Origin of the sequence: Fibrobacter sp., assembly GCF_045112255.1 — a bacterium.
In the GTDB taxonomy this organism is placed as follows: Bacteria; Fibrobacterota; Fibrobacteria; order Fibrobacterales; family Fibrobacteraceae; genus Fibrobacter.
Map to the genome: position 1 here is coordinate 1 of NZ_JBGUHR010000062.1, position 51298 is coordinate 51298.

At 52.8% G+C, this 51298-nt stretch carries 81 protein-coding genes and 1 tRNA gene; 49 read left to right on the forward strand and 33 right to left on the reverse strand.

Translation table 11 applies throughout. The features are described 5' to 3' along the window. The 10 genes from ACJMM9_RS09130 to ACJMM9_RS09175 form a co-directional block, all read right to left on the reverse strand. A partial coding sequence (locus ACJMM9_RS09130) for a single-stranded DNA-binding protein (protein ID WP_405325977.1) occupies nucleotides 1–210 on the reverse strand: 210 nt, incomplete at its 3' end. 11 nt (nucleotides 211–221) lie between these two features. Continuing rightward, nucleotides 222–401: a hypothetical protein gene (locus ACJMM9_RS09135; protein WP_405325979.1), complete on the reverse strand. Its 180-nt coding sequence runs from the start codon at nucleotides 399–401 to the stop codon at nucleotides 222–224. A gap of 6 nt (nucleotides 402–407) precedes the next feature. Beyond that, on the reverse strand, nucleotides 408–1010 hold the full coding sequence (locus ACJMM9_RS09140) for a hypothetical protein (protein WP_405325981.1): 603 nt from the start codon (nucleotides 1008–1010) through the stop codon (nucleotides 408–410). A 434-nt stretch (nucleotides 1011–1444) separates the two neighbouring features. Then, nucleotides 1445–2419, reverse strand: coding sequence for a YqaJ viral recombinase family protein (locus tag ACJMM9_RS09145; RefSeq protein ID WP_405325983.1), 975 nt, complete (start codon nucleotides 2417–2419; stop codon nucleotides 1445–1447). A 4-nt stretch (nucleotides 2420–2423) separates the two neighbouring features. Continuing rightward, on the reverse strand, nucleotides 2424–3278 hold the full coding sequence (locus ACJMM9_RS09150) for a hypothetical protein (protein ID WP_405325985.1): 855 nt from the start codon (nucleotides 3276–3278) through the stop codon (nucleotides 2424–2426). A 340-nt stretch (nucleotides 3279–3618) separates the two neighbouring features. Beyond that, on the reverse strand, nucleotides 3619–3852 hold the full coding sequence (locus tag ACJMM9_RS09155) for a hypothetical protein (RefSeq protein ID WP_405325987.1): 234 nt from the start codon (nucleotides 3850–3852) through the stop codon (nucleotides 3619–3621). Nucleotides 3853–3872: 20 nt separating this feature from the next. Then, complete coding sequence (locus tag ACJMM9_RS09160) at nucleotides 3873–4079, reverse strand: hypothetical protein (RefSeq protein WP_405325989.1); 207 nt, start codon at nucleotides 4077–4079, stop codon at nucleotides 3873–3875. Beyond that, on the reverse strand, nucleotides 4079–4333 hold the full coding sequence (locus tag ACJMM9_RS09165; RefSeq protein WP_405325991.1) for a hypothetical protein: 255 nt from the start codon (nucleotides 4331–4333) through the stop codon (nucleotides 4079–4081). The genes ACJMM9_RS09160 and ACJMM9_RS09165 overlap by 1 nt, the downstream gene beginning before the upstream one ends. Then, on the reverse strand, nucleotides 4320–4763 hold the full coding sequence (locus ACJMM9_RS09170) for a hypothetical protein (protein ID WP_405325993.1): 444 nt from the start codon (nucleotides 4761–4763) through the stop codon (nucleotides 4320–4322). Before ACJMM9_RS09170 ends, ACJMM9_RS09165 begins: the two co-directional genes overlap by 14 nt. A gap of 21 nt (nucleotides 4764–4784) precedes the next feature. Beyond that, nucleotides 4785–4967 carry a hypothetical protein gene (locus ACJMM9_RS09175; protein WP_405325995.1) on the reverse strand — a complete coding sequence of 61 codons (183 nt, stop codon included), beginning with the start codon at nucleotides 4965–4967 and terminating at the stop codon, nucleotides 4785–4787. Nucleotides 4968–5125: 158 nt separating this feature from the next. On the opposite strand from ACJMM9_RS09175, the gene ACJMM9_RS09180 reads away from it, so the two are divergent. From ACJMM9_RS09180 to ACJMM9_RS09190, 3 genes are read left to right on the forward strand one after another with little or no spacing between them, the layout of a single operon-like run. After that, nucleotides 5126–5413 carry a helix-turn-helix transcriptional regulator gene (locus ACJMM9_RS09180; RefSeq protein ID WP_405325996.1) on the forward strand — a complete coding sequence of 96 codons (288 nt, stop codon included), beginning with the start codon at nucleotides 5126–5128 and terminating at the stop codon, nucleotides 5411–5413. Between the two features lie 8 nt (nucleotides 5414–5421). Continuing rightward, nucleotides 5422–5685 (forward strand): helix-turn-helix domain-containing protein, encoded by a 264-nt coding sequence (locus tag ACJMM9_RS09185; protein WP_405325998.1) that lies wholly within the window; start codon nucleotides 5422–5424, stop codon nucleotides 5683–5685. 28 nt (nucleotides 5686–5713) lie between these two features. Continuing rightward, complete coding sequence (locus tag ACJMM9_RS09190; RefSeq protein WP_405326000.1) at nucleotides 5714–6289, forward strand: hypothetical protein; 576 nt, start codon at nucleotides 5714–5716, stop codon at nucleotides 6287–6289. Nucleotides 6290–6814: 525 nt separating this feature from the next. Here the strand turns inward: ACJMM9_RS09190 and ACJMM9_RS09195 are convergent. Continuing rightward, on the reverse strand, nucleotides 6815–6973 hold the full coding sequence (locus ACJMM9_RS09195) for a hypothetical protein (RefSeq protein ID WP_405326002.1): 159 nt from the start codon (nucleotides 6971–6973) through the stop codon (nucleotides 6815–6817). Between the two features lie 127 nt (nucleotides 6974–7100). Between ACJMM9_RS09195 and ACJMM9_RS09200 the strand changes: the two genes are divergently transcribed. The 39 genes from ACJMM9_RS09200 (at nucleotide 7101) to ACJMM9_RS09390 (ending at nucleotide 33143) form a co-directional block, all read left to right on the forward strand. Continuing rightward, nucleotides 7101–7406: a helix-turn-helix transcriptional regulator gene (locus tag ACJMM9_RS09200; RefSeq protein WP_405326004.1), complete on the forward strand. Its 306-nt coding sequence runs from the start codon at nucleotides 7101–7103 to the stop codon at nucleotides 7404–7406. Nucleotides 7407–7416: 10 nt separating this feature from the next. Next, nucleotides 7417–7770 (forward strand): hypothetical protein, encoded by a 354-nt coding sequence (locus ACJMM9_RS09205; protein ID WP_405326006.1) that lies wholly within the window; start codon nucleotides 7417–7419, stop codon nucleotides 7768–7770. A 350-nt stretch (nucleotides 7771–8120) separates the two neighbouring features. Then, nucleotides 8121–9296: a DUF2213 domain-containing protein gene (locus ACJMM9_RS09210; RefSeq protein ID WP_405326008.1), complete on the forward strand. Its 1176-nt coding sequence runs from the start codon at nucleotides 8121–8123 to the stop codon at nucleotides 9294–9296. A 12-nt stretch (nucleotides 9297–9308) separates the two neighbouring features. After that, nucleotides 9309–10073 (forward strand): hypothetical protein, encoded by a 765-nt coding sequence (locus ACJMM9_RS09215; RefSeq protein ID WP_405326010.1) that lies wholly within the window; start codon nucleotides 9309–9311, stop codon nucleotides 10071–10073. Nucleotides 10074–10085: 12 nt separating this feature from the next. Next, nucleotides 10086–11003: a major capsid family protein gene (locus ACJMM9_RS09220; RefSeq protein WP_405326012.1), complete on the forward strand. Its 918-nt coding sequence runs from the start codon at nucleotides 10086–10088 to the stop codon at nucleotides 11001–11003. Nucleotides 11004–11185: 182 nt separating this feature from the next. Beyond that, complete coding sequence (locus ACJMM9_RS09225) at nucleotides 11186–11482, forward strand: hypothetical protein (protein ID WP_405326014.1); 297 nt, start codon at nucleotides 11186–11188, stop codon at nucleotides 11480–11482. Continuing rightward, the gene (locus tag ACJMM9_RS09230; protein WP_405326015.1) at nucleotides 11472–11912 is read left to right on the forward strand and encodes a DUF4054 domain-containing protein; all 441 of its coding nucleotides are present in this window, start codon (nucleotides 11472–11474) and stop codon (nucleotides 11910–11912) included. The genes ACJMM9_RS09225 and ACJMM9_RS09230 overlap by 11 nt, the downstream gene beginning before the upstream one ends. Then, nucleotides 11884–12267, forward strand: a complete 384-nt coding sequence (locus ACJMM9_RS09235) for a hypothetical protein (RefSeq protein ID WP_405326017.1) — start codon at nucleotides 11884–11886, stop codon at nucleotides 12265–12267. Before ACJMM9_RS09230 ends, ACJMM9_RS09235 begins: the two co-directional genes overlap by 29 nt. Further along, entirely contained in the window at nucleotides 12260–12772 is a 513-nt protein-coding gene (locus tag ACJMM9_RS09240; RefSeq protein WP_405326019.1) for an LIC_12616 family protein, read from the forward strand. Before ACJMM9_RS09235 ends, ACJMM9_RS09240 begins: the two co-directional genes overlap by 8 nt. Nucleotides 12773–12776: 4 nt before the next feature. Beyond that, complete coding sequence (locus ACJMM9_RS09245; RefSeq protein ID WP_405326021.1) at nucleotides 12777–14171, forward strand: hypothetical protein; 1395 nt, start codon at nucleotides 12777–12779, stop codon at nucleotides 14169–14171. Between the two features lie 14 nt (nucleotides 14172–14185). Then, nucleotides 14186–14599 (forward strand): hypothetical protein, encoded by a 414-nt coding sequence (locus tag ACJMM9_RS09250; RefSeq protein ID WP_405326023.1) that lies wholly within the window; start codon nucleotides 14186–14188, stop codon nucleotides 14597–14599. A gap of 6 nt (nucleotides 14600–14605) precedes the next feature. After that, nucleotides 14606–15025, forward strand: a complete 420-nt coding sequence (locus tag ACJMM9_RS09255; RefSeq protein ID WP_405326025.1) for a phage tail assembly chaperone — start codon at nucleotides 14606–14608, stop codon at nucleotides 15023–15025. A gap of 80 nt (nucleotides 15026–15105) precedes the next feature. Beyond that, complete coding sequence (locus ACJMM9_RS09260) at nucleotides 15106–15273, forward strand: hypothetical protein (RefSeq protein WP_405326027.1); 168 nt, start codon at nucleotides 15106–15108, stop codon at nucleotides 15271–15273. A gap of 16 nt (nucleotides 15274–15289) precedes the next feature. Further along, on the forward strand, nucleotides 15290–17203 hold the full coding sequence (locus tag ACJMM9_RS09265; RefSeq protein ID WP_405326029.1) for a hypothetical protein: 1914 nt from the start codon (nucleotides 15290–15292) through the stop codon (nucleotides 17201–17203). Next, complete coding sequence (locus ACJMM9_RS09270; protein WP_405326031.1) at nucleotides 17200–17910, forward strand: phage baseplate protein; 711 nt, start codon at nucleotides 17200–17202, stop codon at nucleotides 17908–17910. The genes ACJMM9_RS09265 and ACJMM9_RS09270 overlap by 4 nt, the downstream gene beginning before the upstream one ends. Next, on the forward strand, nucleotides 17907–18257 hold the full coding sequence (locus ACJMM9_RS09275; RefSeq protein ID WP_405326033.1) for a phage baseplate plug protein: 351 nt from the start codon (nucleotides 17907–17909) through the stop codon (nucleotides 18255–18257). The genes ACJMM9_RS09270 and ACJMM9_RS09275 overlap by 4 nt, the downstream gene beginning before the upstream one ends. Nucleotides 18258–18449: 192 nt before the next feature. After that, the gene (locus ACJMM9_RS09280) at nucleotides 18450–19274 is read left to right on the forward strand and encodes a baseplate hub protein (RefSeq protein WP_405326126.1); all 825 of its coding nucleotides are present in this window, start codon (nucleotides 18450–18452) and stop codon (nucleotides 19272–19274) included. A 76-nt stretch (nucleotides 19275–19350) separates the two neighbouring features. After that, on the forward strand, nucleotides 19351–19794 hold the full coding sequence (locus ACJMM9_RS09285) for a Gp138 family membrane-puncturing spike protein (RefSeq protein WP_405326035.1): 444 nt from the start codon (nucleotides 19351–19353) through the stop codon (nucleotides 19792–19794). After that, nucleotides 19791–20165, forward strand: coding sequence for a hypothetical protein (locus tag ACJMM9_RS09290; RefSeq protein WP_405326036.1), 375 nt, complete (start codon nucleotides 19791–19793; stop codon nucleotides 20163–20165). The genes ACJMM9_RS09285 and ACJMM9_RS09290 overlap by 4 nt, the downstream gene beginning before the upstream one ends. 83 nt (nucleotides 20166–20248) lie before the next feature. Next, complete coding sequence (locus ACJMM9_RS09295) at nucleotides 20249–20620, forward strand: hypothetical protein (protein ID WP_405326037.1); 372 nt, start codon at nucleotides 20249–20251, stop codon at nucleotides 20618–20620. A 3-nt stretch (nucleotides 20621–20623) separates the two neighbouring features. After that, nucleotides 20624–21532, forward strand: coding sequence for a hypothetical protein (locus ACJMM9_RS09300; protein WP_405326039.1), 909 nt, complete (start codon nucleotides 20624–20626; stop codon nucleotides 21530–21532). A 1-nt stretch (nucleotide 21533) separates the two neighbouring features. Further along, nucleotides 21534–22490, forward strand: coding sequence for a hypothetical protein (locus ACJMM9_RS09305; protein ID WP_405326041.1), 957 nt, complete (start codon nucleotides 21534–21536; stop codon nucleotides 22488–22490). Beyond that, nucleotides 22483–23385, forward strand: coding sequence for a hypothetical protein (locus ACJMM9_RS09310; RefSeq protein ID WP_405326043.1), 903 nt, complete (start codon nucleotides 22483–22485; stop codon nucleotides 23383–23385). The genes ACJMM9_RS09305 and ACJMM9_RS09310 overlap by 8 nt, the downstream gene beginning before the upstream one ends. Nucleotides 23386–23471: 86 nt before the next feature. Continuing rightward, complete coding sequence (locus ACJMM9_RS09315; RefSeq protein WP_405326045.1) at nucleotides 23472–23714, forward strand: hypothetical protein; 243 nt, start codon at nucleotides 23472–23474, stop codon at nucleotides 23712–23714. Further along, nucleotides 23692–24000 (forward strand): hypothetical protein, encoded by a 309-nt coding sequence (locus ACJMM9_RS09320; RefSeq protein WP_405326046.1) that lies wholly within the window; start codon nucleotides 23692–23694, stop codon nucleotides 23998–24000. The genes ACJMM9_RS09315 and ACJMM9_RS09320 overlap by 23 nt, the downstream gene beginning before the upstream one ends. A 9-nt stretch (nucleotides 24001–24009) precedes the next feature. Continuing rightward, entirely contained in the window at nucleotides 24010–25605 is a 1596-nt protein-coding gene (locus tag ACJMM9_RS09325; RefSeq protein WP_405326048.1) for a hypothetical protein, read from the forward strand. 12 nt (nucleotides 25606–25617) lie between these two features. Beyond that, nucleotides 25618–27258 (forward strand): hypothetical protein, encoded by a 1641-nt coding sequence (locus ACJMM9_RS09330; RefSeq protein ID WP_405326050.1) that lies wholly within the window; start codon nucleotides 25618–25620, stop codon nucleotides 27256–27258. Between the two features lie 10 nt (nucleotides 27259–27268). Then, entirely contained in the window at nucleotides 27269–28258 is a 990-nt protein-coding gene (locus tag ACJMM9_RS09335) for a hypothetical protein (RefSeq protein WP_405326051.1), read from the forward strand. Continuing rightward, on the forward strand, nucleotides 28255–28779 hold the full coding sequence (locus ACJMM9_RS09340) for a hypothetical protein (RefSeq protein WP_405326053.1): 525 nt from the start codon (nucleotides 28255–28257) through the stop codon (nucleotides 28777–28779). The genes ACJMM9_RS09335 and ACJMM9_RS09340 overlap by 4 nt, the downstream gene beginning before the upstream one ends. Nucleotides 28780–28889: 110 nt before the next feature. Next, nucleotides 28890–29207, forward strand: a complete 318-nt coding sequence (locus ACJMM9_RS09345) for a dATP/dGTP diphosphohydrolase domain-containing protein (RefSeq protein ID WP_405326054.1) — start codon at nucleotides 28890–28892, stop codon at nucleotides 29205–29207. A 59-nt stretch (nucleotides 29208–29266) separates the two neighbouring features. Next, nucleotides 29267–29758, forward strand: coding sequence for a hypothetical protein (locus tag ACJMM9_RS09350; protein WP_405326056.1), 492 nt, complete (start codon nucleotides 29267–29269; stop codon nucleotides 29756–29758). Further along, nucleotides 29758–30129 (forward strand): DUF5675 family protein, encoded by a 372-nt coding sequence (locus ACJMM9_RS09355; protein ID WP_405326058.1) that lies wholly within the window; start codon nucleotides 29758–29760, stop codon nucleotides 30127–30129. The genes ACJMM9_RS09350 and ACJMM9_RS09355 overlap by 1 nt, the downstream gene beginning before the upstream one ends. A 200-nt stretch (nucleotides 30130–30329) precedes the next feature. Beyond that, nucleotides 30330–30707: a RusA family crossover junction endodeoxyribonuclease gene (locus tag ACJMM9_RS09360; protein ID WP_405326060.1), complete on the forward strand. Its 378-nt coding sequence runs from the start codon at nucleotides 30330–30332 to the stop codon at nucleotides 30705–30707. A gap of 36 nt (nucleotides 30708–30743) precedes the next feature. Beyond that, nucleotides 30744–31253 carry a hypothetical protein gene (locus tag ACJMM9_RS09365; RefSeq protein WP_405326062.1) on the forward strand — a complete coding sequence of 170 codons (510 nt, stop codon included), beginning with the start codon at nucleotides 30744–30746 and terminating at the stop codon, nucleotides 31251–31253. A gap of 18 nt (nucleotides 31254–31271) precedes the next feature. Next, nucleotides 31272–31628: a hypothetical protein gene (locus ACJMM9_RS09370; protein ID WP_405326063.1), complete on the forward strand. Its 357-nt coding sequence runs from the start codon at nucleotides 31272–31274 to the stop codon at nucleotides 31626–31628. Beyond that, a complete protein-coding gene (locus ACJMM9_RS09375; protein ID WP_405326064.1) occupies nucleotides 31625–31861 on the forward strand; it encodes a hypothetical protein in 237 nt (78 codons plus the stop codon). Before ACJMM9_RS09370 ends, ACJMM9_RS09375 begins: the two co-directional genes overlap by 4 nt. A 150-nt stretch (nucleotides 31862–32011) precedes the next feature. Further along, complete coding sequence (locus ACJMM9_RS09380) at nucleotides 32012–32290, forward strand: hypothetical protein (RefSeq protein WP_405326066.1); 279 nt, start codon at nucleotides 32012–32014, stop codon at nucleotides 32288–32290. 14 nt (nucleotides 32291–32304) lie between these two features. Continuing rightward, on the forward strand, nucleotides 32305–32724 hold the full coding sequence (locus ACJMM9_RS09385) for a hypothetical protein (RefSeq protein WP_405326068.1): 420 nt from the start codon (nucleotides 32305–32307) through the stop codon (nucleotides 32722–32724). A gap of 71 nt (nucleotides 32725–32795) precedes the next feature. Next, entirely contained in the window at nucleotides 32796–33143 is a 348-nt protein-coding gene (locus tag ACJMM9_RS09390) for a hypothetical protein (protein ID WP_405326070.1), read from the forward strand. Between the two features lie 88 nt (nucleotides 33144–33231). On the opposite strand, the gene ACJMM9_RS09395 is transcribed toward ACJMM9_RS09390, so the two are convergent. The 8 genes from ACJMM9_RS09395 to ACJMM9_RS09430 all read right to left on the reverse strand — a co-directional run bounded on the left by ACJMM9_RS09395 (nucleotide 33232) and on the right by ACJMM9_RS09430 (nucleotide 37868). Next, on the reverse strand, nucleotides 33232–33489 hold the full coding sequence (locus ACJMM9_RS09395) for a hypothetical protein (protein ID WP_405326072.1): 258 nt from the start codon (nucleotides 33487–33489) through the stop codon (nucleotides 33232–33234). Nucleotides 33490–33730: 241 nt separating this feature from the next. Continuing rightward, a complete protein-coding gene (locus tag ACJMM9_RS09400) occupies nucleotides 33731–34102 on the reverse strand; it encodes a hypothetical protein (RefSeq protein ID WP_405326074.1) in 372 nt (123 codons plus the stop codon). A 314-nt stretch (nucleotides 34103–34416) separates the two neighbouring features. Continuing rightward, on the reverse strand, nucleotides 34417–34674 hold the full coding sequence (locus tag ACJMM9_RS09405) for a hypothetical protein (RefSeq protein WP_405326076.1): 258 nt from the start codon (nucleotides 34672–34674) through the stop codon (nucleotides 34417–34419). A 2-nt stretch (nucleotides 34675–34676) separates the two neighbouring features. Further along, the gene (locus ACJMM9_RS09410; RefSeq protein ID WP_405326078.1) at nucleotides 34677–34967 is read right to left on the reverse strand and encodes a hypothetical protein; all 291 of its coding nucleotides are present in this window, start codon (nucleotides 34965–34967) and stop codon (nucleotides 34677–34679) included. Beyond that, entirely contained in the window at nucleotides 34964–35566 is a 603-nt protein-coding gene (locus tag ACJMM9_RS09415) for a hypothetical protein (protein ID WP_405326080.1), read from the reverse strand. Before ACJMM9_RS09415 ends, ACJMM9_RS09410 begins: the two co-directional genes overlap by 4 nt. Before the next feature lie 12 nt (nucleotides 35567–35578). Further along, complete coding sequence (locus ACJMM9_RS09420; protein WP_405326082.1) at nucleotides 35579–36331, reverse strand: hypothetical protein; 753 nt, start codon at nucleotides 36329–36331, stop codon at nucleotides 35579–35581. Between the two features lie 15 nt (nucleotides 36332–36346). Beyond that, nucleotides 36347–37549: an RtcB family protein gene (locus ACJMM9_RS09425; protein WP_405326083.1), complete on the reverse strand. Its 1203-nt coding sequence runs from the start codon at nucleotides 37547–37549 to the stop codon at nucleotides 36347–36349. Continuing rightward, entirely contained in the window at nucleotides 37536–37868 is a 333-nt protein-coding gene (locus ACJMM9_RS09430; RefSeq protein WP_405326085.1) for a hypothetical protein, read from the reverse strand. The genes ACJMM9_RS09425 and ACJMM9_RS09430 overlap by 14 nt, the downstream gene beginning before the upstream one ends. 164 nt (nucleotides 37869–38032) lie before the next feature. On the opposite strand from ACJMM9_RS09430, the gene ACJMM9_RS09435 reads away from it, so the two are divergent. Genes ACJMM9_RS09435 through ACJMM9_RS09465 form a run of 7 tightly spaced genes read left to right on the forward strand, consistent with a single transcriptional unit; the run spans nucleotide 38033 to nucleotide 44612 of the window. After that, on the forward strand, nucleotides 38033–38545 hold the full coding sequence (locus tag ACJMM9_RS09435) for a ParB N-terminal domain-containing protein (protein WP_405326087.1): 513 nt from the start codon (nucleotides 38033–38035) through the stop codon (nucleotides 38543–38545). Beyond that, a complete protein-coding gene (locus tag ACJMM9_RS09440) occupies nucleotides 38546–39094 on the forward strand; it encodes a hypothetical protein (RefSeq protein WP_405326089.1) in 549 nt (182 codons plus the stop codon). A 3-nt stretch (nucleotides 39095–39097) separates the two neighbouring features. Next, nucleotides 39098–39364: a hypothetical protein gene (locus ACJMM9_RS09445; RefSeq protein ID WP_405326091.1), complete on the forward strand. Its 267-nt coding sequence runs from the start codon at nucleotides 39098–39100 to the stop codon at nucleotides 39362–39364. A 15-nt stretch (nucleotides 39365–39379) separates the two neighbouring features. After that, entirely contained in the window at nucleotides 39380–39820 is a 441-nt protein-coding gene (locus tag ACJMM9_RS09450; protein ID WP_405326093.1) for a hypothetical protein, read from the forward strand. Further along, on the forward strand, nucleotides 39810–41237 hold the full coding sequence (gene terL, locus ACJMM9_RS09455) for a phage terminase large subunit (RefSeq protein ID WP_405326095.1): 1428 nt from the start codon (nucleotides 39810–39812) through the stop codon (nucleotides 41235–41237). The genes ACJMM9_RS09450 and terL overlap by 11 nt, the downstream gene beginning before the upstream one ends. A gap of 21 nt (nucleotides 41238–41258) precedes the next feature. Next, nucleotides 41259–42566, forward strand: coding sequence for an anti-CBASS protein Acb1 family protein (locus ACJMM9_RS09460; protein WP_405326097.1), 1308 nt, complete (start codon nucleotides 41259–41261; stop codon nucleotides 42564–42566). Nucleotides 42567–42569: 3 nt separating this feature from the next. After that, entirely contained in the window at nucleotides 42570–44612 is a 2043-nt protein-coding gene (locus ACJMM9_RS09465; protein WP_405326099.1) for a minor capsid protein, read from the forward strand. On the opposite strand, the gene ACJMM9_RS09470 is transcribed toward ACJMM9_RS09465, so the two are convergent. The 14 genes from ACJMM9_RS09470 to ACJMM9_RS09535 form a co-directional block, all read right to left on the reverse strand. Continuing rightward, nucleotides 44578–44820: a hypothetical protein gene (locus ACJMM9_RS09470; protein WP_405326101.1), complete on the reverse strand. Its 243-nt coding sequence runs from the start codon at nucleotides 44818–44820 to the stop codon at nucleotides 44578–44580. The genes ACJMM9_RS09465 and ACJMM9_RS09470 overlap by 35 nt on opposite strands. 349 nt (nucleotides 44821–45169) lie before the next feature. After that, on the reverse strand, nucleotides 45170–46150 hold the full coding sequence (locus ACJMM9_RS09475) for a DUF932 domain-containing protein (RefSeq protein WP_405326103.1): 981 nt from the start codon (nucleotides 46148–46150) through the stop codon (nucleotides 45170–45172). A gap of 74 nt (nucleotides 46151–46224) precedes the next feature. Continuing rightward, nucleotides 46225–46389 (reverse strand): hypothetical protein, encoded by a 165-nt coding sequence (locus ACJMM9_RS09480; RefSeq protein ID WP_405326105.1) that lies wholly within the window; start codon nucleotides 46387–46389, stop codon nucleotides 46225–46227. Between the two features lie 12 nt (nucleotides 46390–46401). Continuing rightward, a complete protein-coding gene (locus ACJMM9_RS09485) occupies nucleotides 46402–46581 on the reverse strand; it encodes a hypothetical protein (RefSeq protein WP_405326107.1) in 180 nt (59 codons plus the stop codon). A gap of 388 nt (nucleotides 46582–46969) precedes the next feature. Beyond that, entirely contained in the window at nucleotides 46970–47116 is a 147-nt protein-coding gene (locus tag ACJMM9_RS09490; protein ID WP_405326109.1) for a hypothetical protein, read from the reverse strand. Continuing rightward, on the reverse strand, nucleotides 47113–47292 hold the full coding sequence (locus tag ACJMM9_RS09495) for a hypothetical protein (protein WP_405326110.1): 180 nt from the start codon (nucleotides 47290–47292) through the stop codon (nucleotides 47113–47115). Before ACJMM9_RS09495 ends, ACJMM9_RS09490 begins: the two co-directional genes overlap by 4 nt. Nucleotides 47293–47431: 139 nt before the next feature. After that, a complete protein-coding gene (locus tag ACJMM9_RS09500; RefSeq protein WP_405326112.1) occupies nucleotides 47432–47605 on the reverse strand; it encodes a hypothetical protein in 174 nt (57 codons plus the stop codon). Then, complete coding sequence (locus ACJMM9_RS09505) at nucleotides 47605–48843, reverse strand: PcfJ domain-containing protein (protein WP_405326114.1); 1239 nt, start codon at nucleotides 48841–48843, stop codon at nucleotides 47605–47607. The genes ACJMM9_RS09500 and ACJMM9_RS09505 overlap by 1 nt, the downstream gene beginning before the upstream one ends. Continuing rightward, entirely contained in the window at nucleotides 48844–49323 is a 480-nt protein-coding gene (locus ACJMM9_RS09510; RefSeq protein ID WP_405326116.1) for a hypothetical protein, read from the reverse strand. It lies immediately after the preceding gene. A 220-nt stretch (nucleotides 49324–49543) separates the two neighbouring features. After that, complete coding sequence (locus ACJMM9_RS09515; RefSeq protein ID WP_405326118.1) at nucleotides 49544–49957, reverse strand: hypothetical protein; 414 nt, start codon at nucleotides 49955–49957, stop codon at nucleotides 49544–49546. Further along, nucleotides 49941–50342 (reverse strand): DUF6948 domain-containing protein, encoded by a 402-nt coding sequence (locus ACJMM9_RS09520; RefSeq protein ID WP_405326120.1) that lies wholly within the window; start codon nucleotides 50340–50342, stop codon nucleotides 49941–49943. The genes ACJMM9_RS09515 and ACJMM9_RS09520 overlap by 17 nt, the downstream gene beginning before the upstream one ends. A 32-nt stretch (nucleotides 50343–50374) precedes the next feature. Beyond that, nucleotides 50375–50475: transfer RNA gene (locus ACJMM9_RS09525), tRNA-OTHER, on the reverse strand. A 217-nt stretch (nucleotides 50476–50692) separates the two neighbouring features. Beyond that, nucleotides 50693–50959 (reverse strand): hypothetical protein, encoded by a 267-nt coding sequence (locus ACJMM9_RS09530; RefSeq protein ID WP_405326122.1) that lies wholly within the window; start codon nucleotides 50957–50959, stop codon nucleotides 50693–50695. A 35-nt stretch (nucleotides 50960–50994) separates the two neighbouring features. Continuing rightward, on the reverse strand, nucleotides 50995–51298 hold a 304-nt coding region (locus ACJMM9_RS09535; protein WP_405326124.1), incomplete at its 5' end, for a single-stranded DNA-binding protein.

Here is a 51298-nt window from a genome sequence, read left to right on the forward strand (position 1 = left end):
GCCAAGCTGTTCAACGATATCTGCGATTTTGCCCCAGCCAATGATGTTGTGCCAGTCGGTCTGTTCCTTCTGTTCGCCGTTGTTGTCACGGTAGCGGCGTGAGGTGGCGATGGAGAAAATCACCTGCTTCGAGCCAGTGGTGGGGCTCACGCGGATTTCCGGGTCCTTGCCGAGATTGCCAATGAGCATTACTTTGTTAAGATAAGCCATGTTCGATTCCTTTAGAGTAAACTTGTCTGCTGCTTCTTGTCTTCTTTCGTTCTGCGCTTGATGGGCGCGTACCCGTCGTAGCCGTGATCTATCGCCCACTTCTCAAGCGCCTTTATCCGCTTGTACTCCGGGCTGTGCGCCCCGAAACGCTTGCGGGCGATCTGCGTTGACGGGTACTTCACCTTGCGCATGGTCCGCTATCCGAACATGTCGTTGTCGGTTGGCTCAGCCGGGGCGGTTTCGGCTTCTGCTGGTTCAGAGGCCTGTTCAGTTGCCGTCGTGGCCGTCTTCGCCTGCTGCGGTGCGGCGGGGGCCTTCCTTGCGCCCTTCTTCGTTTCGGCTTCCTTCTCGGCCTTCTTTTCCGCTTCCGAGTCCATGACGGCCTTCCAGCTCGTCTCTCCGTCCTTGATTGCAGAGTAGATGGCGCGGAGGGTCTGGAGTTCGTTAGGTGCGAGCGTGGAGAGTTCGTGCCCGACGTAGTCCTTGAGCTGTTCGACGGCGACGCCGATCTGCGCGAATGCGTCGATGAGGCGGTTCTTCGCGGCGTCCGGGTTCTGGGCGTCCTGCTTCTGCATCGTCTGACGCACATACCACAGGGCTTCATCCACGAGGTCGCCCGGGATGAGTCGGAGTCCGAGCGTGCGGACCGCCTTGGATATCAGTGCGTTCTGCTTGTTGAGGATGTCGTCGTCGGTGCCGTGGAGGATGAACACCGGCTGCCCCTTGGAGTTGGTGCGGATGCGGATAGGCTTTTCGCCCTGCGGGAGCTTGTTGCGTTCCACCGTCTTCGTGACCGTCACGTCCTGCGAGAAGTAGGTGTTCGTCTCGAGGTCGCTCACGGCGACGCGAACGACGCGGCGTTCGTCGTCCTCGGAGATCGTGGCCGTCTCTGTGAGGATGTTCGTCATGTTTCGGATTGCCGATTCCACGAAGCGGATGGAGGGGCCTTCGATGCCCTTGCCGACCGGCTTATGGTAGATGGCTACGTTCGCGAAGCTCGGGCGCTGCGCGTCCTTGAGCATGGCCTGTCGGACCATGTCGAGGTCGCGGGGACGGGCGAGCGCCATCTTGTAGCGGGCCTCGACGGTGGCCTTCTGCAGTGCGGCCATCGCGATTGCAGAGTTTTCCGAAGCGGAAGCCTGCACTGCGGGAAGCTGTCCTTCGTTCTGGGTGAATGTTGCGGGTGTGAGGTTCTGTTCCATTTTTCGTTTCTCCGTTTTTAAAAGTTCCGTTATTAGATTCCCTTAGCCGTGATCCGGAGCGTCCTTGCGCCCTTCTTCGTGGCCGTGTTGTTGGCGACGATTGCCACTCGTGCGGCGCTGTCGAGCTGTTCCATGGCTTCCCTTGCGACGGCCTCCCAGTCCGTTTTCTGCGAGTCCTTGGTGTTCTTCCAGGTGCACCACCCGGGAACGATTGTCGCTTCGCCCATGAATACCTTGATGCGGTTGGCGGCCTCGGCCTTCTTGGCCTTTGCGGCGGTTTCAGCGTCCGTTGCTGCCTTGTAGTCCGCGACGTACTTCTTAAGGTATTCGTCGGCTTCCTTTTCCTTGTCCGGCGTTCCTTCTGCGTACCTGTCCTTGATGTAGGACGACGCGGCGTCGCTGCCGCTGACTTCCGGCATCTCGCCGCTTTCGACGTAGGGCCAGAACGAGGCGGAGGCGTCGAGAATCCGCTGCGCGAGTTCTTCGTCGTATTCCATCGTGTAGATGCAGAAATCCTGGCCGGAGAACATCACGGCGAGGTGGGCGAACTTGGCGCCGGTGACCATCATCTGAACCTGCAGCTGGGTCTTGTAGTATTCCGGGAAGTCGGAGGTCCAGGCGTCGCCCCACTTCTCGTTCTTCCAGCGGATGTTCTTCGCGTCCACCGGGCAGCCGAGCGTGTGGTTCCACCCGTCAAGGGAGGCCCCGATACGCGGGTACTTTTCGCAGGTTACAAGGCTGTAGCCGTCCACGTGCTCGAGCTTCGAGTCGGTATCTTCCGCGTACATCCGAAGGATTGCGGACTCGAAAGCGGAACCGGCCCTCATTGCCGCGTTCTGAGCGAAGTCCGCGCCCTGTCCCGTCTTTTCGAGCCACACGTCGAAGATTGAACCGAACGGGGACAACCCGAGAATCTTCGCGGCGTCCGTGCCGGTGATGTAGTGCTTTCTTTTTTCGAGCCACGCCGGCTTCTTGCTTTCGTCTTTTTCGATTTCGATAAATTCCATTTTTTTAGTACTCCACCTTGAGGTTCCTGATCTTTCCCGTGAGGATAGCCTTCACGACCGCCTTCGCGGCTTCTTCTGCTGCGACCCTGTAGCCGTTTTCGGTGAACCCGACGATCGTCTTCTGGATTTCCGGCAGTACGTAGGCCGCGATCTGTTCGTACACGGCCTTGTTTACTGCCTTCATTTCCGGGGTCCACTTGGAAGGCTTCGGCATTGGCGTTGCGGCCTGCTGTGCGCCGACAGCTGCGGCCTGGACCGGGTTCGGTACGTTACGTGCGGCGAGTTCCGCTTCCTTGGCCTTTCTTTCGGCTTCCTGGCGCGCCTTTTCTGCCTCGGCGGCCTTCCGTTCCGCTTCTGCCTTTTCGCGTTCAAGACGGGCCTTTTCAGCGGCTGAACGGGCTTCCGCTTCGGCTTTTGCCCTGCGTTCCGCTTCTTCCTTGATCTTCTGTTCGCGGATGATGCGGTCGGCTTCCTCCTGCTTCTTGCGGAGTTCCTCGAGTTCGCGGGCTTCCTCCTCGCGCTTCTCGGCCTCCTGAAGCATGAGGTTGAGTGCTCTGACTTCCCCGGCGACTGCATCCTCGGCCTTGGCGAGCGATTCCTTCCACTTTTCTTCTGTGAGTTCTATGGCCTTCACCTTTTCAAGCTGCTGTCTGATGATTGCGGAGCCGGACATAGCGACCGCCATGTGCATGGCCTTGATTCCGTCGATTTCCTTCTCTCGGTTCTCGATTTCGGTGACGGGGCGTCGGATTTCCTCCTGCAGTGCCTCCATCTTCTCGCGAAAGTTGCGGCGGTTCTCGTCGATTACGAGGGGGAGCTCGTTTAGCTCTGCCTTCACCTTCTTTCCTGCGTCGTCCACCTTCGCCTTCACGCTCGCTATCTGTCGTGCACAGGTCTTGATCTGCGAGACGCCTTCCTTGGTCGTCACGTCCGCGACGAGTCCAAGTGCCATCTTCTCGATTCGCGTGTAGATGGCGTCGAGCTTCTTTCCGTCCTTGAAGATTTCGAGGAGCCTGTCGGGGGCCGCGACGATTACCGAGTAGTCGTCGCGGACGACGAGCGCCTCTCCCTGAATGACTGTTCCTTTTTCCTGTTCCATTTTCCGTTTCTCCAGTGTTGTCTTGTAAAATTCGAGGGTTCCGTATGTCTTCAGCGGGTCCCGTCAGTCACCCACAACCACGTTCTGCCACTTTCGGTCATCAAGTCTTCCTTGTCGCAAGTTCGGAGTCCATTATCTCGTTGAAGATGCGGTCCTCCTCCTTCCTTGCGGCGATGGCCTCTTCGAGCTTCCTGTAGTTGAAGCTCCCGAGTGCGCCCCTTACGAGGTCCGCCGTTTCGCCGTTCCTGATTGCGATTTCCAGGACTCCGACGATGTACTGTGCCTTTGTGGACGCATCGTTCTGCGCCTTCTCGTACTGTTCGATCATTCCCATATACCCGTTCTCCTTTTCCTTTATTCCCCGCACACGAGCATGCGGGCGTAAAATCTCAACTCCGTCGCGGTCTTCTTCATGCCGTCGTTCTCCTTCTGGAGAACCGCCTCAGCGACCTTCTTCGGAACGCTGCCGGTCGACTTGAAGTGTGCGCCAGTGCCGTCCTCCGAGACGACGATGGCCCACGTCCCGTCCTTGCTGCGAATCCTGTTGTCTTCGTATGCCATTATGCGCACCCCCTGCATGATCTCCATGCGATGTAGACCAGAGCGAGCAGCCCGATGATTACGAGCACGTCCGAAATGAACTCCGCTGTGAGTCCCGGGTCGCGCTTTGCGATGGCGAAGGCCTGCTTCACTCGTCTTGCAACACGTCTGTTCATTGGCCTTTCTCCGTTGATAATGTTTGTTTCGATTTCCTGCGGGTCGTGGACTCCGTCCATCGCCGCCATCCTTATGAATCCGAGGTTACCCGTCTGCATTCCCTTCCCTTGACTTGACGTAGTTTATGAGCGCCCCCTTCCAATTCTTTATCGGGTTGCCAGCCTTGTCGCGACCCTTCCGTTCCTTCAGCGAGAGTTCTGCCCATTCCATGGCGTAATCGACGTCCAGCCCCTTGTCTACAGCGAACAGCCTGACTTCCTCCTTGTTCTTGGGGAGCGGGCATTCGTCGTGTTCTCTATTCCAGCGCTTGTTGGCGTTCCGTCGGTTGGTTTCGGAGACGCGTTCCATCGCCTCGTTGGCCTTACGGACCATCTTCGCGCCGAAATTTTCGCCTTCGGGATTCACGCTCATGAACGACTCGACCGATGACTTGACGTCCTTGACGATCTCTTCGTCTTTCTTGCTCATGTAGTGAAGGCAGAACTCGTTGAATTCCATCTCGACCCACCATGTCTTTTTCTTTGGCATCTACCGATTCCCTCGAAAAAGTCACTTTGCATTCCCGTACACCTTCACTACAGCTTCCGAGACTACGGCCCTTATAGAGGAGGAAAGCCCAAGCCTTTTCCTCTTGTCGGATTCGTTCTTGGAAATGGTGTAGGCGGCAGGAGTCAGCCCCGGGTATTTCGAATATTTGTGTTTTTTTTCTTTATCTGTAGAGTTTATAGCCATAATATCATATCCAGTATTATAAGACTTCTTATATCCTATTAATCGCATTTATAAAATATAAAATATTTTTATAAAAGTAAAGGGCAGTATAAAAAAATATTGTAAAAATTTATTTTTGTTTATAAATTTGGTCTGTGAAGTTTGATTTTAATTTATTCATGAACCGTAAAGGCCTGAAGCAGCAGCAGGCGGCTGACCTTATTGGAGTCACGCAGGCCACCATATCGAACTGGTGCAAGGGCAAGACTCCCGATTACGGGACTATTTCGAAACTGATAACGTTCGGGATGACGGCGCGGGAGCTTTTCGGTAAGGAACTCGGTGACGAACTCGTCAAGAACTCCAGCGCCGATTCCGGTCTTCCTCCAGCCTTCGACACTCCGGAATTCAAGCAGGGTGTCGCAAGGGCAATCGAGGACCTGAAGAAGATCGGCGTAATAAAGTAGGCAAGCCGATGAGGAAGAACTCAATAGACTTCGAATCGTTCCTAAGAAGGACGGGAAGCACGCTTGCGGAGGTTGCAAGGAAGGCCGGGGTGAGCAAGTCGATGATGACGCTCCTGAACAACGGCTCGACCACGCCTTCCTACTCAACGCTCATTAAGTTCCACAGATTAGGGATGACCCCGGCCGAGATGTTTGGTGAAAAACAAGCCGCTACGATTTCCGACGCGGACTGCGAGAAGATAGCAGATTTTGTCGCCGGGCGTATCCGGTAGGGCGTCCTTTTTTATAGATTGAAGTATTATGAAAAAAATCCTGCTGCTGGCGATTCTTGTCTTATCCTGTCTTGCTCGTGCCGGTGATGAGTGGTGCAGGGTGTTTTCGAAAAACTGCGTGATATGCACTTCGGAGGAAACGCCCGGACAGATGAAGGCCTACTGGCTGAAAAAAGACGGCTCGTGGGTCATGAAGCTGCACTTTTTCGGTGATGAGAATTCACAGTCCGTCTATGTAAGGTCATACAGGCGTTACGACTATTACGAGACATGTGTCAACCTTGAAATTTTCGGAATACTTCAGGACAGGCCCGATTACACGGATTCTGAGTACGGCGCGGTGAAAAAGAAGTGCAGGGCGCTTTGCGACTCGGTGCTTTCGGACATAAGGTCCGGCAACAAGATCGACATACCGAATTTCGGTATGGGGTTCGGTCCCGATTACGAGGAGCCGTTCTCGATGCACTGCATATTTTCCTCTTACGTTGAAACAAGGGAATACAACAGGAAAGGTGTCGTTACAAGGAAGAAAGGCTACGAAATGATGCCGGGCGACCACTGCAGAAGGTTTATTGCGAACGACAGGACTTACTGGAAGCCTTGACGGCTTTTTTTATGGTTTTCCCGGAAGCGTTCACGACGGCCTGCCTTTTTCCATCCTTTCCATTTCTTCGGTTACGGCCTCCCACATCTCTTCAGTTGTAGCCGGTCCGCGGCCGTGGCGGAGTTCCCAGCACCGCAGGCAACGCTCGAAAAAAATCTCGATTCCCTTTTCTTTTTCCGTCACTTTACAACCTGGATAATCACAAGAAAAACCGATGGTAATACAACATATGCGACCGCATGCGACCGCATGCGACCGCTATGCGAATTGATGCGAACATATGCGCCCTTTTTAAATAACAAATACAATAACAAAAACAAAAAAAAGAACAATAATAAATTTAACCTTATACTTATTTTTATTATAAAACCCATATATATAAAAAACCCTCAATTCAACTCAACGCGTGTGCGCGTGCGTGGGTGAGGGTGGTGTACACATTGTATTGATTTTTGGTTATATTTGTTCCCGTAGTATCTCGTAAAATTCAATGCCCGGTGGCGGGGCTCTTTCTCCCCTCGAAAGTCATCTCCTTTCGTCCCCGTCCCGGGCTAATGCCTTCTTCCAGGTCTTACGATTCCTTTTCGAAAACAGCTTGCGTATAAGATCGAGCGCCGCTTCCGGGCAAATTTCACCGGCCTTCACGCGCTTGATGACCTCGTCGATGTACCCTATCTTTTCCATGGGATGGTTCCCCTTTCTTTCTCCGTTCTTCCGAAATATAGCTCTTATGTGTTAATAATTAAAGTTTTTCTTGTAAAAAAATAAAATTTTACAACTTTTTTTATCGGAATATCCTATATTTTACGGCATGGACGGATTACGTATCAAGGATTTTCTTGCCCGCGAGGGCGCAAGGCTCGGCATAAGGAAGCAGGATGAACTCGCCGGAAGGCTCGGAGTGTCGGACCAGACGGTATCTAACTGGGTCAAGGGGAAGACGTTCCCGACGCACGAGATGGAGTACAGGCTGCTCGAAATGGGCATGACAGTCGAGGAGCTGTTCGGATATCCGTTCCCTTCGAGCGCGGACTCGCTGCGGCAAAAGGGCGCACTGTGGGAGGCTGCCGAGAACTCGCTGATGAACCTCAAGAAAGACATCCACATGAAAAAGTAGGAGAAACACGATGATCGAGAAAAGCGACCTGGCGGAAATCACGAAGATGCTGCTTACGGTGCAGAAGGAGATGATGGCGGATATGGCAAAGATGTTCCTGACCATCGAGAAGGAGCATTTCAAGGAGAACGAACTATGGATTTGCAAGGGACGCCGCCTGCAGATGACGAACATCGTGAACCACATGAAGATTTGCCTCAAGTCAATCGACAAGGACATCGACAGGAAGGTCCCGACCGAATCCGTACTGGACACCACCATCGGCGCGATGAAGTCCCTCGTGGAAGTATGCGAGGACGAGCTGCGCACCAATCCGAACCTGATCGCGGGTGAAATCGAGGAAAAGCCCGACTGTCCCGCATGAAGTAAAGCATTCCTTACAATCCCGTCCAATGGGGCCGCCTGAGGGCGGCCCTTTTCCGTTCTGTACCAGTTTAATGAAACTGAACTTTAGTTTAGCACAGCTTAATTTCTGCATTTTTATCCCGGTCAAATGGGCCACACCGAACTTCACCCACGCATTCTTGTTTTGAGGCGGTTTTCAGCCCGTTTTTTATGCTGACCGTAAGGTTTTACGGGTCGCTCCTAAAAACGCTTTGGAAGCGGCTTTAAAGCGCCTTTTCGGCACCCCGAATTTAAGCGTATTTAAGCGTGTTCTAGCATACGCTATAGAAAAACCCTTTTTTACGGTCGCGCCCCCTACCTTTGGAGCGTATGAACTTCAAGGACAAGTTTCTTTTCGAGCCGCAGAGGCTCCAGCGTACTCCGGAGGGATACCTCACGGCGTACATCCGCGTTTCCTGCGCGGGCGTGTTCCGGTATCTCGGCGATGACGGCAAGACCGTCGAGCGCGTTCTGCGCCCCGAGTCCGAGGTGGGTGACCCGGCCTCCGTCATGTCGCTCAACTCCAAGCCGGTAACCCTCAGGCACCCGAAGGAGAACGTCACCGCCGAGAACATCAAGAAGTACTCCGTCGGGTTTACCGGCACTGACGCGTACTTCGACGGCATCGACCTCTGGGTGACAATCACCATTACTGACCCGAAGGCCATCGAGGCCGTCGAGAACAAGGAAGTCCAGGCCGTATCCTGCGGGTACGACATCGCCGTCTACGAGACGAACGAAGACCCGCTGAACAACTGGCGCGGCACCGAGTACACGAAGGTGCAGCACGGCATCACCTACAACCACGTGGCCCTCGTCTATGCTGGACGAGCAGGCGAGTCCGTGGAAATCTACGCGGGCGATTCCGTCGAAGAACTCTTTAACCACAAAAACAAGACCGGGGACGGAAAAAAGGCCGACCCGGCAAAGGACAGCGCAATGAAGAAGATCGTCATTGACGGTGCCGTTTACGAATGCGACGAAGCCGTCGCAGCAAAGGTCGCGGGCATGGAAAAGCAGCTCGCAGATTCCGCTGCCGCGCACAAGGCCGAAGTCGAAAAGTTGACGGCCGAAAAGGACGCAAAGGTCGCCGAACTCGACAAGGTTACGGCTGAACGCGACGTGGCACAGGCCGAAGCCAAGACCCTCAAGGAAAAGCAGCTCGACGAGGCCGCCATCCAGAAGATGGTGGACGAGAAGATCGCCCTCGTCGGTACCGCCAAGAAGTACGGCTGCGAAGTCAAGGCGGAAGATTCCGCGCTCGACATCAAGAAGGCCGTCGTCACCAAGGCTTTTGGCGACAAGATGGACCTCAAGGACAAGAGCGAAGTGCACGTACAGATCGCATTCGACGCCGCCTGCATCCACCTCGACGGAATGACGGGCAGCCCTAACCAGTCCCCGCTGGCCAACAACTTCTCCGGCATCTCCGACGACGCCGTGAACGACGAAGCCGAAAAGGCACACCAGGCCATGCTCGACAAGATGTCCGGCAAGGCCAAGTAAGGAGGTATCACAATGGTACAGAACGCAGAAGAATTTGACGGCATGGAAGGACTCCCGGGACTCCTGTTCCCGTTCGTTCCCCACTCCATCGAATCAGGACTCCTCCAGGACTCCAAGGACGAAATGGGCGGCTTTCCGCTTTATGCTGTCGTAGGCCAGCCCGGCAAGGTATGGGCCACGAAGCCAGCATCCGCTGTAGCCGTTGCCCGCGTGGTGGAAGTCACCGTCGGCGGCACCGTCGCCGAAAACGACAAGTACTCCGTGACCGTCGCAGGCACGAAGTACGAAGTCACGGCAGACTCCGACGACACCGCTTCCGACGTCGCTGGCAAGCTCGCAACCGCAATCGACGCCAACGCCAACTACGGCGCAAGCGCATCCAGCGGCAAGGTCACGATCACCGCATCCACCGCAGGGGCCGCACGTAACGCCGACCAGTTCGTAGTGGACAAGACCTCCACGGCAGGCACCATCGCCAAGAACGAAAAGACCGCAGGCGCGGACGCCGTCGAAGGAGGCACGTTCATCGGCATCGCGTCCTTCACGACCGCCGACTGCATGCACCTCGGCTACGGCCAGGGCGACCATGTCAACGTCCTCAAGAAGGGCCGCGTGTGGGTCAAGGTCTCCGGCGAAGTGCTCGCAGGCCAGGCCGCATACATCAACAATTCCTCGGGCAAGATCACCGCTTCCAGCTCCAGCGCTACCGCCATCACGGGCGGCGTGTTCAAGAGCAACGCGGCAGACGGCAGACTCGCCCAGCTCGAAATCGCATAAGGAGGGTAAGAAATGAACTTTTCCCCGACCCAGAAAGTCGCGATCCTCGCCATGTTCGGCGTAATCGCAAACGAAACCTACGGCCTTGACCGAGTCGCGCTCAACGCCACCACCTTCATCCCTATGCAGGACGGCGTTCAGCCGTGGCAGTCCGCATGGGGCTACAAGGTAGTCTCCGAAGTCGGCATGGCCGCATTCATCGCCGACTACGCCGACGACCTCCCGCCGGTCGCACGTTTCCTCACCCCGAAGAGCGTCGGCATCAAGACCATCGGCGACTCCTACGCCTACTCCGAATTCGAACTCCAGCAGTGGCTCGCCACCAAGGTTGACCTCTCCCGCGACGACGCCGAAACTGCACGCCGCAAGATCGACGAAAAGGTTGACGACGTCCTCCTCATGGGTGACGAAGGCCAGGGCGTCACGGGCCTCTTCAACAACGAAAACGTGACGGTCGTCGAATCCTCCGCAGGCACTTCCGGCCAGACAGACTTCGAAAACAAGACCTACAAGGAAATCGTCGCACAGTTCCGCGCCGTGTTCGCCGCACAGAAGAACCTCTTCAAGGACAAGAAGGTCGCAACGAAGATCGACTCCGTCATCCTCCCGGACGACGCTTTCGGCTACCTCGAAACGACCAACGTCAGCGACAGCATCGACACGTCCATCCTCGACTCCCTCAAGGCCAAGTTCCCGCAGATCGTCAACTGGTACCGTTCCGAACTGCTCGAAGACGCAGGCGCAAACGGCACGGGCCGCGCAGTGTTCTACCGCAAGGCAAAGAACGTGCTCTCCTACGTGCTCCCGGAACCTTTCCGCCAGAAGAACCCGCAGGAACAGGCCCTCCACTACAAGGTCCCGTGCTACGCCCGCATCGGCGGCACCGTGATCAAGAACCTCAAGGGCGTCGTGTATTGCGACGGCGTGTAAACGCGCCGTGACGACACAGTTTACTCGTTTCTCCAGGAGCGAGCGCGGGGCTAGTCCCCGCGACACTCCGGAGGGGCGGTAATCCTTTTTTTCACTCATTCAAGTAGCATCAATTCTGGAGAAAAACGATGAAGAAGATTTACAACAACCGCACGAAGCGCGCGCTCGTCTTCGGCGACACCATGCTCCTCCCGGGAACGAACGTTGCCGAGGAAATCGACACGGATAAGTTCCCCGGCCTGAAGCACTACGTCGAAGAGGACGAAGTGGTCGTTTCCGACGACCCCGCATCCGCGATGAAGGACGCGAACACCGAAGGCGTCGTTGACGAACTCGAGAAGCTCGGCAAAGGCGACGCGAAGGTGTCCGGCGCTGCCGAAAAGCGCCGCGCACAGCTCGGCAAGATGAAGGCCGAGGCGAAGGCCGCGACCGAAGCCGCCAAGAAGGCCGAGGAAGAAGACGGCGGCGTTGAAGCTTAACGAAGGCGAACTGAAGATGGCAATGACACCCGAAGAAAGAATCGAACTTGTAGGCTACCTCGAGGATTCCGTGGCTAAAAGCCCGCGTCTCGATGCCATGATCAGTGGCGCGGAACTCCGCGTAGGCCGGCAGTACTTCGGCAAGGCGTACGTGTATGCACTATCCCTCATGGTAATGCACAAGGCCACGCTCCTCGACATGGCAAAAGAGGGCGTCGCTGGCCCGGTAACGAGCAAGCGCGAGGGTGACCTCTCCGTTGGTTACTCCTCGGGCGGCTCGTCCGGCGAAAACAACGACCTCGCCAACACCGTCTTCGGGCAGGAATACCTTGAACTTTTGGAGCAGTATTCGCCCCGTCCGGGTGTGACGGGCGGCGCGTTCTGCGGAATGGGGCTTGGCTGTGGCAACGTTGTTCAATCGTTCCTTTGAGTTCGTGAGGATCGGAAGGCCCACCATCGACCTGCGCGGCAACGCCGTGCCGGGCGAGAAGACCACGCGCACCGTTCGAGGGACCGTCCAGCCGTTCAAAGGCAAGGAGACCGTACCCGCGGTCGCCCTTTCGCGCAATACGGGCACCGTAAAGGTCTATTCGAGCGAACGCCTCGACTTCCGTTCGGAAGACGGGAATGGCCTCGGCTACGTGCGCTGTGGCGGGTTCCTATACGAACTCGTGGACGAGCTGCCGAACCTGAACGGCCTCATCGACCACTACAAGTATGTCGGCTGCCTCGTGCCGCCGTCGCAGATCCCGGATGCACTGAAGGAGGGCGCAAGCAATGCCTGACGGAGTGCAGCAGAAAGAACTTGAGTCATCCTTGGTTGAACGCATCAAGGGGAGCATTGTCGAGTACTTCAACGGCAATGCCCTCCTTGATTGTCCGTTCAGGAAGTCCCCGTCGAGCCTACCGGCTCCCGTCGGCAAGTATGTCGCCGTGCGCGTCGAGGACGTAGGACAGCACGGCTCGGAAATGCAGCCGCCTCCGGGAAATGGCGCGAAGTTCGTGTTCCAGCAGGTAGCAACGGTCTCGTTCACAGAGGTCGAGGGCGACGGCGAGGCGCTTCGCATGGTCCGCAACCTGATCCAGCGCAAGGACTTCCGCGACAAGGCGGGTGCCGAGGCGGGGTTCAGCGTGTGGGACTTCGGGAGCATCATCCCGGTCGACACGTTCGACGGCGAGTTCATCGTGAGGCAGTGGCGGTTCACCATGCGCGTGAACTTCGCAGACGAGATTACAGAGGACGTTCCGAAGATCGAGAGCGTCGAACCTTTAACACTAACAGGAGCATAGGACAATGGCTGAAATTATCGACCAGATTGTCAAGATCAGCATCCAGGACGCCATGTCGAGCGTCACCACGGTGGATGTAAACACGGTGGCCATTGTCGGCCGCAACGGAACCTTCGCAACCCGCGTCGTCGATGTTACTCCGGCGCTGAAATCCGGTACATCCGGTGCGGAAGGTTCCAAGAAAATCACTCTCAATATCGGCAATGAATCTTTCGGAATCACGACCACTGCATCCGACTCAGTTGCCGATGTCATCGACGACCTCGTGACTGCGGTAAATGACGCTACGGACGGCTCCAAGATTTTCACCGCTACCGACGGAACAACGAAGCTCACACTCACGGCGAAGGCTGTCGGTTATGTTGGCGCAGAAATCTCCGTCAAGAGCCTCGACGAAAACATCGTCTTCGGCTCTTCTTCCGTTGCCGAAGTCACTGCTGGCGTAGGCACACTCGAAGCGTTCGAAACGGCATCTTCCAAGGCCGTCGCCGAACGCTGCGGCACAGATTCCGAAATCTACGCGATGGCTTCCGTTTTCTTTGGTATGGATTCGCAGCCGTCCCGCGTCGTGTGTATTCCTGTAGCACAGGTAGCTGAAAATAGCGCCCTGCTCACCGCAGTCAAGGAAGCCGCAAACAACTTCACTTTCTACCACATCGCCGTTGCAACGAACGATACCGCTTTCGCAAAAGGACTTCTTACAGACCCTGCAACAGGATGGCAGACTTGGCTTTCCGACGCCAAGAAGGTCGCTGAAATACAGGTTGCGGATGCAAGTGGGCTAAAGAACCACGGATGCAACCGAGTTTTTGTTGTCAAGCACAACGAGACACAGGACGGACAAAAGGACTTTATCTGTGTCGAAATTGCAGCTTCTCGTTGCGCAAGAGACTCTGCACGAGGAACTTTTGCACACAAGAAACTGAAATTCGCGAAGCCGGATTCCTACACCGTAGACCAGTACAAAGAATGGATTGATGCAGGCATCAATATCTATGTCAAGGACTCCGGCGAAGCCCGTCTCTTCATGGGTACGACGGGTAGCAGCGAAAACTTCATCGACCAGATTATCAAGGACGACTGGATCCGTTTCAACGCGCAGAGCCGTATCTACAGGCTGCTTGGGGAAGGCAACGATGGCAACGGAATCAACTACGACGACGCAGGTATCGCGGCGGTCGCCGCATCCGTGCTGAACGTCCTCACCGTGGCGCAGGATACCGACCACCAGTACGTCATGGCCGATTCCGCTACGGTCGATTACAAGCCGTACAGCTACCTCGTGGCGAACTACGCCGAGGATGTCCGCAAGCGCAACCTCCCGCTAATCAGCGGGCGTTACGCAAGGATGAACGCAATACACACCGTCGTGCAGGTCTCGCTGCTCGTTACCCTTTAAGGAGGTGAAAGATTATGTCTATGTTCAAGACTTACGACCACACAAAGGTAAACATTTCCTTAAACGGCATCGCGCTCACCGACTTCAACGGCGACCCGACCATTTCAAAGGAAGGTCCGGACTTCGAGACCGTGGAAGGCTCAAACGGCGCAGTGGAACGCTCCCGCATGGTGCGTAACCTCTACACGGTAACGCTCCCGATGATGCAGACGAGTCCGCAGATCAACGCCATCGAGACGTTGCGTGTCACCGACGAGAAGACGGGCGCCGGCCCGTTCCCGTTCGCAATCACGGACCTCAACGGCGCATACGTCCTCATGGGCGTCGCGTGGATTCAGAGCATGGGCGACGCGGTGAAGGGCAGACAGGCGCAGCCGCGCAACATCGTATTGCAGGTCAAGGCCGAAGCCGCATTCGAGGGGGCATAGTAGCCTATGAAGCCGATTAACTTCAAGATTGGCGAGGACGAATACCAGCTCCTTCCGCACACCGGGTTCGAGGCCATGGACCTCGACCGCAAGGTGCTCGGCGTTGTCGGGCAGATGGCGCGGACTGGCATGTTCCTCGACGACGAGGGCGACGCTTTCGTGGCGATGTCCGGGGTGTTCTCTGACATGGGGCGCGAAGACTTCCGCTGGATTGTCGAGACGACTCTGAAGAACGTAACAGTAGTGACGCAGGGCAAGAAGAATGTCACGCTTTCGGACTTCGACGCCGTGACTTCGCATTTCGAAGGGCGCTTCAACGAAATCTACGTGCTTCTCGTGAAGGTGTGGAAGGAAGAAAAACTTTCCCCTTTCGCAGAGGCCCCGAAGGTGACGGATGGCGGCTCAACCGTTCAAACCCAATCGTAGCCGCGTTCGAGAACGCCGACGCGAAGGACATAAAGGCCCTCGGCGACATCGGCGAACTTAGCGGCGGATCAGCGGAATATGTGCTCGTGTGGCGTATCGTCTCGGAAGCGCATGTTCCGCTTTCTGATATAGAGGCGGAGTGGACGTTTGACAGGATGTGCAATTTCGGGGCGTACCTGCGCATGAAACAGGACTACAAGAGCGCGTGGACTGAACTCTACTCGCAGAAGAACAAGGAAAAGCAATGACGCGGAGGCCGTGTAGATGGCAGAAGAATTTGTACAGTCGATAAAGCTGAAAGTTGACGACAGCGAGCTAGTCGCTGCCGTGAAGCGTTTCCGCGAGGCTTTCGGCGGCGGTGTCGCCGGAGTAGGAGGGAACAATCCCGCGTCCGGTCTCGAGAAGGGCATGCAGAAGGCGAGCAAGGTCGCAAGCGAGACGGCGAAGAAGACAAGGGACATTGCAGCCGGAATGAAGGTCGCTACGAAGGAAACGAACGGCCTTGCTTCGGCATTTGACAGGATGAAGGGCGCCGTGACGGGTCTCGTCGCGGCCTATGCCGGTTTCAAGGGAATTTCAGCTCTTGTCGGTTTCGGCAAGGGAAGCATAGACGCCTTCGTTACGCAGCGCAAGCAGGAACAGATGCTCGACACTGTCCTCCGCAACAACGGTATGGGCAATGCGTCGAAGTTCATCAAGCTCCGTGCGTCGCAGATTCAGAAGCGAACTACCATCGGCGACGAAGCCATGCTTGCAGGCGCGGCTGAGCTTTCGACATTCGTCAAGGACCCGAGAAGGCTTTCCAGAATGATGAACCTCCTTGCCGACTATTCCATGGGCATGACTGGCGGTGCGGAAATGAACCCGCAGATGCTTTCCAACCTCGCAACTGGTCTTGGAAAGGCTTTCGACGGTTCTTTCGAGGCGTTGCGTAAGAAGGGTTTCGACACTTCGGAACTCGAAATGATTACGAATGCGTTGAAACTGAATGAAGACCTTAAAAAGGGGAATGTAAAGACCGACAAGAAAACCGGGGAATTAAAACTCAGCGCCGATGACAAGGAATTGCTCAAGTGGCTGAAGGAGCACAGGGGTCAGAACGTCGAGGACTTGAAGGTCGCCGCCCTTGAAAAGGCGATGGCAGACTGGAAGGGCCTTGCCGACGAATTCGCCAAGACGGACGAAGGCAAGATTCAGCAGCTCAAGAACGACATCGGCGACATGCGCGAGGAAATCGGGCGCGAACTGTTGCCTGTAGTTGGAGATCTTGCAAAGTCCACGAAGGAAAACCTCCCGACGCTCAAGAAAGTTTTCGAGGGCTTCAAGGACGTTCTCGTTTCGCTCATGGACGCAGTGAAGGCGCACACTGGAGAAATCAGCGAGTTCGCAAGCGCGTTTTCCGACGCACTGAAGCTGTTTTCGCAGGCTCCGGTGGAAATCATGGGGTTCGTCGCGGCGATGAAGCTGCTCGGCCCGGCCATGCGTTCCGCTAGGGCCTCCGCGCTTGATTCCGGGACGGGTTTCTTGCTGCTAGGCAAGACGCTGAAGAGCATCGGAAAGGGCGGTCTTGTCGCGGGTGCAATTTGGGGTCTCGAACAGATTTACAAAGCAGCAAAGACAACTATGGAGCTTGCTACCGAAAAATCGAAGGAATACGATCGTACCACTCATAATGCGAATTTCGACGAGGAAATGCGCCATGTAAGGAGCGCGCAGCAAAAACAAAATGAGATTGGCCTCACCGATAGCGAAAAGGCGGAAGCGTTGTCAAGGCTGAACGGGCTTCCTTCTGGATTCGACCTGAACAATACCCGAAGCCTGTCTGCCGGTATGGTGTTCCGTGGCTTGAGTTCTAGACAGATAGACTGGATGAGGCTCGAGTTCGAGAAACGCAGCCGTAAGGCGAAGGCGCAAGGCCACATGCACGAAATGAACAGGGTCGGTTCAGTCCCTAAAGCGGATTTCAGCGAAGAGGACGTTATATCGAAGCAGATTGCCGCAGAACAGGCCAAGATGTCCAAGGGCGACACGTACAACAACAACATCACGGTTTATAACAACATAAAGGCTGATTCTGAAATGACGGCAAAGATAATCAAGGAAAAGTTGCGTTTCTTCGCAACATCGCAGCTCAACTTCACAAGCCGCACGGCGGCGGCAAAGGCTTTCGCGCTATGATTACCTTTCCGTACCAGGGACTTATAGACAAGTTTACAGGTAGCGATATCCCGCCGAAGGTGGTGCAGTCTTCACTCTTTTTCAGGGAAGAGGACTTCGGTATAGCCGAACTGCCGTTCGACCTGCTCATCGACGAGTCGCATTCACTTGACTTCGACATCCCGGAACACGCTGTTGAGAACGGATCCAGCATAAGCGACCACGTACAGGAACGCCTGCGTACAGTCCAGATAACGGGCATGTTCACGAACCATCCGATAGGAAGTAAGAAAAGCGGGTACGTCAACGACGACGGCACTGTGAACGAAGAAGCCGACGAAGTAAATGTGGACGGTGTCGAGGGGCGCGGAAATGTGGCACTCAAGAAATTCGAGAAGCTGAAAGAAATAGCAAGAAGCAGGAAGCCGGTTCGACTTGTAACTTCACTCGAAGTTTACGAGGAGATGCTTTTCGAGTCAATGCCGTATTCGCGCGGCCCGGAGGACGGCGAAAGCATAAAGTTCACGGCGAAGCTCCGCGAGGTGAAAACGGCGAAAGTTTCAATCGTGCGCCGTGACGGGGTGTGGAACGCGCCGGCTCCGAAGACGCAGGAAACTGACGCGGGCAAGAAGATGGCCAAGAACACGAAGGCGGGCAAGGCGACAGCCGTAGAAAGGAACTCGTCGAAGATCGAGGAATCAACAACCGGGAAGGTGATGCAGCCATGATGGAGATACCGATAAACAAGGACGGAGGTGCATGGCGCACCCTGTCCGTGAACCTTTCGGGCGTTTCGCTCTCGATACGCCTACTGTGGAACAGCCGCGACGGACACTGGTTCGCCGACTTCGAGTCCGTAGATGGAAAGAACAAAGGCATACGGCTCGTCACGAATACGCCGCTGCTTGCATACAGGAATCGCTGCCTCAAGGGCGGCGACCTTGTCGTATTGAAGAAGACGCTCGACTGCAAGGACCCGCTCGGATTCGACAACATGGGAAGCGACTACACGCTCAACTACATCGACGGAGACGAAACGCGGAAGCTAATTTCCGTACTGACGGGGGAGGCATAGCAAATGGCGTTCGGTAGGGTAGTCCAGCTGCTTGTGGGCAAGTTCAGCAAAGGGAACGAGGCTGGCGGTGAAGCGTCGCTCGACCTTTCTGCGCTCGACATCGAGTTCGAGGTGACGCGGTCTGTCGAGTGGTTCGACAATGGCGCGGAAATCACCATTTACAACCCGAAGCCGTACACGCTGAACTCGATAATGAACGAAGGAAACTCCGTAATACTGAAGGCGGGTTACGAGGACGAGGGCGGCGCGAAGACAATTTTTGCTGGGCAGATAGCGTACGCCGTTCCTAGACGGAACGGAAAGGATGTTGCCCTGGAAATAAACTGTGTGCAGGCGAGGGGGAACTTCTACCAGCTCGCGCGTCTGAACTGTTCCGTGTGCTTCTCAAAAGGAAAGACGATGCGGTCGTGCCTACAGGAACTGTGCGACTATGCGGGGATAGTCCTACGTGCTGGGCAGGGTGCGTTCATCGACGAACCGCTTGAACGCCCTTACAGGCGCTCCGGGACTTTCACTGACGTTATACAGGACTTCTACGAGTACGCGCTCAAGGGCGCCGGCAAGACGATACTCTACCTCGACAACAACGAGCTAATCGTCATGGGTCGCGACAAGTCGATAGAACTTGAAGAAGTGGAACTCACGCACGAGACCGGGCTTCTCGAGTGCCGCATGGAGCGCGACGAGAGCCTCAACAAGGTCAACTTCGGGGACGACCCGAACTACTTCTTCATGTCCAAGAAAGAAGGCGACGTGAAGCCTCTTGAACGGCCGAGCAAGGAAATCGACCGCATCAAGAAGGTGCGCGGGCGATGCCTCATGAACACCGCGATAGTGCCGAACAGCTTCGTTGACATCGACGGATCGGACGGAAGCGAGTATGACAGCGTCCTTGCGGTCAAGGGGCGCTACATCGTCACCGACTGCACGTACAGGGGTGGTAATGTCGGTAGCGACTTCACTATTGAATTTACGGCACAGGAGCCGAACGGGGGCATAGATGGCAAACGGACTTGACAGGATCATCGTAAAGCTGGTGAGGACGCTCATAGATTCCTACATGGAAGGGTTCGAGACGGCGTTCCCTGCCGTAGTGAAGAAGCTTAACGGCGACGGTACGGTTGACGTGACTCCGTCCATCAGGAACACGCTGAAGAACATGCAGATAGAGCCGGACGGCAAGGACGGCAAACCGCTCCCAGTCGAGGGTGTACCCGTCCTTTGGCCAGGTACTTCCGCGGCTGTCGTAAAGTTCGAGCTTGCCGAGGGCGACCCGATGCTTTGCGTGTCGTCTAGCCGGGACCTCCGCGCCTGGGTGGAAGGCGGCGAGGACAAGGGGCCGTATGACCCGAAGTCTTTTTCCGGAAACGACCTGAACGACCTTATAGCTATCCCGTTGAGCCGTGGAAGCGGCGACAGGGCCGTTTCCGTGACGATAGGGCGCGATTCCTACAAGGTGGAAGGGAAAGGTACTATCGAGATGAAGAACGACGGCACGGTTCTCGTAAACGGGCATCTTGAGGTGTCGGCGCCATGAAGTACGTAGCCGTGGAAGGGATGACGATAGTCTATACGGCGGGCGCATTGTCCGCCATCGTCACGGCGACGCTAGGGCAGGCATCGAGTAATGTGAGGATAGACGGTAACGGCGTTTACCTTGACGGCCTTGAACTTACCGCATCGTCGTGGCAAATCGGTACTTACACTGTCCCGGTAGGCGCACCAGTAACAGGAAATTTCGAGAGCTCCGCACGGAAAGTAAAGGCCGACGGCGAATACGTCCTGCTCGAAGGCGACACGGCGGAGTTCGACGTACAGGCAACAGACCCAAACACACAGACGACGCAGACATTCACTATTACGGCAACCGTTCAATCCGCAGGGCAAACGAGCGTCAAGGCTGAATGACCGGATGCGAAATTAAGCGTATTTGACAACGTTCTACAATAACCGCCATTCATATAGGATGGCGGTCTAATTTTTTGTTCAGTATGAACGAATTGCGCCTTGACAACAACCACGACATTGCGCTTTCTGGTACGCACATAGCGCGTATCCTCCCTTCCGACGTCGATTCGTACAGGAAGGAAGCCGAACAGCAGTGCCTATGCCTTCTCCGTTGCGAGGAAGGCGAGTCCTTCGTGGACTACACGCACGGCGTCCCGTGGTTCAAGAGGATTCTAGGACTACCGGCGCAGTACCTCGACGTTGCTACGGCGATAATACGTCAGAAGTTGTCACAGTTGCCGACAGTGAAGAAGGTCGTGAAGATAACGCTCGAAGTTAAGGGCGGAAGCCGCAACATGGGCGGCAAGTTCAAGGTGCAGTCAAGGGACGGAAGCGTAACGACGGGAGAGTTTTGATTCATGGCTATCGGTGTAATTCTTGACGAGAACGGGCTTTCTGTAAGGAGTTACCGCGAAATCCGCGAAGAACTCGAAAAGGGCATGAAGGGTATTTTCGGTAGCGAACTCATCCTTGACCCCAGTTCACCAGACGGGCAGCTGATTGACCTTTTTGGGTACGCGTACGACGAAGTGAAGGAAGCGCTGCATGGTGCCGTATCAAACCTCGACATCGCGAGCGCACAGGGCGTATTCCTCGACAATCTTGCGACTTTGAAGGGTGTGAAGAGGGGCGATGGCGAAAGCGACGATTCGCTCAGGGCGAGGGTGCTTTCGGCGGAAAACAAGGGCCTTGCCACATTCGACGGAATGTTGACTTATCTTCGCGACAATATTGGGCCGCTCGTGTCGCTAGAAGAAAATGCCGAACCCGAACCGAATTCTTACGGTATTCCAGGACATTCCTTTGCCGTTTATATCCCTACGAGCTATTCGTCTATCGCAGATGACGATATCGCTCAGGCTATATGGAACTGCAAGCCCGCGGGTATAAAGTCATTCGGAACAACTTCAGGGACGGCTAAGGACATCGTGGGGAATGAACACAATGTCAAGTTTTTCAGGGTAGAACTTTCGACCCCGTTCTACATGCGGGTCACGATAACCGAGTACGCCGAAGAAGTCCTCCCGACCGATTACGAATATCAGCTCAAGGATGCTATAGCCAACTGGGCCGTTACTGAATACACTCGTGGAAAGGATATTATCCCGCAACGTGCCATCCAGGCAATCTACAAGGTACCTGGTATAGACACCGTAAATGTTGAAGTATCTGAAAACGGGACCACTTGGCAGTCATCCCGAATCGCCGTACCCCAAGGTGGATTTGCAAGCCTCCCTGTCGAAAACATAACGATTGTTGGTCCGTAGCATGTCGGTTGTTGAAAAAGAATTGTGGATTAAGGTGAAGGAACTGTTCCTAGAGCAGTACCGTGGGAACCTTCGTTCCAAAATTGAATCCCAGACTTATTTCGACGACGAAGACGGGACCACGAAGAATTACGTACTGCCTGAAGGCGCTGACAACAGGCTACAGGCCGTATTGAAGCTCTCTATAGACAAGCTGCTACAACCGCTTGACGACGCGTCTATTTCTCTGCAAAACGCCCTGGACATGGACGGGGCGAGTGGAAAATTGCTTGATCTTATAGGTTCTATCGCAGGAGTGAAACGCAAATATGAAGAAAGCGATACATCCTACAGGGACAGAATCAAGAATGAAGTTGTCTTGAACAAGGGGATCCCGGACGCGGTAATATACTCGTCTGCACTTATCTCCGGCGATCCGCATCCCCAGTACATGGACGAGGCGCCGGCCACGTTCTTCGTGTACGACGGGCCGCGACCCGACGGCGAGGGCGGATGGGAGCAGGGCGGACACCAGCTCTCACGCGCACAGGTCCGCAAGCTCGCCCCTGCTGGCGTTCTCGGGCTGCCTGGGGCCGCGATACAGTTTGCCGACGGCTCGCTCATGGGTGACGCGAACGGAAAGCTCATGCTCATGGTCGCCGACGACTCGAATATCGAGCGCGAGGTACTTCTTGCCGACAACCTCGGCAACATCGTCGTCAGTCAGCAATCCTTGCCGGTGCGTGTGAAACTGCAAGGACCATCAGTGCCGAGCATACCCGTCATCGAGACAGAATGGAACGGCACCCCTGTAGATGCGGTACGCATCAAGGACCTGCCGGATGCTGGCGACGCCAACGGCTACTTCGTGCGCGACAGCGACGTGGAGGGCACGGTTAAGACAGACGCATACAACGAGAGCGAATTAGAACAGCTGTGGGATTCCACCCCGGCAGAGGAGGCCCAGGAAAATGGCTGAAAACATCACGACATTGCTTGACAAGCTCGAACTTCTCGCAGCGAATGCTGCGAATGACGACAAGATCTACATTATACACGGGACCGGAAGCGACCGCGACAAGTTCATGACGGTCGCGGAACTCCGCAAGCTAATCGGCGGAGCTGCCGGAGACGTCACTGTAACGAGCGTCACCTTCACGGATGGTACAAGTACCTACGAAATGCACCTAGATGGTGACTGCATCAAGTCTTACGCGGGGCTGATCCTAGACAACGACAGCTACACGATATCGATCAAAGGTTCGTCATCTTCTGGCGGTGGGATCCAGTTCATATCAAGATCAACTCCGTCTTCAACTCCGGCTTCTCACGCCTATGTCGAGTACGATCACACTTCGATGGTTCTCTCGATAGGCGCTACAGGCGGTGTTGTCTTCGGCTCCAAGATTTTCGCGACTGGGGGTCTGGAATCGGATTCTGTGAACACCGACGAGGTCCTGCCAAGTACAAGCAACGTTACTCCAGTGTCGGTCGGTCACTCTTCAGGCGGAGTGGTCCTCAACGGCACGGCAAAAGTGGACTCTATCGCACCCAAGACAGAAAATGCAACTGTATCAGTCAGCAGCTTGTTGTCCGCATACAACTTGCCGACGGACTTCGTGTCTGTTGACTCGTTCTCGGACGTCGAAGACTCGAGGGCCGTGGAGCTGGAGTCGCTCTGGAAGGTTGGACAGGTTAAGCGGTTTCTCAACACGACCTCATCGGACAAGACCGTATGGTTCTTCACCACCGCCGAAGGCGGCAATAAAAACGTAACCGTGCCTCCCCATAGCTTCAAGACGTTTTGCTGCGTCGGTTTCCATGCCAGCTCTCAGCTAGGGCATACTTACGCCGTACTCGTCATGGAGGCATAACTATGGCCGGCAACAGGAACGAAGAAAACGAGCACGAGAAGTGGCGCAGGCTACTCCATCCACTGATTACGGGGATGGTGGCCCTAATGGCTGCCGCAACGTTTTACATCCAGCACAAGGACAGCGGAAATTCCGAAGCTCGGCTGACTGCGATAGAGGTCGAACATAGGGCTATACAGCAGTGGAAGGACAAGGCTGAAGTACGCATCGAGGCTACGGGCAAGGACATTGCCACGCTGAACGTGCAATTGGCACAAGTCCTCGTTAAGATGGACATCGTAATCGAGACACTGAAGGAGTACAAGAATGGAGGCAACGGAAGGAAGTGAAGAATCCGAGAAGCGCCAGGTGCTCGACACGAAGGGTCTGAAGAAGCTCATAGCCAAGGTCAAGAAGGGCGACGCCGACAATGCGGGCGCACTGTACGAGCACAACCTGTCAGCAGAGGCCCACCCCGACATACGCTCGGCAATACCTGACGTTGACGAGAATCTTGACCTGGAGAGCCGGAATCCTGTCGAAAACAGGGCCGTAGCCGGGGCCATCAACGGTAAGCAGGACGCGCTTACGGAAATGACCGACCAGGAAGTCGAGGACTTAATCAACTCTTTATAGGAGCAGAAAATGGCTTTACCTACATCGACAAACAACGTAACGGTAAGAAAACTGTCGGCAACTCTCCAGGGCCTCTGGACCAAGATAACGACGGCACTATCAGGAAAGGCTAATAAGGTGACGGGAGCGACGAACAACAATCTCGCTTCCCTGGATTCAAACGGCGACCTGAAGGACTCCGGCAAGAAGGCTTCCGACTTCGCTACCTCTACGCAGGGCGGCAAGGCTGACAGCGCCATACAGGGAGTGAAGGTCAATGGTAACGCGTTAACCCCCGACACTAACCAGTACGTAGATGTCACCAAGTCAGGGCTTGGACTCGGCAACGTCACTAACGACGCACAGGTCAAGCGGTCTGAAATGGGCGTGGCGAACGGCGTAGCTACACTGGACAGTTCGGGGAAGATCCCGACGTCGCAGATTCCGGGAAGCTATGACGATGTCCGCAACGGCTACTACTACAATGGTGAATTCTACTCCGACGCAGAACACACAAATCAGATGTCGCATGTAGACGACATCCTTTACGTTGACATCCAGACGAATGTACCGTACCGATGGACTGGAACCACCTACGTCAAGACAGGCTCGGACCTCGCGCTTGGTGAAACGTCGTCTACCGCCTACCGTGGCGACCGCGGCAAGGCTGCCTATGACCACAGCCAGCTAACAAGCGGAAACCCGCACAACGTGACAAAGTCAGATGTCGGTCTCGGATCCGTAGTCAATACGGGCGACTCCGCGACTCCAGTCGAAGGCGGAACGACGAAGTTTACGACCGGCGGCGCATTCACGGAACTTGCGAAGAAGGTGGACAAGGAGATCGGGAAGGGCCTTAGCTCTAACGACTTTACTAACGCCGAAAAGGAAAAGTTAGCAGGAATCGAGTCATTGGCAGAAGTCAACCAGAACGCCTTCAGCAAGGTCAAGGTCGGGAGCACCACCGTCGAGGCCGATTCCAAGACGGACACCGTCGAACTTGTCGGTGGCGGTGCCACGACGGTAACAGCCGACTCCACTAACGACAGGGTCACCATATCATCGACAGACCAAAGCGTGACTGACGCTGCTCACCACTACGCCCCCGCTGAGGATTCCGGCTCCCAGATTGACGCAGGCGGCGGTACTGCCGCGCAGCTCCCGACTGCGTCTAGTGGCGGCACGAGAGTCAACGTCCTCGTAAGTCTCAAGAGGGATGCAAAGGGCCACGTCGTCGGCGCAGTATCCAAGGACATATGGTCACCGGACAACAACTCGACTTACAGCAACCCGAAGCTTGGCCACGGATACGCTTCTTCTACTGCCGGTACAAGCCCTGCGTTCACGGCCGCGATTTCGGACTACACGCTAAACGGCGGAAACGGCGGCATGGTCTGCATCAAGTTCTCTGCTGACGTGCCTGCAAACGCCACGCTCAATATCAACGGCACTGGCGCAAAGGCTATCTACTGGAAGAACTCTGCCATAACCGGAGGCGTTGTACAGAGTGGTGATACGGCTATTCTTGTGTACGACGGTACGCACTACCAGCTAGTCGGCGTGGACAGGAGCGTACAGGAGATGACCACGGAAGAAGTTACGGCGCTCATTGACTCCCTAGAGTAAGGAGGTTCTGTCATGGCGGCACCTACATCTACTAACGGAGTGACGGCCAGGAGGCTGTCTTCCGCAATAACATCGCTGTGGACCAAGATCAAGAACGGATTTGTACAGTCTTCAAGCGTAGGGGCGGCAAGCGGCGTCGCATCGCTTGACGCGAACGGGAAGGTTCCTTCGTCGCAGATGCCCCAGGGCATCTACAGCGACAGCGCCGAATTTTACACGTGGAAGCCGGACAGGAGAGATAACTCGCCGCTGTCCGCTACATCCGGGATCTGCCGTAGCGGAAGAGGGATGGATCCTGTAACTTACAGTGCCGGGACTTGGCTCTGCATTAACGTGTCTAACGGATTCTCCAACGGCGTCGTCACTCTCTACATGGCCACGCATTCGGAAGCCACCCCTGTAACTTACGTTGTCGTGGTTTCGGCTTTCAGGTATGGACGGCATACTATATATGTCAAGGGAAACCAGAGGTCGGGATATCAAAGGCACATCAACAAGTTCTATCTCAAGACGGACGACGGACAGCAGGCGTTCGTCTACTTCAAGCTTGAGTCCGCTTGCAGCTTCAGCTTCTGTACCGACGGAAACATAACATCGCAGAATGTCACTGTATCTGATTCGGCCCCGTACAGCGACGGAACAGCAGTCTCGTCTAACGACATCGCCAGCAACGTCCGCATGGCTTTCGGAGAATCGGGATACGTGTACGGATCTGGCGGATCGCAGTCAATCCCTGTATTTATTGACCAGAATGGGCAGGTGCAGCAGTGCACTGTCGGTACGTCCGGGATAGCGGATGACTCAATAACGGCATCCAAGGTCAAGGACAACGAGACTCTGCCGGTCAACATCAGCGGAACGGCGGCTTCAGCGACTTCCGTGGCGTGGGCCAATGTGATCGGAAAGCCGGACGCGTACCCGCCTGAAAGCCACACACACTCGGACAAGCTGAACGTTGACGGATCGAATGGCACCGGGGAGGGCGTAAGCGCGCTTATCAACAAGCTTTCTACAGGGTCGTCCGCTCCTGGAGACAATGACTACTACGTATCGCAATTCGCAGGCGGAGGTACGACGACGACTTCTTATCACAGGAGGCCGGTACTCGCACTATGGACGTACATCATGTCGAAGATTTCTAACGTCCTCGGACTTACGGCCTCCGAGTACGGAGGCAACGCGGCGACAGCTTACTGGAATTCGAAGCCATCTACGGGCGTTTCATCGGCCAAGTGGTACTCTCTGGGTACGTTGCCGTATGCCGTGACAAGCATGGGCTTCTCGATGCTTGTAGCCGGAGGTGCGGACGTAGGAGGCAACGTAGAGAATCTGTGGCACGTTACCGTGTCCAACAGGAACGGCGCAAAAAAGGTGGTGTACACACAACTGTCAGGTGACACTATATCTGACATCCAGTTCGGCTATACTTACTACCAGAACAACGACATGGTGGTCTATATGAGGCGTCCAGGCTACTCCGGCGTGATGAACGTATTCCTCCTGACCAAGACTCCGAACGTGTCGCCGTCGATCACCGAAGTATCTGGACAGCCCAGCGGATACGTGTCGGGGGTAAAACGCCCTGTCAACGGGATCGAGCACATCTCGTCCATCCCTAACGACCCTGTCGTCGGTATCATTTACGCTTTCTAGGGGGCGTCGCATGTATCTGTGGAATGACGGTAACGGGCTGAGGGAGGAGGGGCGCTACATTTTTGACGGCTATACGGATGGCTGGCGCGTCGTGCCGATGCTGGACAAGAAGGATGCAAGTTCTCCGCTACTCTGTAGCTTCCCGTCGGGCCTTCTATACAACATCGCGTATGACTCTGGAGTCACGCCTAAGCCGTCGATTCCAGACTTGCAGTTCTTTGCCGGCTCCAGGAAGGCCGGCCGGAACGCTTCTGTAAGCATCACGGAAGGCAGAGGCATCACGTCAAGCTCGAATGCGCTTTGGGGCGAAGTCTATATGCAGGATGACGCCGAGTGGGCCGGGCTGAACTATCTTGTCGGTGTCAACGGCTGCATCGGTGATCTTCTTGTCCAGCAGACACGCAACGACAAGAAGATATCGATATCCCATACGACGACGACTGGCGGCAAGATCGAGTCCGATTTCTCTCCGCCCATCAACTACCTGTCATGCCACAGGATCCAGGGCAGTTCGCCACCAATAGTCAAGCGCAGGAAGTACTGCTACTCGTTCGCCATGGCGGTTAACTTTTCGAAGAACTTGGTGATGTCGAACTTCGCACAAATACAGTTCGTCCTCCCGTTCGAGCGTGGCGAAGACCAAGCGGTCCGTACAGTAACGAATCTTCGTGAGCTTGTCGGCTCCCCTGGCGCCGACGGAACGTTCGAGTTCAAGAGGTTCGTCAGTACCGGGAGCACCGGTGACGACGAATTTTACGTAGATGTCAAGCCGACGTACTGCATTAGCGGCGATGACATCCTCTACGAGAGCTACATAGTACGTGGATACATATACCTCAACAACGGTAACTGGTGCGCGCAGACAGGCGAAGCTGCATTCTACCTGCCTTGGCTCAGGTTCAAGCCGAGTGAACTCGTATTCAGGCGGGGGCAGACGACAGGCACCATATCAATCAACTACGCGGAGTGTGTCGAAGGATGGATGGACATAGGCGAATGATAACGGCTACGATTTATGTTGACAAGGTATATTGCAGGGCCGTACTCGGAACTCACGTTACCTACAAGCAGAAGCGATCCGACTACGGACTTAAGCGGGATATCAACATCAACCACAACTGGCACGAGCTGCGGGAATTGGTCAAGAAGGACTACCCGGACGCAGAACTCGTGCTGCTGATGGATTCCGACGTCATTGCTACGGAAGCACAGCTAGAAGCGCTTCTCGGAGCTTATGACGGCAGGCCGCTTGCGCTGCGGACAAAGACATTCGACACAGGCAGCCACGTATGTTGCGCATGCTGCCTGTTGACAGTCGAAGACTGGCTCAAGGTGGACTACGTCGGTGAGTACGTAGACGACTGCCCGTGCAACAAAATCCGGAAGTTCTGCGGACCGGTACGTTACCTCGAAGGACAGCTGGCTTTTGAATATCGAGATAGGACCAGACAGTCGAATACATTTCACGGAGTAGACGTTCCTTTTTACACTGAGATGGCGAGCGTGATGAATGAGATTTAAGCCAAGGCGGTGCGGGCGGGAAAGGAGGTTATTGTGTCAAGGATTTTGTATGCAGCGGCGGCGCTGAACATTGCCGCTTTTGTTTACTTCGTCTTCAAGGAGGCTCAGATATGATAGAAAAAGACGATAATGACCAGTCCGCAAAGGCCGATTCCGGAAAGCTCCAGCTATCGCTCGTGCCTACACAGATAATCAAGGATGTTGCCGAAGTCCGCATGTACGGCAACCGCAAGTATGGTTCATCCGACAACTGGAAGACAGTGGAGATGCGCCGCTACGTGGACGCGCTACTTCGGCACACCCTGGAGTTCGTGGACAATCCGGAGTCCGTCGATGCGGAGTCGGGCATACCGCACTACAAGCACATGGCCTGCAACATGGCTTTCATTTGCGAGATGATGGCGGGGCGCGTAAAAAAAGAGGGATAGCGTATGTGGATAATAGGAGCAATCGTCGTCATCGGCGTTCTAATTGACGAGGAGGTGATATGAAGCAGCTACACAAGCACGGTCTTAAAGTGATTGGTTACGATTTCGTGGCTGGTCGTTCGTGCCTTGAAAGTGTTATGGAAAACGACGACCGCCGCTATCCACTTAATGACGAAATAAACCTCATGATATACACGAACCAAGGCACTTTGACCGTGGTCACGTCTCCAGGATTTATCTTCGATGGGCGTAGCGGTCCCAAAATTGTCGATTGGTACGCGCCTAACCTCGGTACGCTCGAAGAGCGCATATGTTGGTTTGCCCACGACGGCAACGGCTACGGGCTTGATTTGAGCTTCGAAGATACAAACATTCTGCTTTTCGCCATGCTCCGCGATTTGGCGAGGTATCGCAAAAGCAAGGCCGAAGTCATACAGCTTGCGGTGAGCCTCTCGCGCTCTTGGTACGGTGAGCCGAAGGAGGGCGACTGGTGCCGCGCCAACGTTGGCAAGGTCAGGACCGTATGGATGCCGAAGACGGAGGCTGCGTAATGCTCACATTGGTTCGCGACATTCGCACAGAGAAGGCTATTTTAGGCCGTCTTTACCTAAACGGGCAGATGGTCTGCTACACGCTCGAAAACGCCGCCAAGGCCGTGCCGTGCGGAATGTACCGCGTTAAGAACTCAAGGTCGCCCAAGTTCAAGCGGGAACTTCCTCTTATCTACAACGGAAACGTTCCCGCCAGCCGTGGAATTCGCATCCATGTCGGAAACACGGCGGCTTCGAGCAGCGGGTGCATCCTCGTGGGCATGGGGCGAGATGTAAAGAAATCCTTTATAACTGAATCCACAAATGCCGAAATTATGGTTACTATGCTCTGCCGCAACGTGGACCGGCTCGTAATCTGCGAGGAAGGATAGCGACCATTTTCGTGACCCCGCGAAAATGATAAAAACAATTCTAAACGCAAATGCGGTGCTTTCGACGAACCGTTTTTGTTTTTATGGACCTCCTGTTTTTTTTTGTCGTATTTAAGCGTGTGTACGCGTCTTTGAGTGTTTCGTCCGCATCGCGTCCATGCGGAAGTATCTTGATAAGGTTAATCAGGATGAGGGGATTCGTGATTTTCCAGCTTCCGTTCAATACTCCGTCTAAGAAGAACTCGCGTGTCACCGACAGGCGTACGGGCCGTTCTTTTCCCAGCGAGGATTACAGGAATTGGCACAAGGCCGCAGTGACGTGGCTACGCACACACTACAAGATTGAAAAAATTGAAGGTCCCGTCGAAATCCATCTTACGTTCGTCCATTCGACAAAGAGGCGAAAGGACTCCGACAACGGGACGAGCAGCATTTTCGACTTGCTTGTCGATGTCGGCATATTGCCGGACGACTGCTGGACTGTCATCACGGACCACCATGTTAGCAACCGATACGAGAAGGGCGTGTCGTGCTGCACCGTAGAAATTGAGAGAGCCGACTCGGGAGGTCCCCGATAGGCATACTGAACAAGCCAACTGAAAGGAGATGATAAGATGGCTTACGAAAACAACGACAAGGAATACGCCTCCAAGGGCGTTGGCACAGCCGGTCTCACGACCGGTATCATCGGCACCGTTCTCGGTTCCGGTATCCTCAACAACGGTCTCGCCGGAATCTTCGGTGGCAACCAGAACCCGGCAGCTTCCGCGTCCTACCAGCTTTCGCAGAAGGACAACGAAATCGCCTTGCTCAAGGCCCAGCAATATTCGGACAACAAGGTTTTCGCCTTGTCCGAAAAGGTTGCAGCGCTCGAAACGAAGGTCGTGGCAATCGAGACCGCCGCACCGCTCCGCGACAAGATCCTCAGCGACAGCATCATCAACCTCCAGGCGACGCTTTCCCGCATCGCCGTACCGATGGTGCCGAACTACGCTCTTGCTCCGGGTTACGGCCCTGCGTTCGTGGCCCCGATGCCGCCTCCGTTCCCGCCCGTCGTCGCACCGGCTGTGAACGGCGGTACGACCACAACCCCGACAACCACGACTACGGCACAGGCCGCCTAAAATTGCTGGAGGTAGCGTATGAAGATTACGCTTGAAAAGGCGATGGAAGCGCTTTCCGAATTCATGGGCGAACAGGTGAATACCATCCATGACCCTGTGAAGCGTTCTGTCGGTCTCTTCGTCGTCGGTGCTCTCAAGAAAAATCCGGAAGGCTTGATGTCCAAGGCCCGTTCCTGGCTCGAGATGGCCGGAGTCGTTTCTGACAACATGGTCGATGTGGACGTTTTCAAGGCGGGGCTTGACAACATCTTCGCGAACGAACCGAAGGTATCATACCTCGGCTTCGGTATCAACGAAGGTGAAGCCGCCAACCTCGTCAAGAAAATGATGTCCAAGGCGCAAACTGCAACCGTTACCGTCACGGAGGTTGAATGATGACCGATAAGACGAAGGAAACTCTGGAACGCACCGAAAGGGCGCTGTGCATGCATCTCGACGTCCTTGACGGAGAGATCGAAAGGGCCGGAGGCGACGTGAAGGACCACATGGTTATCGACGGCGTGAAGGATGCCGTAAAAAGCATCAGGAACATCCACGAAACCATGATGATGTCGAACGGGAACGGGGCTGCCAAGCAGGCTGCCGCAACCGTAACGGCGGTGAAGTAGCGAAGCCGTAAAGGCAAAAAAAATAAAGGCGACCGGAAGAAATTCCGGCCGTCTTTTGTTTTGTATTTACAAAATTTTACAAAATAATACTTGTATATGGAGTATATATTTTATATATTATACATATAAACAAGAAACAAGAGGTAAACAATGGAAATTCGCAAAGAAACACGCAAAAAATTGGCTGATTTATTTGACAGATTTTGGCCGAATGAACCGAAAGCTCCAGAAACATATTATGTTTTTGTTAGAGATCACTCTCCCAAAGGAGACATTTTGGAAGTCGATTGCGAATATATTGAGCGCAAATACGGCGAAGCGACCGAAGAAAATGCAAGAAAGTTTTTTGAATACCGCGACTCGGTCCATGACCAAGAAGAAGCAGAACTCCTTGAAGCTGAATGTGTCGGTCAAGTTATTAAAGACTAATAGGGAGGCGTAAAATGCTCACACTCAACGAAATGTACCAACTCCACAAAGAAAAGAAGCTCGAAATCTTGACGGTGGAATCCGCGAAGGCTCTCAAGGGCAAGAAAATCCAGATTCTCAACTTCGGCTACGCCCATCAGGACACCACGGACGAGTTTGTCATCGGCGACGTGATGAGCGAGCTGGAATATTACCGCCAGCTCAAGGAGGACTGCTATCCAGACGCAAAAGGACACAAGAACCGCGCAGAAGAATGGGAAAGCTTCATGACTCCGGCACAGCTCAAAGATAAACGTGAAACGCTTGTAATCGTGAAGGACAACGGTCAAAGCTCTTTCATCCGCTACAATCCTAAATGTGATTACGACAATAGCGGAACGTTCTACCTTGGCGACGTTGACAGGCTCGTTTTCTTCATGGTGGTGGAGGGGTAGCCATGCCTTTTTTGCGATGAAGATTGTGCTCATTGTAAAGTTGCGAAAAATGCTCTCAAAGGATGTAAGAAATGAAAAATTGGTATGTAGAATCAAAAAACAAAAAAACAGGTGAAATAAAAAAAGATTTTTGCGACTCCAGACAACAAGCGGAAGACAGAAGAAAAGAAATTTTAGGGGATCTGTCCGGCGGTTCATGGGACGCTTATTGCGTTTATGGGTCTAACGACTTGGATAATTGGGAAGTCGAGATCAAAGAGGTGGCTACCACAAAATTTTGCGTGGAGCTTGACTCCGAGACGCTGGAGAAGGCGAAGACGGAGGCGGTCAAGAGGGGCGTGGAAACCTCGATAGCCGGGAAGACAGGGCCGTTCATCCGATACCTGTTAGAGTCCTACATCAACGCGAAAAAAGAATAAGAGAGAGGCCGGAGCCTCCCTCTTTTTGTTTTCGTCCTGGAGAACGAAAGTTTATTCCAAAATAGCAAAAAATGATTTCGGTGTCAAGCTACTCTTTTTTAACGCTTGCTGTAAACGACATCAAAGCCAAATTGTAACTTGGGTCGAAAGGATTATATGTACGAGTGCTTTTGACGCCTAAAATTTCTGTTGAAACGGTAATTGGGCCTTTTATTCTTTTTGGGAGTTCTTCACGTAATGTGCTGAACGTTGTTTTTGCTTCTTTTAATGATTGACTTATGAAGAATGGCGTGAGTTCTGTTCCGCCAAATGAGATTTTAACGTCGCTAATGTTAATTCCGTTCATGCTCACGCCTAGTCAATTTTCAGTGGCTTGAAAAATTTTACAAACCTGTTGTATAATTTTTTTGCACCTTTGTTATCGTCGAATTGAAAATTTTTTGTTTCGCCTGACCTGAAGTGGACTAATACGGTTCGTGCTTTGGATGAAGGTACCGTCCCGTCTCCTAAACGAATGTAGTCAATCGCATCAGAATTTATAAGAAACAGTTTGTCGCTTATCAAAATCTCGACCATCATGATTTCACTCATCCAGCTCTGTACTCGTCAAACATTTCGTTAGCAAGTTTAGCCAGTGCGCTCAATGTTGATTCCGTAAAAGCCAATTCTTCACTGGCCATTTGCCACAAAATCCCAGAATTCTCAGCTTCTAATTGTCCGAAATCATGAATTTTGTGTCCTTCAATTTTTTCAAGTTTTTCTTGCAACGAAGATTTTCCAAGCGATACATAGTCATCAAGTGAATGTACATTAAGTTTGCCGATGTTCTTAAAACGAGAACATACAAATCGGTCAAGTATATCTTTTTGATGTTCGCTGACGAACTCAGATTCTAACTCCGTATCCGTAATGAATGTAAATCCGCAAGACCCGTCAAATTTTGGCTCAACTTTTATCATCTTCACGCCTCCAGTGTTTTTAAAACGATAATTCTATTCTAGGTTCTAATTTCTTGATTGGAGTGGTTCTTAATTTGATTTTTTTTGTAATTCGATTAACTCAAATTCTTCATATATAGTAAGTTGTGGAATATTTGGGAGACCGAGATTTCTGATTTTTAGTTCTGCGGTCCTTTCTGCTTCTTCTCTTTTTTTCAACACAAAGCCAATGACGTATGCGATGTTGCGGAAAGCACGTCCAAGAGCACCATCAAACGTTACCTTGTGAAATTTCTCTCCGTTTTCCGTAAAATGTCACGCCTCCTTTTTCGTTTCTACAAATTGCTGTTCTTTATGGCACTTTGGACAAAACGATATGGTGGCGTTTCTCTTGTGGAGAGATAATCAGCAAGTTCTTTTTGATATGGTGCAATGGCTTCAGCAACCTTTTTTTCTACCATAGACGCTATTTTAGAATCGCTCAATTCCATGGGATGGTAATCTTTTAGGATGCCTTCTTTAATCGCATCAATCTTCTTCATGTACTCTTTGACGGTTGGGTCAATTACGAGTTCGGTTTTGATATCGCTCATGATCACTCCTCCAACTTCCGGCCGCAATACGGACAGTAGTTGATTTTGAATTTGCCTAAAGGAGTGTACCCGTCAGGATGGGCCAAGCCAAACGTGAATTTATTTTCATCTCGTTCGAAAAAAGTGGCGTATTTGTAGTCGTCGCTATAACGCCCCCCTCTTACATCTACCCCTTGGCAATACAGACATTTTACCGGTTCTTCTATCAGGCTTGGATTCGGTTCTGATAGTTCAAGTTTGCCGTCGAATTCTGCAAGTTCTGTCCCATTAAATAGAATTTTAATATCGCTCACCGTAACTCCTCCAGCTTCCTGCCGCACATCGGGCAGTTATTGATTTCCATTTTTAAATAATATCCGTCGTCTGGTGTAAAATTGTGCATCAGGTAGTATTTGCCGTTTTCTTTTGCGATGAATGCTTTTATATCGCCATGTTCTATTGCATAGCCTTTGCCAAATTCGGGGATTGGTTCGCCGCCAATTTCGTTATCAAGCATTTCCTCGTTGCAGTAAGGGCATTTATTCTGTTTTATCTTCTCGTCGTTTTGCTCCGCTTTCTTGACGCGGATGTACATTTGGAGCTGTGGCATTAGTGATTCGTAGGATAATGGACCGACAATCGTAGATTGATAAAACAAATTTTCAAGCCATTCTAACGAATACGGCTCTATTTCCTTTTCAGAATCTTCCTGTATTTCCGGGTAGCTATTTTCGTCGTCCGTGACAATCACGAACGGGCTGCCTTCGAGAATGATACGGAAATATGTAAGGTCGCCGTCTTTCCATTTTTCGTACAGGCGCTTGATGTACCCGAATTTCAAACCGCACGAATTGAGTTTTTGTTCGAAATCTTCCTTTGTTACGCACATCGGACCAATCAAGAATTGTTGCATTTTGTATACCTCCTAATCGTCCCAATGCTTGAAAATTCCGAGCGTGTCGTCATCGTCACCTTCGGCTTCCCGCTTCCAGTAGTCGCGGTCTTCTTCAAGCCGCTTCACCTTTTTCTCCAGGTCCTTGATTTGCTCGTCCTTGCTGCGCGGGTCAAATATTCCGAACTCGCCACCGGTTTGCAAAGCGAACAGCCGAGCGTCCGTCTTGTCTTCGAATTTGAACATCCTGATGTCGCATGTAGCCTTGCTAACACCGTCCTCGTCCTTTATTGTCTGATAAAAAACGAACACAACTGGAAATCCGTTAGTCTTTCCGAACTCGGTCAGCCGCTTGTTCAGGTCGCTGTCTATGCGCTCCGAAAGGATGTCGAGCATGGATTTGGTCGGCTTGAATATGTCCGGTTTTCGCGGAATATCGACGTGCGGGATTTCCGTGCCTTTGTGTTTGTCAATTAAATTAAACGTGCCTGGCATGATACGTCTATTTCTTGTTATGTAATCTTTGAATAGGTCAAAGTTGTTTCTGTAATCATCAAGATTCGGCTTTATTCCTGTTGCCTGAATGAAGTCATCAATATTTTTTATTTCGCACTTCGTATTCACATGGCTTCTCGCTTCGATTGATACGAATGGAGAATCAGGATGGAATACTGCATGTCCAGCCATCGCCTGCGCCATGGCATCCTGTTTGTCGTCGTAATTTGACTTTGGTAATGAGCGCAACCGTTCGATGTAGCGCGGGTCTATGACCTTTTCTTCATCCATCGTTTCGTTCCTCCGTTACTCTGAGGCCTTGAAGTTGTAAATTGGCTTGATTGTCTTGACGATTTCTGCTGTCGCGTCAATGTTGCGGATAATCTCGTCCATGGGCTTGTACGCCATTGGGGATTCGTCAATGGTAGTATTGTCCACGCAGGTTGTGTAGATTCCGTCCATTGACTGCTTGAACTCGTCAATGTTCAAGGATTCCTTGGCCTTTGATCGTGACATGATCCGTCCGGCTCCATGCGGCCCCGAGAAGTTCCATTCGGGATTCCCCTTGCCTCGTACAATGAGAGAACCGTCACGCATGTTCATGGGGATAATCGCAACTTCGTCACGCTGCAACGAGATAGAGCCTTTTCTCAGTATCTTGTTTTCAATGTCGATGTAGTTGTGGATGGTGCAGAACTTTTCGAGAATCGCGTCCTTGCCGATTCCGAGACCCTGCAAAAGCACATCCATCATAGCCTCTCGATTCCAGAGAGCGTAATCCTGCGCGATTTCCATGTCGTGCAGGTAGTCTTCAAGATGTTGACCTTCAAGATAGGCAAGTTCGTCGGGTATGGACGGAGCTGATGCCTTTGCGGCTTTCAGCACGGCTTCAATTTCGGACTGGCGACCTTCCTTTTTCAGTTGCTCGATGATGGAAATGTCGGACTTTTTTCTGTCCTTGTGGTACTTTATTGCGAGGTTCTGATAATGCTTGCAAACTTCTATTCCGAGGTGGCGAGAACCGGAATGAATGACTATGTAGTGGTTGCCGTCGTCATCAACGTCGATCTCTCCGAAGTGATTTCCGCCACCAAGCGTCCCGATAGAAAGTTTCAGCTTGTCGACATTTATGGGGGCGATGATGTCTTCTATCTTCGCCATGTCGGCAAACCTGTGTTTCTTTGACCTGTGGTTCATGCCCGACGGAATGTCCTCGTGCCATATCCTGTCGACCTTCGGCAAGTCGAATTTGAACGACTTGTCAATCTTCAATACAAGCATACCACATCCGATGTCTACGCCTACCAAGTTCGGAACAACCTTGTCCACGATTTTCATGGTGAGGCCGATTACACAGCCAGCACCTGCGTGGCAGTCCGGCATGATTGCGAAAGTGGAGCCTTCAGCGAACTTTTGGTTCATCAGGTTAAGGACCTGCTTGTAGGCTTCGTCTTCTATGCTATCCGTGTAGATGGATGCGGTGTTGTATTTTCCTTTAATTTCGATCATCTTGTTGTTCCTTGTTTCTAGGCCCTCTCGGTACGCCCTTGTCGGCCCTCGGAGCCTTGTTCTTCGCTCCCTTCGGGCGGCCTCCGTACTTGCGCCCGTTCTCGGCGGAAGTGACGGCCTTGAGTTCGCTGTGTTCTTCCTTCTTCCTTTCTACGGGCGGCCTGTGCGCCTTGCCGATGTCGGATCTCGGCGCGGAGTTCTTCGAACCCTTCGGGCGGCCTGCCAGGCTCGGCGCTATACCTTCATTGATTGCGTCGCCTATGATTCCCTTCACTTCTTCGGGAGTGAGTTCCCTGTTGCAATGTGGACATTTTACCATTTTTTAATAAACCTATTTTTTTTGTTAAATATAGGTTTATTTCTTCCGCATGTCCACACTTTCCACACTTTTTTGTAAAAATAATAGGTTTAATAATGCTAAACTATTGTTTTGTGTTGCTAAATTGCTTACATTTACAGAAACAACTTTTCTGGAGAAACAAAATGGCAGCAAAAAGCAAGATAGACGTAAAGTATCTCAAGCTTGAAGAAATCCACCCGTACGAAAACAACCCGCGTTTCAACAAGAACGCAGTGAGCAAGGTCGCCGCATCCATCAAGAAGTTCGGATTCAAGAACCCGATTCTCGTTGACAAGAACAACGTGATTATCGCCGGGCATACCCGTCTCGAAGCGGCGAAGAAGCTCGGACTCGAAGAAGCACCGTGTATCATCGCCGCAGACCTTAACGAAAAGCAGGCCAAGGCGCTCCGCTTAGCCGACAACAAGGTCGCGGAATTCCCCACATGGGACTACCTCAAGCTGGACAAGGAACTGAAGGGCCTCGGAGACGCCTTCGATTTCGCCGACTTCGGCTTCGGCGACGCTCTTGCCGATGAAGGTTTCGGCACCTCAAATTCCGCAGGCGGGCCAGAACATCTACAAGATGTTCGAGGGCGTTGTCCGCCCCGTCGGAAAGGACGAGAACGGCGACCTGATTTACAAGTACATGGGTAAATGATGGTACAGGAAGAGCGGCTACCCGTGATGGAAAGAATCGAAGAACTCAAGCGGGCCTTGAGTTCTTCCGTTGTTGTCGTCGGCTGGATTGACGGTAACGACACCCTGCAAACGGCCCGTTCCAACCTGCGTTTCCGCGAGATTACCGGGCGGCGCACGAACGCGATAGCCAAGGAGCCGTCCCTTGCTTTGATAGCCGCAACGCTGAATTATGGCAGGCAGGCAGGGGAGACCCTATCGGGCCACAAATACCCGGAAATACCCGCACGACCTTTCATGAAGTTCGCTATGGAAATATGGGAACGCGAGTTCCCGAAGGTTCTCGGCAGAATAATGCCTTCGTATCTCGGAGGTTCAATCACGGTTGACGGTGTTTTGAAGGAACTTGGCGAGAGAGCTAAGAATGCCGTACAGAAGGCCATCAGGGAAGGAGATTACGCACCGCTGTCACCGAGGACTGTAGCGGCGAAGGGGAGCAGCACTCCATTGATAGACACTGGCCGTATGGTAAATTCCGTAACGTTTGAGATAAGGAAGGGAGGGTAGCGTATGCAGACGGACCTGTTCGAATACGTAAAGAAGGAACAGCCTAAGCCCGCGTCATCATGTTTCGGGAAAGACCGAATCGTCACATTGCGAGGCGACGAGATTTTTCTTACACCGAAACAGTTGGCGGACAAGATCGGATTCCACATCCAGTCCGTCTATGCCTGGAAACGGACGAGGGGCATGCCGGTGAGGCAATCCACCCCGCACGGACGGTGGACAGTCGAATGGCACGAGTTCTGCAAGTGGTGGAAGGAACCTAAAGTGTAGCTGGGATGTACGGAAGTGACAATGGAAAAGGACGGCGAAAACTACTTCTCGAAGTTGGGGAAAGTGGGCGGAAAGAAGTCCGTCGAGGTCCGTCGTAACCGTGGGAACATACAGAGCCTCGCAAGGACGATACTCGACACGAGGTTCAAGCCGAACCAGAACCTTAAAAAGGCGCTGAAGGGCATCGGCATAGACACAAGCGACAAGATATCCCTGCTTGAAGGGATACTTTCGGTATTTTCGGGCAAGGCGCTTTCAGGCGACATCGTAGCCGCAAAGTTCGTGATGGACGTCGCCGGTTATTCCCTCTACGCGAAGGAACGCATAGCGAAGATCAAGTTGCTTGAACGCATGGCTACAATCGAAGACGATGCGCCGTTGGAAAAGGAAAAACCTCCGATGAACCTCGCCGAGATTGACGCGGAGGCGAGGAAGCTGGGTATATATGGCGACTAGCAGCGGCATGGTGGAACTTTCTCGCACGAACCTGATGGCATTCGTCAAGACGACAATGCCTTCGTACAGGATTGGCTGGGTTCACCGCGAGATATGCGGCAGGCTCATGGATTTCTTCGTAAAGGTGAAGGAAAAGAAGTCTCCGAGACTCATTCTCACCTTGCCGCCGCGCCACGGGAAAAGCCAGATTGTCAGTCGCCATTTCCCCGCATGGTGCTTCGGTGTAGACCCGGACACGTCGATAATTTCTGCGAGCTATTCGGCAAGCCTTTCAAAGCGTTTCAACAAGAACGTCCAAAACATAATCGAAAGCGACACTTACCACGAAATTTTCCCGAAAACAAGTTTCGTTGAACGAAGCGAGAGGGTCAAGTTCAAGAAACGCAAGAAGTCCTTCATAAAGACGATGGAATTCTTCGAAATCCCCGGTTTCGAAGGATCACTGCGAAGCGCTGGCGTTGAAGGCGGTATCACGGGTATGGGCGCTGACATATTGAGTATTGACGACCCGTTCAAGGACAGAAAGAGCGCTGATTCGCCGACAATAAGGGAGTCCGTGTGGGACTGGTACACTTCTACGGCGTACACCCGCCTTTCTCCGGGCGGCGGCATCCTCGTCACCGTCACGAGATGGCACGAGAACGACCTTGTCGGCAGGCTGCTTGACGCGATGAAGCAGGAAGGCGGCGACCGCTGGGAGATAATCAACTACCCGGCGATAGCGGAACATGACGAACCTCACCGCAAGAAGGGCGAGGCCCTGCACCCTGACAGGTACCCGCTCGAAATGCTACTCCGCATAAAGAACAACATCGGCTCTTATGACTGGGGCTCGCTTTACCAGCAGCACCCGACACCGCGAGGCGGAGGCGTCTTCAAGCGCAATTGGATCCGTCACTGGACCACGATGCCGAAGGTGTTCGACCGCGTGATACAGAGCTGGGACTTCACATTCAAGGATACGGACCACAGCGACAATGTTTCAGGACAGGTGTGGGGGCAGGTCGGTGCGAACTTCTACCTGCTAGACAACGACACCGCGCGCATGGACTTCGTATCGCAGGTACGCGCCATGCAGCGCATGTCATCGAAGTGGCCCGAAGCCCTGGAGAAAGTGGTCGAAGACAAGGCGAACGGTCCTGCAATCAGATCGGCTCTCGGCTCAAGAATCCCCGGTATCGTTTCCTACAACCCTCGCGGGAGCAAGACTGCGAGGGCATATTCCGTCTCCCCGCTGTTCGAGGCTGGAAACGTGTTCCTACCGCCGATGGACGAGGAACACCCGTGGGTAAAGCGGTACATAGACGAACTTCTCGCGTTCCCGAACGCCGAACACGACGACCAGGTAGACTCGACGACGCAGGCTCTCGACACGCTCGCTACACGCGACGGCGGAGGCGTACTTGACTTTGTTTAATACAATACAGGAGATAGAATAATGGAAAATACAGAAATGACTGTAAAAGACGGTATCGAGGTCGAGGACGGCGCTTACGAGAACGCCGCGACCGGCCTCGGCAAGAAGGGAATGGACAAGGGCGCGAACACCGTTGTTGCCCCGTACACCCCTGCGGACCTCGTGAGCCTTGCGACGATGAAGGTGAAGGACGGCATAGCCGCGTTCATCGTTGACGGTTTCCCGACGGCGGCACTCATGAACGAGCCGAAGATCATCGGTGACGAGAACGGGGAAGTCTTCAAGTCTGCAGCAGAAAAGGGGCTGTTCAAGGCGGTAAAGAAGGCTGGCTCGTACATGCGCCTCGCCGGCGGTGCCGTGGTAGTCACGGAATACGACAGTGACAGGAATGCGGAGGCGCTCGCTACCGCGCCACCGAAGTCTGCTAAGGTTAATGGGTACAGGGTGTACTCGGCAGGGAAAATTGATCTGAAGAAAGAAGATTTCAACAACGGCGAGGAACCCGGCGTTTTCCGCGTGAAGCGCATCGGTGGAGGCACTGTCGATGTACATCCGTCACGCTGTACGGTGTTCAAGGGTTCGGAACTGCCCGACATAATCGAGAACTCGATAAGGGAGCAGTACTTCGGCGTGTCCGACCTGTGCCTCGTAGAACAGGACCTGAGGGACCTCGCGTCGATTTCTGGTGCCGTCGTGAACATGATACAGGAGACGGGAACGCTGCTTTTGCGCCTCAACAACCTGAGCCTGCTCCTTTCCAAGCCGGACAACGGTATAGAGGACATCCACAAGATAATCTCCGCGATGAAGCTCTGCATGAACTCCATGCGAGCCACGTTCGCAGGGCCTAAGGACTCCTACGACATGATCAACCACAACTTCGCCGGCATTGCGGAACTGTGGACTAAAAAGCAGATGGACGTGTCCGCAAAGTCGCGCATACCCATGAGCATACTTTTCGGGCAGAGCGCTACAGGTCTGGCGCAGACGAACGAGGGCGACATAAAGTCATGGTGCAGCTCTGTCGGTTCATGGAGGCAGGAATACCTCTACGTGCCGACGTGCAGGCTCATTTCCGACTTCTGCAGCCGTAACTTCAGCAAGGGCTTCTCGGAGATCGGCTGGGGAGCGATCGACGAGATGACTTTGAAGCAGACGCTCGAAGCTCTCGACCTACAGTCACAGACACTTGAACGCTACATGAACCGTGGCGTCCTCGGACCGGACGAAGTTAGGACTTCAGTATTCGAGAACGGCCACAGTTGGGAAGTAAGCGTAAAGGACGGGAGGAAGCTCCCGAAGCCTTCCAACTTCGGAAGGGGGGAATAGACAATGAACGACCTCGTAAGATTCGCGACAAGCGTAGAACTAGCGACCGGCAAGAAGCGCGGTCGCCATCCCGTTTTCAGTTCTAGCCAGTTCTATCCATACGCCGCCGAAAGACGGCTGCAGAACGCGCTGAGGAACGAACTTGAGGACTACATAGGCGCGGCTTACGGAGCCGCCGTATTCGGCGAGTCTTTCAAGACTGACTCGATGGAGGAGCTCGCGCTGCTGCCGGAGGGCCTTTCGGACAATTTCAAGGCCGAAATATCCTACGCGGCGGAATCCATCGCGAGGAAAGTTTCTAGCAGCATCGCCGAAATGACGGAAATGACTGTCGGAAAGCCCTACTACCCGCAGGCGGCAAAGGAAAGCCTCCTGAAAGACTGGGAGTCCAACTTCCAGGTTCTTTGCGTTTCCGCAGAATCGGATGCAAAGAAGGACATCGCCCGTCTCGTGACGCAGGCGAAGAACGAGGGCTGGAACGGCAAGCAGCTCGAAAAAGCGGTGATGAAGGAACTCCCGGACAAGTACGCAAACCGCGCCTCGCTGATAGCAAGGACTGAATCGGCTAAGCTGAACACGTCGGTAACGCTGGAAACGTACAAGGAAATCGGCTGCAAGTACTACATGTGGATGGCTACGCTCGACGAACGCGTCCGCCCGGACCACGCCATGATGAACGGACTTATATGCTCGGCTACAGACCCGACGGTATGGTACGAGGAAAACCCCGACGACCCGATGCACCCTATCGAGCACAAGCGCGACGATACGATGGTGCATCTCCACCCCGGCGATGACTTCCAGTGCCGTTGCACAATGGTCATGTGGGATCCGGTGATAGACGGCAAGTACGAAGTGAAGGAACGCCAGCCGGAGGAAGAACCGGAAGGCTCCGAAGAAAAGACAGAAAGCGACCCAGCAAGCCGCGAACTGGAAAAGGCTAACGAACGCCTAGCCGAGAAGGAAAAGGAGCTTGAGACGACGAAAGCTGAGCTGAAATCGGCGAACGAGGAACTTTCAGGCGAAAAGGCGGCAAGGGAGGCCACCGAAAAGGTTGTCGCTGAACTTGAAACAGAAAACGCTATTTTAAAAACTGAAAAAGCAACTGCTGAAAAAAGAACTGAAGACGAATTACATCGAAGAAAGTTGCTTCAAAAAGCTAACGAACGACATTCTAAAAGGAGTGTTGCGGGAAGAGAAGAAATCCAGATGCGATGGGAAGTGCGTAGAGCACTCCCAAAAACGGCATGGGATTTTACAAAGGTAGTCGGAGTACAAGAAAAAACGGGAGTTAACTACAGGGAAGAAGTCGAAAAACGACTAAAGAACCGTTCGCAAGATTACAGGGTTGCATGCCGTCTTGTCAGAACTAAATTCCAAAGGACTTACCAGAATGGTAAATTCGCTAAATTCCTACCAAAAGAAAATAAAATAATGATTGGACCGGGATGTGCGTTCTTGAACAAACGCGGTCCAGGTTCATCTTTACTTCACGAAGACGGGCACGCCCTCGACAAAGCAATTGGGGATTCTCTCGGCTATGGCGGCCATATTTCTGTCGCAAAAAAATTTGGCCCAAAGATTGTAGAAGAACTTACAAAGACATTGTTCCAAGAAGCGGATATGTTTATTGCCGCGCATCCTGAATTTGAAAAAGGATGGTCAATCAACAGGAAACGTGAGATATACTTCAAGAAGAAGTTTATAGAGGCGGAATACCTTGACCATCCGGTGAATGGAATTCCTACAAGATTTATAAAAACTTTAGACGGCGACGATCACGAATTTTCCGCTTTTGCTGATATAATAAACGGTGTTAGCCAAAACAAGATTGATATCGGCTATCATCACAGCAAGCCTGGATATTGGGATGAAGCAAGTATAGGAAAGGAATCTTTTACACACATAGGAACTCTTTCTGAAAGTGAATTAGGAGTTTCTTTGTTGGAAGCGTACCTTCCTGAAAATTATAACAGGTGGAAAGGTTATATAAGATTAGGAGCTGACGAAGTCAATAATCGACTCCTTTCTCTGCGGGCTCGTTAAAAGAATTGAAGAATGACATTAAAAAATCCTCGCTGATTTTCTCTGATGTCATTATTTTTTTATAGAATACTTCTTCATCAACGCCTTCTTTCAGTATGTACGCCTTACCGCTTTTTTGATCATACATTGTGATTACGGATGAAGGTTCTTCGTAACCTATTCTAAATCCGATAGGATCAATTTTTCGTTTTAATTGAAAGATATCCATGATGTTTTCCATAAAGAAATGTGGCGCACAACATGCACCACATTTTAATTTACACATTAAACAGTACATCGTCAAGTAAAACAATCGCAGCGCCGCAGGGAGAAAGGAGATGAAATAGTAAGCCCGGCGGCGCTGCGCGGATTCAATCCTCCTCGTTCACGCAGTAAAAGCAGATCCATACCAGGTGACCGTTCTGGCAACGGAACGCCCCGTAATTCCAAGGTCTTTTTTCAAGGCAGTCTTGACAGATTCTGTAGGTCATTTTCATCCCCTTTTGTTTTCGGCTTGCCATCGTCAGCGCGGCTGGAGCCACCAGCAAGCGGACGCCCTTCCGGGCGTTTCGGAATTTTTAAGCGATACGGGAAAACACCTCGTCAAATTCCGGGTGGTGTGTCTTGCTCATGCCGCCATCGAAAAGGATGTCCTGCACGGTTTCGAGCGATTGTTCCGCCTGCCTTGCGATTCCGCCCATGATAAGCGAGCGTTCGTATGCGGCGGTCTTCTTCACGCCGTGCTGGTGGGCTCCCTGGATCGCGTTGTAGAGGTTCCAGCCGGTCATGACCTCCAGGCGACCGTCGTCGGCACTCTGGAACGTCTGCACGACGCGGATGACGGCGCGTTCCCAGTGGTTCTTTGTGCGTTCGGTGATTTCCTCGTTTTCCTTTACCTTCGGGTAGGGGAGCATTCGGGCCATGGCTTCCTTCGCCTCTTCCATAGTGATCCGGCGGTCGGCGAGGCGCTGGTAGGCGACTTCCGAGCTGGCGAACAGTCCGTCCGCGTAACGGAGCGCCGCGGCGATTTCCTTCAGGCGGCCCTGTCCGCGTGCGTCGTGACGGATGGAAATGATGCTGTGTTCGCGGGTGGCACGGTTGATCGCTTTCGAGATTTGGTTCTGGCAGAAGAAGCGGTACGGCGTGACGAGCAGCTTCATGGAGTTGGAGCCGTCGTGGGAGTTCACTACGGAGAGGTAGCGGCCAACCTTGTCGCCGGTGCTGCCGATATCCATGCTGTCGCCGAGGCTGACCTGCGCGAAGATTCCCGCACCGTTGCCCCAGGAACCGATGTTCTTGAACTCGACGTCAGCGATGTCGGCCATCTCCCCGATGACGCTGAACGCGTCCTCGTTCTGGACGGGCTTGTACCTGTCGGAGAAGCTGTTTCCCGTGATGACGGCCTCCGCGCCGGACTTGTCGGAACGGACGGGGGTGAACATCCCGGTCGGGACGTAAACGCCATCGACGAGGGCGAAGGTTTCGGCCATTTCGGTCGTGAACTTGAGGTTCTTCTGGTCGAGGGCGGCGTTGACTTTTTCGAGGATTTCGGTATTCATGGTTTCATCTCCTTGATGATTGTTTTGTTTTTGTTGAATCGAGGTCTGCCGGGGCGCGGATCCCGGCGAGCGCTTTAGACCTTTTCCGCGTTGATGAGGTCATTCTGGAGTCTGAGCCTGTTTAAAGCGATTTTGGCTTCCTTCCTGATTGAAATTGTATCCGTGCGGGAGAGGAGGTAGTTTTTGATGGCGGCAAGCGCCATATCCAAGTCATGGTCATTTTCAAGAACCAGCGTCATTTTACCCCTCCTTTAGACCTTTTCCATACGGATTCCTTCTGAATAGCCCCTGTCTTCACCGAACATTTCGAAGAGCACAGCGGAAGCCTCGTCGTAGGAGTTGAACTTGCGGGCGTTCTTCACGAACACCATTAATGTCCCTTTTTCCGTGAGGTATTCACCCGTGGTCCTGTTGAATATTACGACTTTCATTTTTTCACCTCTTTCTTTTGTTTCCGGGTTGATTCCCTTCAACACCATAAATATATCTAAACTTTAAATAAAAATCAATAGATTTAATTAGAAAAAAGTTGAAATTATGTGCAGGTACACAAAAAAACTCCGTTTGCGCACAAATTAGTACGTTTTGTTTATAAAATTTTACAAACATTTGTTTAGATGCTGTCGATTTAGGGGATTTTCTTCTGTATGCACTTTTTTATGCACTTTTTTATTCGGTTTTTGCGAATCTGCACGTCCATTGTTGAACTTGAGTGAATTTAAGTGAACGTAAGTAACCGTTCAATTTGAACTTTTTCGGGGAATATTGCCTGTTTTTGGTTTTTTGGGCATTTTTTATGTAACTTTCTTTTAAAAAGTGTTATTTTGCCAATGCTTTTAATCTTGCAATCTCCGCATCTTTCTCCGCAATCACCTTGTCGGCTTCGGACTTGAGGTACACAAGGCGCGGTTCACAAAACTCTTGCAAGTCGCTTTCTACGCAGTTAAATGCTTTCAGTTCGATCATTTGTCCTCACTTACTATCGAGAGTGTCATTACGGTATCGTGGTTTTTCCCCGCAAGCTGATTTTGAACAACGGTAGGCAGCATATTGTCTGGAATATCCGCGATGTAGGTATCTTTAGTTGTCGGTAGACCGACGGATACACCGCCACACCAATGGATCGTAAACGCTAACTTCATTTGAACGACTCCTTAAATTTCTTGTAACATTCATTGCAAAGTTTGAAATGGTCATATCCTCGTTCTTTCGCCACTGTGACAAAGTTTATTTTACCGATATTCGTCACAATATTCTTGCACTTCGTACATGTAAATTTCGTCATACGTTCCTCTCCTTGAACATCTTCTTGAAACACGGTTCGCAGATGTCCCTCGATTCCATTGCCTGTGTAAACTTGTTGCCATCAGGGCTTATCTTTTCGACGGTTAGGTGATAGACGGTTCCCTCGTCGCTCCTGTTGGTCTTGCAGACGTCGCACACGTAAGTCTTCATCACGCGGCCTCCTTTCTTTGGTGGAGTTTCACTTTTGAGTCTTCAAACATCTTTAGCCACTTGCTCAGCGCTTTTTCCGCGTCGGCACTCGGTTTCATCTTTTCGTAATTATGGTGTAGCTCGTTTCCATAGAACTGACCCAATTTCCCGTCTGACATGATTTCGGCTGTCGCTACGGGTTTTCCGTTTGAATCCGCGATGAATACGAGAAGGCATTTTTGCCTTGCCATCTTTCCAATGTAGTCGGCATATACAAGACATTGGTGCAGGGCCTTGGCGTGCTTGTCTACAGTCTCTGTGTCCTGCGGCACGTATGCAGTCAGGCCATGGAACTTTGTGATTAGGTCTTTAAACTTCTTTGCCACCTTTCGGAATTCGGCCATCTTAAGTTCGGTTTCTTTCTTTGCTTGTCTCGCCTGCTCCTGACGTCTTGCCTCCCTTACAAGCTCGACTTCTGCCATGACCTTGTCGTGGGCTTTTTTCAAATTCTTTGGTGCGTACCAGTACTTGTCCTTGACGTTGTGACCGCATTCCTTCGCCATCTCGATATAGTCACGGTACAGCCCGAGGTCACACTTCTTGATTTTCCTTGATATGAGGTACTTGTAGGACTCGTACGAAAAGGATTTGCCATAATTGTCCTTGAACGATTTCCATTCGCCATACTCCTTTTCTGTATGTCCATTCATGACGAACTTTATTTTTGTTATCGGCCAATTTTCAGAACCGGCGTTTTCCCTGACGAATTTTAGGATTGCCATGCGCCTATCTTTTCCATAGCGTATGAACGATCTGTTCAGTGCGAGCCTGTCATAATGTGCTCCGACAAGTAATTCGACGTCCGGGTCCTTAAGCCACTGCTGGAGAAGTTTCATGGCCTTGGCGCAGTTGCAATCTCCGGCTTTTTGAAGTGTCCATCGAAAGTTTGGATGCGCTTCCGTAATTGTCGCGATTTCTTCGTCGCTCAAGGCATGCCCGTAAACATTGTCGCCGTTACTCAACGCATTGCAATCCATAATCGCATTACACCACCATCTTGAATCGCTGTTGTCAATCATGTATCCTGCAATTGGACGGAAACATAGTCTGCGAACCTGTTTTTTGCCATTTTCGAACTCCCTGAACACGGTGATGCTCCCTGCGTCATTGTTTCGTGAAGCTGGCCACGTCGCGACGACATATCGTACAATCTTTCCGCGGTACTTCGATATATAGTCTGTAAATGTAGCCTTGATCATCTACACCCCCAATGCCGCGAACATGTCGAGCTGGTCGGCTTCTTTCTTTTTCGGCTGTACGGCAGGCGTTTCGCTAACGGTATCGTCGTTGTCGTCATATTCGTCTGTGACGTCGTCAACGCTGCACTTTGCAACAACGCTGTTCTGTTTCTTTGTGCTTGTTTTTGCGGCCTTCTTCTTGGCTTCTTCCTCGTCTTCGGCCTTCCAAACTTCGTCGTTGAAGTAGTCCATGCAGATACGGAAGCAAGTTTCGGCTGGAACTTGGCCCGAAAGCCTGTTGTTCTTTGCAGCATCTCGTCCTCCGAGGATTTCGAGAACTGTATCGCGCAAGTGTGAAATGCACCTGTCGAACTTGTCCTCGTTGCCTGCGTACTTCTGGCAATTCTGTTCGAGGTGTGACTTGATAATTCCTTCCATAGTCTGCGGCGACTGTTTCGCCATCGACTTGTAGGCTTCAACTTGTTCTTTGGTCGGTTTCATTTTCGTTTCTCCAGGTTTATAATAAACGCTGTCCGTCTTTATCGCTGGAACGGACAGTTTCGCACGGAACTGTGTGTAATACCCTCTTGGAGATTCATCTAACGCGGGAATTTTTTCGTTAGGTGATCGTTTTGTTCCGTGCAAACTTGTTCCCTCCGGCGGCTGGATGTGATAAATGAAATGTTGTGTTTGTGTGTCATGCCGCCATCGGGATAATATTTTATTTTACGTCGCCGTAGCCGTCGCCGTAGCCGTAGCCGGAGCCGTTGCCGTAGCCGGAGCCGGAGCCGTCGCCGTCGCCGTAGCCGGAGCCGTCGCCGTTGCCGTAGCCGTCGCCGGAGCCGTCGCCGTAGCCGTCGCCGTAGCCGGAGCCGGAGCCGTCGCCGTAGCCGTAGCCGGAGCCGTCGCCGTTGCCGTAGCCGGAGCCGGAGCCGTCGCCGTAGCCGTCGCCGTTGCCGTAGCCGTCGCCGTAGCCGGAGCCGGAGCCGTCGCCGGAGCCGTAGCCGTCGCCGTAGCCGTAGCCGTAGCCGTAGCCGGAGCCGTCGCCGTAGCCGTAGCCGTTGCTGTAGCCGTCGCCGTCGCCGGAGCCGTTGCCGGAGCCGTCGCCGTTAATGAATTTAAGCGTTCGGTTCATAAGAATAGACCTCTTTAAGCCGCTTGGCGGAATCCTTTGTGCAGGGCAGAATTTCAAAAACGTCAAGCAAAATAATTTCGTTTTTTGACGGCTCAGAGAACTTGCAATTTTCTGATTTGCGTGGTCCGTTGTTCGCAAGTTCTGTAAGTGTAAACTTGCTATCCCACCTCCACAGGCGACGAGCCTGTGCAACCTTGACAGCGTTAGGGCTTCCGTAAAGGTTGCTTTCGACGAGATAACCGGCGTGTACGCCGCATTCGTGACCGCGGAAAATGCAGTAGGGGTGTTTTTCGTCGTCCTCGTCAAAAGACGGAGCGGCGTTTTCGACAGACGATTTCTTGACGTAGATTTCGCCGTTAAGATTGATTTCTTCGAATTCGGGCATATTACTTTATCCTTTAAGTTGAGTGTGATTCGCGGTTCCTGCGGGACTCGAACCCGCGACATCCGCTATCTTGTGGTCTTACTAGCATTACCACTCGCTCTAGCAGCGCTCTATCCAACTGAGCTAAGGAACCATTGTCCACGTGCAAGCGGCAAATTACGGAAATTGTGATAATTCTTTTCACTCGCACGTGGGGTGCTTCGGGCGTGGCATCAACAACAGAGAGTTTCCTACGTCGCAGGAACAACGATCATCCGTTATATGGTGATTGTTTTCCTTTGATTTTGGTTACTAGTCACGCCTTCGGCTTCCCGGTGGGCAAAAGTTAGGCTCGCACCGGGAAAACTTTTTTAGGTCTTGTCCACGAGCGCCTTGATGCGCTTTCCAAGCGTGTCCTTATACAGCTTCATGTAGCGGAGCTGTTCTTCGATGTACACGTAGTCCGGTGCTGCCTTTTCGATAACTTCAAGTTCCTTTTCCGTGTCCTTGATGCTGTCGAAAATCTTGTCGCGTTCCATCGAAAGCATCATGATTCTTTCGCTTGGGGTCTTGATTCTTTTTTCTGCTTCGCCGTGGAGCGTTTTCAAAAGTTCATTGAACGGGTTTTCGTTTGCCATGGTTGTATTCCTTATCGGTTAATGTTAATTTGTTGTTAAAAAGGCAGATCGACGTCTTCCTCGTACTGCGGAGCCTGTGCGCCCTGCTGGTACGACTGGTGCTGTTGTCCAAACGCTTGTCCGTAGCCGTTTCCGTTAGATTGCTGCTGGCGCGGAGTGAGGATCTGGAACGTGTCCATGTTGATTTCGGTAACATAGCGCTTCTGACCGCTGGTCTGGTCGGTCCAGCTGCGGTTGGTGAGGGATCCTTCTACATAGAGGCTCATGCCTTTGCGAATGCCAAGCTGTTCAACGATATCTGCGATTTTGCCCCAGCCAATGATGTTGTGCCAGTCGGTC

Excerpts from the sequence above, each read along its gene's own strand:
- ACJMM9_RS09500 (WP_405326112.1), bottom strand. The coding sequence starts at position 47,605 with ATGAAGACTTACGTGTGCGACGTCTGCAAGACCAACAGGAGCGACGAG.
- ACJMM9_RS09475 (WP_405326103.1), bottom strand. The coding sequence starts at position 46,150 with ATGAATACCGAAATCCTCGAAAAAGTCAACGCCGCCCTCGACCAGAAG.
- ACJMM9_RS09340 (WP_405326053.1), top strand. The coding sequence starts at position 28,255 with ATGATAACGGCTACGATTTATGTTGACAAGGTATATTGCAGGGCCGTA.
- ACJMM9_RS09180 (WP_405325996.1), top strand. The coding sequence starts at position 5,126 with ATGAACCGTAAAGGCCTGAAGCAGCAGCAGGCGGCTGACCTTATTGGA.
- ACJMM9_RS09185 (WP_405325998.1), top strand. The coding sequence starts at position 5,422 with ATGAGGAAGAACTCAATAGACTTCGAATCGTTCCTAAGAAGGACGGGA.
- ACJMM9_RS09190 (WP_405326000.1), top strand. The coding sequence starts at position 5,714 with ATGAAAAAAATCCTGCTGCTGGCGATTCTTGTCTTATCCTGTCTTGCT.
- ACJMM9_RS09205 (WP_405326006.1), top strand. The coding sequence starts at position 7,417 with ATGATCGAGAAAAGCGACCTGGCGGAAATCACGAAGATGCTGCTTACG.
- ACJMM9_RS09390 (WP_405326070.1), top strand. The coding sequence starts at position 32,796 with ATGAAAAATTGGTATGTAGAATCAAAAAACAAAAAAACAGGTGAAATA.
- ACJMM9_RS09175 (WP_405325995.1), bottom strand. The coding sequence starts at position 4,967 with ATGGCTATAAACTCTACAGATAAAGAAAAAAAACACAAATATTCGAAA.
- ACJMM9_RS09250 (WP_405326023.1), top strand. The coding sequence starts at position 14,186 with ATGTCTATGTTCAAGACTTACGACCACACAAAGGTAAACATTTCCTTA.
- ACJMM9_RS09200 (WP_405326004.1), top strand. The coding sequence starts at position 7,101 with ATGGACGGATTACGTATCAAGGATTTTCTTGCCCGCGAGGGCGCAAGG.
- ACJMM9_RS09270 (WP_405326031.1), top strand. The coding sequence starts at position 17,200 with ATGATTACCTTTCCGTACCAGGGACTTATAGACAAGTTTACAGGTAGC.
- terL (WP_405326095.1), top strand. The coding sequence starts at position 39,810 with ATGGCGACTAGCAGCGGCATGGTGGAACTTTCTCGCACGAACCTGATG.
- ACJMM9_RS09385 (WP_405326068.1), top strand. The coding sequence starts at position 32,305 with ATGCTCACACTCAACGAAATGTACCAACTCCACAAAGAAAAGAAGCTC.
- ACJMM9_RS09380 (WP_405326066.1), top strand. The coding sequence starts at position 32,012 with ATGGAAATTCGCAAAGAAACACGCAAAAAATTGGCTGATTTATTTGAC.
- ACJMM9_RS09155 (WP_405325987.1), bottom strand. The coding sequence starts at position 3,852 with ATGGGAATGATCGAACAGTACGAGAAGGCGCAGAACGATGCGTCCACA.
- ACJMM9_RS09165 (WP_405325991.1), bottom strand. The coding sequence starts at position 4,333 with ATGCAGACGGGTAACCTCGGATTCATAAGGATGGCGGCGATGGACGGA.
- ACJMM9_RS09275 (WP_405326033.1), top strand. The coding sequence starts at position 17,907 with ATGATGGAGATACCGATAAACAAGGACGGAGGTGCATGGCGCACCCTG.
- ACJMM9_RS09415 (WP_405326080.1), bottom strand. The coding sequence starts at position 35,566 with ATGCAACAATTCTTGATTGGTCCGATGTGCGTAACAAAGGAAGATTTC.
- ACJMM9_RS09425 (WP_405326083.1), bottom strand. The coding sequence starts at position 37,549 with ATGATCGAAATTAAAGGAAAATACAACACCGCATCCATCTACACGGAT.
- ACJMM9_RS09335 (WP_405326051.1), top strand. The coding sequence starts at position 27,269 with ATGTATCTGTGGAATGACGGTAACGGGCTGAGGGAGGAGGGGCGCTAC.
- ACJMM9_RS09470 (WP_405326101.1), bottom strand. The coding sequence starts at position 44,820 with ATGGATATCTTTCAATTAAAACGAAAAATTGATCCTATCGGATTTAGA.
- ACJMM9_RS09375 (WP_405326064.1), top strand. The coding sequence starts at position 31,625 with ATGATGACCGATAAGACGAAGGAAACTCTGGAACGCACCGAAAGGGCG.
- ACJMM9_RS09445 (WP_405326091.1), top strand. The coding sequence starts at position 39,098 with ATGCAGACGGACCTGTTCGAATACGTAAAGAAGGAACAGCCTAAGCCC.
- ACJMM9_RS09220 (WP_405326012.1), top strand. The coding sequence starts at position 10,086 with ATGAACTTTTCCCCGACCCAGAAAGTCGCGATCCTCGCCATGTTCGGC.
- ACJMM9_RS09325 (WP_405326048.1), top strand. The coding sequence starts at position 24,010 with ATGGCTTTACCTACATCGACAAACAACGTAACGGTAAGAAAACTGTCG.
- ACJMM9_RS09135 (WP_405325979.1), bottom strand. The coding sequence starts at position 401 with ATGCGCAAGGTGAAGTACCCGTCAACGCAGATCGCCCGCAAGCGTTTC.
- ACJMM9_RS09300 (WP_405326039.1), top strand. The coding sequence starts at position 20,624 with ATGGCTATCGGTGTAATTCTTGACGAGAACGGGCTTTCTGTAAGGAGT.
- ACJMM9_RS09280 (WP_405326126.1), top strand. The coding sequence starts at position 18,450 with ATGAACGAAGGAAACTCCGTAATACTGAAGGCGGGTTACGAGGACGAG.
- ACJMM9_RS09350 (WP_405326056.1), top strand. The coding sequence starts at position 29,267 with ATGAAGCAGCTACACAAGCACGGTCTTAAAGTGATTGGTTACGATTTC.
- ACJMM9_RS09290 (WP_405326036.1), top strand. The coding sequence starts at position 19,791 with ATGAAGTACGTAGCCGTGGAAGGGATGACGATAGTCTATACGGCGGGC.
- ACJMM9_RS09195 (WP_405326002.1), bottom strand. The coding sequence starts at position 6,973 with ATGGAAAAGATAGGGTACATCGACGAGGTCATCAAGCGCGTGAAGGCC.
- ACJMM9_RS09440 (WP_405326089.1), top strand. The coding sequence starts at position 38,546 with ATGATGGTACAGGAAGAGCGGCTACCCGTGATGGAAAGAATCGAAGAA.
- ACJMM9_RS09395 (WP_405326072.1), bottom strand. The coding sequence starts at position 33,489 with ATGAACGGAATTAACATTAGCGACGTTAAAATCTCATTTGGCGGAACA.
- ACJMM9_RS09460 (WP_405326097.1), top strand. The coding sequence starts at position 41,259 with ATGGAAAATACAGAAATGACTGTAAAAGACGGTATCGAGGTCGAGGAC.
- ACJMM9_RS09520 (WP_405326120.1), bottom strand. The coding sequence starts at position 50,342 with ATGCCCGAATTCGAAGAAATCAATCTTAACGGCGAAATCTACGTCAAG.
- ACJMM9_RS09225 (WP_405326014.1), top strand. The coding sequence starts at position 11,186 with ATGCTCCTCCCGGGAACGAACGTTGCCGAGGAAATCGACACGGATAAG.
- ACJMM9_RS09345 (WP_405326054.1), top strand. The coding sequence starts at position 28,890 with ATGATAGAAAAAGACGATAATGACCAGTCCGCAAAGGCCGATTCCGGA.
- ACJMM9_RS09330 (WP_405326050.1), top strand. The coding sequence starts at position 25,618 with ATGGCGGCACCTACATCTACTAACGGAGTGACGGCCAGGAGGCTGTCT.
- ACJMM9_RS09465 (WP_405326099.1), top strand. The coding sequence starts at position 42,570 with ATGAACGACCTCGTAAGATTCGCGACAAGCGTAGAACTAGCGACCGGC.
- ACJMM9_RS09490 (WP_405326109.1), bottom strand. The coding sequence starts at position 47,116 with ATGATCGAACTGAAAGCATTTAACTGCGTAGAAAGCGACTTGCAAGAG.
- ACJMM9_RS09515 (WP_405326118.1), bottom strand. The coding sequence starts at position 49,957 with ATGAACCGAACGCTTAAATTCATTAACGGCGACGGCTCCGGCAACGGC.
- ACJMM9_RS09170 (WP_405325993.1), bottom strand. The coding sequence starts at position 4,763 with ATGCCAAAGAAAAAGACATGGTGGGTCGAGATGGAATTCAACGAGTTC.
- ACJMM9_RS09240 (WP_405326019.1), top strand. The coding sequence starts at position 12,260 with ATGCCTGACGGAGTGCAGCAGAAAGAACTTGAGTCATCCTTGGTTGAA.
- ACJMM9_RS09310 (WP_405326043.1), top strand. The coding sequence starts at position 22,483 with ATGGCTGAAAACATCACGACATTGCTTGACAAGCTCGAACTTCTCGCA.
- ACJMM9_RS09430 (WP_405326085.1), bottom strand. The coding sequence starts at position 37,868 with ATGGTAAAATGTCCACATTGCAACAGGGAACTCACTCCCGAAGAAGTG.
- ACJMM9_RS09420 (WP_405326082.1), bottom strand. The coding sequence starts at position 36,331 with ATGGATGAAGAAAAGGTCATAGACCCGCGCTACATCGAACGGTTGCGC.
- ACJMM9_RS09405 (WP_405326076.1), bottom strand. The coding sequence starts at position 34,674 with ATGAGCGATATCAAAACCGAACTCGTAATTGACCCAACCGTCAAAGAG.
- ACJMM9_RS09265 (WP_405326029.1), top strand. The coding sequence starts at position 15,290 with ATGGCAGAAGAATTTGTACAGTCGATAAAGCTGAAAGTTGACGACAGC.
- ACJMM9_RS09305 (WP_405326041.1), top strand. The coding sequence starts at position 21,534 with ATGTCGGTTGTTGAAAAAGAATTGTGGATTAAGGTGAAGGAACTGTTC.
- ACJMM9_RS09495 (WP_405326110.1), bottom strand. The coding sequence starts at position 47,292 with ATGAAGTTAGCGTTTACGATCCATTGGTGTGGCGGTGTATCCGTCGGT.
- ACJMM9_RS09295 (WP_405326037.1), top strand. The coding sequence starts at position 20,249 with ATGAACGAATTGCGCCTTGACAACAACCACGACATTGCGCTTTCTGGT.
- ACJMM9_RS09245 (WP_405326021.1), top strand. The coding sequence starts at position 12,777 with ATGGCTGAAATTATCGACCAGATTGTCAAGATCAGCATCCAGGACGCC.
- ACJMM9_RS09400 (WP_405326074.1), bottom strand. The coding sequence starts at position 34,102 with ATGATAAAAGTTGAGCCAAAATTTGACGGGTCTTGCGGATTTACATTC.
- ACJMM9_RS09480 (WP_405326105.1), bottom strand. The coding sequence starts at position 46,389 with ATGACGCTGGTTCTTGAAAATGACCATGACTTGGATATGGCGCTTGCC.
- ACJMM9_RS09255 (WP_405326025.1), top strand. The coding sequence starts at position 14,606 with ATGAAGCCGATTAACTTCAAGATTGGCGAGGACGAATACCAGCTCCTT.
- ACJMM9_RS09320 (WP_405326046.1), top strand. The coding sequence starts at position 23,692 with ATGGAGGCAACGGAAGGAAGTGAAGAATCCGAGAAGCGCCAGGTGCTC.
- ACJMM9_RS09365 (WP_405326062.1), top strand. The coding sequence starts at position 30,744 with ATGGCTTACGAAAACAACGACAAGGAATACGCCTCCAAGGGCGTTGGC.
- ACJMM9_RS09355 (WP_405326058.1), top strand. The coding sequence starts at position 29,758 with ATGCTCACATTGGTTCGCGACATTCGCACAGAGAAGGCTATTTTAGGC.
- ACJMM9_RS09485 (WP_405326107.1), bottom strand. The coding sequence starts at position 46,581 with ATGAAAGTCGTAATATTCAACAGGACCACGGGTGAATACCTCACGGAA.
- ACJMM9_RS09370 (WP_405326063.1), top strand. The coding sequence starts at position 31,272 with ATGAAGATTACGCTTGAAAAGGCGATGGAAGCGCTTTCCGAATTCATG.
- ACJMM9_RS09210 (WP_405326008.1), top strand. The coding sequence starts at position 8,121 with ATGAACTTCAAGGACAAGTTTCTTTTCGAGCCGCAGAGGCTCCAGCGT.
- ACJMM9_RS09160 (WP_405325989.1), bottom strand. The coding sequence starts at position 4,079 with ATGGCATACGAAGACAACAGGATTCGCAGCAAGGACGGGACGTGGGCC.
- ACJMM9_RS09215 (WP_405326010.1), top strand. The coding sequence starts at position 9,309 with ATGGTACAGAACGCAGAAGAATTTGACGGCATGGAAGGACTCCCGGGA.
- ACJMM9_RS09315 (WP_405326045.1), top strand. The coding sequence starts at position 23,472 with ATGGCTGCCGCAACGTTTTACATCCAGCACAAGGACAGCGGAAATTCC.
- ACJMM9_RS09435 (WP_405326087.1), top strand. The coding sequence starts at position 38,033 with ATGGCAGCAAAAAGCAAGATAGACGTAAAGTATCTCAAGCTTGAAGAA.
- ACJMM9_RS09530 (WP_405326122.1), bottom strand. The coding sequence starts at position 50,959 with ATGGCAAACGAAAACCCGTTCAATGAACTTTTGAAAACGCTCCACGGC.
- ACJMM9_RS09145 (WP_405325983.1), bottom strand. The coding sequence starts at position 2,419 with ATGGAATTTATCGAAATCGAAAAAGACGAAAGCAAGAAGCCGGCGTGG.
- ACJMM9_RS09510 (WP_405326116.1), bottom strand. The coding sequence starts at position 49,323 with ATGAAACCGACCAAAGAACAAGTTGAAGCCTACAAGTCGATGGCGAAA.
- ACJMM9_RS09505 (WP_405326114.1), bottom strand. The coding sequence starts at position 48,843 with ATGATCAAGGCTACATTTACAGACTATATATCGAAGTACCGCGGAAAG.